This window comes from Sphingomonas panacisoli (assembly GCF_007859635.1).
GTDB classification, from domain to species: Bacteria; Pseudomonadota; Alphaproteobacteria; order Sphingomonadales; family Sphingomonadaceae; genus Sphingomonas; species Sphingomonas panacisoli.
The window spans coordinates 3242309-3297812 of record NZ_CP042306.1 but is presented as its reverse complement, the minus strand read 5'-3'; the positions used below and the strand labels follow the sequence as shown (position 1 = coordinate 3297812).

General features: G+C 66.4%; 55 protein-coding genes, 1 tRNA gene and 1 pseudogene (2 of these 57 cut by a window edge). 29 read left to right on the top strand and 28 right to left on the bottom strand.

The features are described from left to right. From dnaQ to FPZ24_RS16395, 5 genes and pseudogenes are all read right to left on the bottom strand, one after another. A protein-coding gene (gene dnaQ, locus FPZ24_RS16415; protein WP_146573817.1) for a DNA polymerase III subunit epsilon crosses the window boundary here: on the bottom strand, window positions 1–112 show its 5' end (the start). Its footprint begins 581 nt before the window's first position; the window shows 112 of its 693 coding nt (coding positions 1–112); it begins with the start codon at window positions 110–112; its stop codon lies off the left edge, out of view. 8 nt (window positions 113–120) lie between these two features. Continuing rightward, window positions 121–714: a dephospho-CoA kinase gene (coaE, locus tag FPZ24_RS16410; RefSeq protein WP_146573815.1), complete on the bottom strand. Its 594-nt coding sequence runs from the start codon at window positions 712–714 to the stop codon at window positions 121–123. After that, the gene (gene aroE, locus FPZ24_RS16405; protein WP_146573812.1) at window positions 711–1514 is read right to left on the bottom strand and encodes a shikimate dehydrogenase; all 804 of its coding nucleotides are present in this window, start codon (window positions 1512–1514) and stop codon (window positions 711–713) included. The genes coaE and aroE overlap by 4 nt, the downstream gene beginning before the upstream one ends. A 10-nt stretch (window positions 1515–1524) precedes the next feature. Next, window positions 1525–2058, bottom strand: a pseudogene (locus tag FPZ24_RS16400) (Maf family protein); the annotation flags it as partial. 38 nt (window positions 2059–2096) lie between these two features. Continuing rightward, window positions 2097–2909, bottom strand: a complete 813-nt coding sequence (locus FPZ24_RS16395) for a pyruvate, water dikinase regulatory protein (RefSeq protein WP_146573810.1) — start codon at window positions 2907–2909, stop codon at window positions 2097–2099. Between the two features lie 285 nt (window positions 2910–3194). Between FPZ24_RS16395 and hemE the strand changes: the two genes are divergently transcribed. The 5 genes from hemE to FPZ24_RS16370 all read left to right on the top strand — a co-directional run bounded on the left by hemE (window position 3195) and on the right by FPZ24_RS16370 (window position 7561). Further along, window positions 3195–4238, top strand: coding sequence for a uroporphyrinogen decarboxylase (gene hemE / locus FPZ24_RS16390; RefSeq protein ID WP_146573808.1), 1044 nt, complete (start codon window positions 3195–3197; stop codon window positions 4236–4238). Then, a complete protein-coding gene (locus tag FPZ24_RS16385; RefSeq protein WP_146573806.1) occupies window positions 4238–4675 on the top strand; it encodes a CopD family protein in 438 nt (145 codons plus the stop codon). The genes hemE and FPZ24_RS16385 overlap by 1 nt, the downstream gene beginning before the upstream one ends. A gap of 149 nt (window positions 4676–4824) precedes the next feature. Further along, on the top strand, window positions 4825–6081 hold the full coding sequence (gene rho, locus FPZ24_RS16380) for a transcription termination factor Rho (protein WP_146573804.1): 1257 nt from the start codon (window positions 4825–4827) through the stop codon (window positions 6079–6081). A gap of 135 nt (window positions 6082–6216) precedes the next feature. Then, window positions 6217–6870, top strand: coding sequence for a YjbE family putative metal transport protein (locus FPZ24_RS16375; RefSeq protein WP_146573803.1), 654 nt, complete (start codon window positions 6217–6219; stop codon window positions 6868–6870). 40 nt (window positions 6871–6910) lie between these two features. Then, window positions 6911–7561: a YjbE family putative metal transport protein gene (locus FPZ24_RS16370; protein WP_146573801.1), complete on the top strand. Its 651-nt coding sequence runs from the start codon at window positions 6911–6913 to the stop codon at window positions 7559–7561. A gap of 7 nt (window positions 7562–7568) precedes the next feature. Here the strand turns inward: FPZ24_RS16370 and FPZ24_RS16365 are convergent, their stop codons facing one another. Continuing rightward, entirely contained in the window at window positions 7569–8267 is a 699-nt protein-coding gene (locus tag FPZ24_RS16365) for a dienelactone hydrolase family protein (RefSeq protein WP_146573799.1), read from the bottom strand. Between the two features lie 69 nt (window positions 8268–8336). Between FPZ24_RS16365 and FPZ24_RS16360 the strand changes: the two genes are divergently transcribed. The 6 genes from FPZ24_RS16360 to FPZ24_RS16335 are packed head-to-tail and all read left to right on the top strand — an operon-like array spanning window position 8337 to window position 14005. Beyond that, window positions 8337–8579: a DUF6489 family protein gene (locus tag FPZ24_RS16360; RefSeq protein WP_146573797.1), complete on the top strand. Its 243-nt coding sequence runs from the start codon at window positions 8337–8339 to the stop codon at window positions 8577–8579. Between the two features lie 18 nt (window positions 8580–8597). Then, window positions 8598–9875 carry a tRNA uridine-5-carboxymethylaminomethyl(34) synthesis GTPase MnmE gene (mnmE, locus tag FPZ24_RS16355; RefSeq protein WP_146573795.1) on the top strand — a complete coding sequence of 426 codons (1278 nt, stop codon included), beginning with the start codon at window positions 8598–8600 and terminating at the stop codon, window positions 9873–9875. Window positions 9876–9910: 35 nt separating this feature from the next. Beyond that, entirely contained in the window at window positions 9911–11743 is a 1833-nt protein-coding gene (gene mnmG / locus FPZ24_RS16350) for a tRNA uridine-5-carboxymethylaminomethyl(34) synthesis enzyme MnmG (protein ID WP_146573793.1), read from the top strand. Further along, window positions 11740–12348, top strand: a complete 609-nt coding sequence (gene rsmG / locus FPZ24_RS16345; protein WP_146573791.1) for a 16S rRNA (guanine(527)-N(7))-methyltransferase RsmG — start codon at window positions 11740–11742, stop codon at window positions 12346–12348. Before mnmG ends, rsmG begins: the two co-directional genes overlap by 4 nt. Next, window positions 12345–13130 (top strand): ParA family protein, encoded by a 786-nt coding sequence (locus FPZ24_RS16340; RefSeq protein ID WP_146573789.1) that lies wholly within the window; start codon window positions 12345–12347, stop codon window positions 13128–13130. Before rsmG ends, FPZ24_RS16340 begins: the two co-directional genes overlap by 4 nt. After that, window positions 13127–14005: a ParB/RepB/Spo0J family partition protein gene (locus FPZ24_RS16335; protein ID WP_146573787.1), complete on the top strand. Its 879-nt coding sequence runs from the start codon at window positions 13127–13129 to the stop codon at window positions 14003–14005. Before FPZ24_RS16340 ends, FPZ24_RS16335 begins: the two co-directional genes overlap by 4 nt. A gap of 9 nt (window positions 14006–14014) precedes the next feature. Here the strand turns inward: FPZ24_RS16335 and holA are convergent, their stop codons facing one another. From holA to FPZ24_RS16315, 4 genes are read right to left on the bottom strand one after another with little or no spacing between them, the layout of a single operon-like run. Then, window positions 14015–15034 carry a DNA polymerase III subunit delta gene (gene holA / locus FPZ24_RS16330; RefSeq protein WP_146573785.1) on the bottom strand — a complete coding sequence of 340 codons (1020 nt, stop codon included), beginning with the start codon at window positions 15032–15034 and terminating at the stop codon, window positions 14015–14017. Then, window positions 15031–15522, bottom strand: a complete 492-nt coding sequence (gene lptE / locus FPZ24_RS16325; protein WP_146573783.1) for an LPS assembly lipoprotein LptE — start codon at window positions 15520–15522, stop codon at window positions 15031–15033. The genes holA and lptE overlap by 4 nt, the downstream gene beginning before the upstream one ends. Further along, a complete protein-coding gene (gene leuS / locus FPZ24_RS16320) occupies window positions 15519–18011 on the bottom strand; it encodes a leucine--tRNA ligase (RefSeq protein ID WP_420853371.1) in 2493 nt (830 codons plus the stop codon). The genes lptE and leuS overlap by 4 nt, the downstream gene beginning before the upstream one ends. 49 nt (window positions 18012–18060) lie before the next feature. Continuing rightward, window positions 18061–18498 (bottom strand): DUF3576 domain-containing protein, encoded by a 438-nt coding sequence (locus FPZ24_RS16315; protein ID WP_146573779.1) that lies wholly within the window; start codon window positions 18496–18498, stop codon window positions 18061–18063. 232 nt (window positions 18499–18730) lie between these two features. Between FPZ24_RS16315 and FPZ24_RS16310 the strand changes: the two genes are divergently transcribed. After that, window positions 18731–19399 (top strand): hypothetical protein, encoded by a 669-nt coding sequence (locus FPZ24_RS16310; RefSeq protein WP_476749628.1) that lies wholly within the window; start codon window positions 18731–18733, stop codon window positions 19397–19399. Window positions 19400–19576: 177 nt separating this feature from the next. Here FPZ24_RS16310 and FPZ24_RS16305 read toward each other — a convergent pair whose 3' ends face one another. Continuing rightward, entirely contained in the window at window positions 19577–20098 is a 522-nt protein-coding gene (locus tag FPZ24_RS16305; protein WP_240047529.1) for a thiamine phosphate synthase, read from the bottom strand. 22 nt (window positions 20099–20120) lie between these two features. Between FPZ24_RS16305 and FPZ24_RS16300 the strand changes: the two genes are divergently transcribed. Then, window positions 20121–20783: a YggS family pyridoxal phosphate-dependent enzyme gene (locus FPZ24_RS16300; RefSeq protein ID WP_146573773.1), complete on the top strand. Its 663-nt coding sequence runs from the start codon at window positions 20121–20123 to the stop codon at window positions 20781–20783. After that, complete coding sequence (locus FPZ24_RS16295; RefSeq protein ID WP_146573771.1) at window positions 20780–21496, top strand: HAD family hydrolase; 717 nt, start codon at window positions 20780–20782, stop codon at window positions 21494–21496. The genes FPZ24_RS16300 and FPZ24_RS16295 overlap by 4 nt, the downstream gene beginning before the upstream one ends. Before the next feature lie 120 nt (window positions 21497–21616). Here the strand turns inward: FPZ24_RS16295 and ribA are convergent, their stop codons facing one another. The 4 genes from ribA to FPZ24_RS16275 form a co-directional block, all read right to left on the bottom strand. Then, a complete protein-coding gene (gene ribA, locus FPZ24_RS16290) occupies window positions 21617–22669 on the bottom strand; it encodes a GTP cyclohydrolase II (protein WP_146573769.1) in 1053 nt (350 codons plus the stop codon). Beyond that, window positions 22666–23448 (bottom strand): exodeoxyribonuclease III, encoded by a 783-nt coding sequence (locus FPZ24_RS16285; protein WP_146573768.1) that lies wholly within the window; start codon window positions 23446–23448, stop codon window positions 22666–22668. The genes ribA and FPZ24_RS16285 overlap by 4 nt, the downstream gene beginning before the upstream one ends. Before the next feature lie 339 nt (window positions 23449–23787). Beyond that, window positions 23788–24336 (bottom strand): LolA family protein, encoded by a 549-nt coding sequence (locus FPZ24_RS16280; RefSeq protein WP_186729238.1) that lies wholly within the window; start codon window positions 24334–24336, stop codon window positions 23788–23790. A gap of 129 nt (window positions 24337–24465) precedes the next feature. Next, window positions 24466–26751, bottom strand: a complete 2286-nt coding sequence (locus FPZ24_RS16275; RefSeq protein ID WP_146573763.1) for a DNA translocase FtsK — start codon at window positions 26749–26751, stop codon at window positions 24466–24468. 108 nt (window positions 26752–26859) lie between these two features. Between FPZ24_RS16275 and FPZ24_RS16270 the strand changes: the two genes are divergently transcribed. Beyond that, complete coding sequence (locus FPZ24_RS16270) at window positions 26860–28077, top strand: FAD-dependent monooxygenase (protein WP_146573761.1); 1218 nt, start codon at window positions 26860–26862, stop codon at window positions 28075–28077. Window position 28078: 1 nt separating this feature from the next. Here FPZ24_RS16270 and FPZ24_RS16265 read toward each other — a convergent pair whose 3' ends face one another. After that, a complete protein-coding gene (locus FPZ24_RS16265) occupies window positions 28079–28480 on the bottom strand; it encodes a low affinity iron permease family protein (protein WP_146573759.1) in 402 nt (133 codons plus the stop codon). A 67-nt stretch (window positions 28481–28547) separates the two neighbouring features. On the opposite strand from FPZ24_RS16265, the gene aguB reads away from it, so the two are divergent. Next, window positions 28548–29399, top strand: a complete 852-nt coding sequence (aguB, locus tag FPZ24_RS16260; RefSeq protein ID WP_146573758.1) for an N-carbamoylputrescine amidase — start codon at window positions 28548–28550, stop codon at window positions 29397–29399. A 205-nt stretch (window positions 29400–29604) separates the two neighbouring features. Here the strand turns inward: aguB and FPZ24_RS16255 are convergent, their stop codons facing one another. Beyond that, window positions 29605–30273, bottom strand: coding sequence for a uracil-DNA glycosylase (locus FPZ24_RS16255; RefSeq protein ID WP_146573756.1), 669 nt, complete (start codon window positions 30271–30273; stop codon window positions 29605–29607). Between the two features lie 26 nt (window positions 30274–30299). Here FPZ24_RS16255 and folK point away from each other — a divergent pair, with 26 nt between their 5' ends. The 4 genes from folK to FPZ24_RS16235 all read left to right on the top strand — a co-directional run bounded on the left by folK (window position 30300) and on the right by FPZ24_RS16235 (window position 33580). Then, window positions 30300–30773: a 2-amino-4-hydroxy-6-hydroxymethyldihydropteridine diphosphokinase gene (gene folK / locus FPZ24_RS16250; protein WP_146573754.1), complete on the top strand. Its 474-nt coding sequence runs from the start codon at window positions 30300–30302 to the stop codon at window positions 30771–30773. Between the two features lie 18 nt (window positions 30774–30791). Further along, window positions 30792–30867, top strand: a tRNA-Lys gene (locus FPZ24_RS16245). A gap of 90 nt (window positions 30868–30957) precedes the next feature. Beyond that, a complete protein-coding gene (locus tag FPZ24_RS16240) occupies window positions 30958–31347 on the top strand; it encodes a hypothetical protein (protein ID WP_146573752.1) in 390 nt (129 codons plus the stop codon). Between the two features lie 82 nt (window positions 31348–31429). Next, window positions 31430–33580, top strand: coding sequence for a TonB-dependent receptor (locus FPZ24_RS16235; protein WP_146573750.1), 2151 nt, complete (start codon window positions 31430–31432; stop codon window positions 33578–33580). Between the two features lie 35 nt (window positions 33581–33615). Here FPZ24_RS16235 and galE read toward each other — a convergent pair whose 3' ends face one another. After that, on the bottom strand, window positions 33616–34611 hold the full coding sequence (gene galE, locus FPZ24_RS16230; RefSeq protein ID WP_146573748.1) for a UDP-glucose 4-epimerase GalE: 996 nt from the start codon (window positions 34609–34611) through the stop codon (window positions 33616–33618). 67 nt (window positions 34612–34678) lie between these two features. Here galE and msrA point away from each other — a divergent pair, with 67 nt between their 5' ends. Then, entirely contained in the window at window positions 34679–35227 is a 549-nt protein-coding gene (gene msrA / locus FPZ24_RS16225) for a peptide-methionine (S)-S-oxide reductase MsrA (RefSeq protein ID WP_146573746.1), read from the top strand. Here msrA and FPZ24_RS16220 read toward each other — a convergent pair. After that, complete coding sequence (locus tag FPZ24_RS16220) at window positions 35224–36198, bottom strand: L-threonylcarbamoyladenylate synthase (protein ID WP_146573744.1); 975 nt, start codon at window positions 36196–36198, stop codon at window positions 35224–35226. The two genes, msrA and FPZ24_RS16220, sit on opposite strands and share 4 nt — an antisense overlap. 40 nt (window positions 36199–36238) lie before the next feature. Here FPZ24_RS16220 and FPZ24_RS16215 point away from each other — a divergent pair, with 40 nt between their 5' ends. Continuing rightward, complete coding sequence (locus FPZ24_RS16215; RefSeq protein WP_146573742.1) at window positions 36239–37951, top strand: acyl-CoA dehydrogenase family protein; 1713 nt, start codon at window positions 36239–36241, stop codon at window positions 37949–37951. Then, window positions 37948–38766, top strand: coding sequence for an arylamine N-acetyltransferase family protein (locus FPZ24_RS16210; RefSeq protein ID WP_146573740.1), 819 nt, complete (start codon window positions 37948–37950; stop codon window positions 38764–38766). Before FPZ24_RS16215 ends, FPZ24_RS16210 begins: the two co-directional genes overlap by 4 nt. Here the strand turns inward: FPZ24_RS16210 and FPZ24_RS16205 are convergent. Together FPZ24_RS16205 and FPZ24_RS16200 are read right to left on the bottom strand one after the other, a co-directional pair. Continuing rightward, window positions 38763–39116 carry a GntR family transcriptional regulator gene (locus tag FPZ24_RS16205; RefSeq protein ID WP_146573737.1) on the bottom strand — a complete coding sequence of 118 codons (354 nt, stop codon included), beginning with the start codon at window positions 39114–39116 and terminating at the stop codon, window positions 38763–38765. The genes FPZ24_RS16210 and FPZ24_RS16205 overlap by 4 nt on opposite strands. A 39-nt stretch (window positions 39117–39155) precedes the next feature. Next, window positions 39156–39734, bottom strand: a complete 579-nt coding sequence (locus FPZ24_RS16200) for a nitroreductase family protein (protein WP_146573735.1) — start codon at window positions 39732–39734, stop codon at window positions 39156–39158. 115 nt (window positions 39735–39849) lie between these two features. On the opposite strand from FPZ24_RS16200, the gene FPZ24_RS16195 reads away from it, so the two are divergent. Continuing rightward, entirely contained in the window at window positions 39850–41661 is a 1812-nt protein-coding gene (locus FPZ24_RS16195; RefSeq protein WP_146573733.1) for a peptide MFS transporter, read from the top strand. A gap of 21 nt (window positions 41662–41682) precedes the next feature. Here the strand turns inward: FPZ24_RS16195 and FPZ24_RS16190 are convergent, their stop codons facing one another. Beyond that, window positions 41683–42684 carry an aldo/keto reductase gene (locus FPZ24_RS16190; protein ID WP_146573731.1) on the bottom strand — a complete coding sequence of 334 codons (1002 nt, stop codon included), beginning with the start codon at window positions 42682–42684 and terminating at the stop codon, window positions 41683–41685. Next, a complete protein-coding gene (locus tag FPZ24_RS16185) occupies window positions 42681–43952 on the bottom strand; it encodes a dicarboxylate/amino acid:cation symporter (protein WP_146573729.1) in 1272 nt (423 codons plus the stop codon). The genes FPZ24_RS16190 and FPZ24_RS16185 overlap by 4 nt, the downstream gene beginning before the upstream one ends. A gap of 71 nt (window positions 43953–44023) precedes the next feature. Here FPZ24_RS16185 and glmM point away from each other — a divergent pair, with 71 nt between their 5' ends. Further along, window positions 44024–45364, top strand: a complete 1341-nt coding sequence (gene glmM / locus FPZ24_RS16180; protein ID WP_146573727.1) for a phosphoglucosamine mutase — start codon at window positions 44024–44026, stop codon at window positions 45362–45364. Window positions 45365–45586: 222 nt separating this feature from the next. On the opposite strand, the gene FPZ24_RS16175 is transcribed toward glmM, so the two are convergent. The 4 genes from FPZ24_RS16175 to FPZ24_RS16160 are packed head-to-tail and all read right to left on the bottom strand — an operon-like array spanning window position 45587 to window position 49194. Then, the gene (locus FPZ24_RS16175) at window positions 45587–45949 is read right to left on the bottom strand and encodes a VOC family protein (protein ID WP_240047528.1); all 363 of its coding nucleotides are present in this window, start codon (window positions 45947–45949) and stop codon (window positions 45587–45589) included. Next, complete coding sequence (gene nudC, locus FPZ24_RS16170; RefSeq protein ID WP_146573723.1) at window positions 45949–46824, bottom strand: NAD(+) diphosphatase; 876 nt, start codon at window positions 46822–46824, stop codon at window positions 45949–45951. Before nudC ends, FPZ24_RS16175 begins: the two co-directional genes overlap by 1 nt. Before the next feature lie 10 nt (window positions 46825–46834). Next, window positions 46835–48169 (bottom strand): serine hydrolase domain-containing protein, encoded by a 1335-nt coding sequence (locus FPZ24_RS16165; RefSeq protein WP_146573721.1) that lies wholly within the window; start codon window positions 48167–48169, stop codon window positions 46835–46837. Then, on the bottom strand, window positions 48169–49194 hold the full coding sequence (locus FPZ24_RS16160) for an A/G-specific adenine glycosylase (RefSeq protein ID WP_240047527.1): 1026 nt from the start codon (window positions 49192–49194) through the stop codon (window positions 48169–48171). Before FPZ24_RS16160 ends, FPZ24_RS16165 begins: the two co-directional genes overlap by 1 nt. Before the next feature lie 14 nt (window positions 49195–49208). Between FPZ24_RS16160 and FPZ24_RS16155 the strand changes: the two genes are divergently transcribed. Genes FPZ24_RS16155 through FPZ24_RS16140 form a run of 4 tightly spaced genes read left to right on the top strand, consistent with a single transcriptional unit; the run spans window position 49209 to window position 55177 of the window. Continuing rightward, complete coding sequence (locus FPZ24_RS16155; RefSeq protein ID WP_146574649.1) at window positions 49209–49784, top strand: DUF721 domain-containing protein; 576 nt, start codon at window positions 49209–49211, stop codon at window positions 49782–49784. A gap of 23 nt (window positions 49785–49807) precedes the next feature. Next, complete coding sequence (locus tag FPZ24_RS16150) at window positions 49808–50551, top strand: thioredoxin domain-containing protein (RefSeq protein WP_240047525.1); 744 nt, start codon at window positions 49808–49810, stop codon at window positions 50549–50551. Between the two features lie 19 nt (window positions 50552–50570). Next, entirely contained in the window at window positions 50571–53969 is a 3399-nt protein-coding gene (gene smc / locus FPZ24_RS16145; protein WP_146573719.1) for a chromosome segregation protein SMC, read from the top strand. After that, window positions 53966–55177 carry a PQQ-dependent sugar dehydrogenase gene (locus tag FPZ24_RS16140; RefSeq protein ID WP_146573717.1) on the top strand — a complete coding sequence of 404 codons (1212 nt, stop codon included), beginning with the start codon at window positions 53966–53968 and terminating at the stop codon, window positions 55175–55177. The genes smc and FPZ24_RS16140 overlap by 4 nt, the downstream gene beginning before the upstream one ends. On the opposite strand, the gene FPZ24_RS16135 is transcribed toward FPZ24_RS16140, so the two are convergent. Next, window positions 55158–55504, bottom strand: partial view of a peptide MFS transporter gene (locus tag FPZ24_RS16135; protein ID WP_240047524.1) — the 3' portion only. It continues 1069 nt past the right edge of the window; the window shows 347 of its 1416 coding nt (coding positions 1070–1416); the start codon falls outside the window, past its right edge; the stop codon is at window positions 55158–55160. The two genes, FPZ24_RS16140 and FPZ24_RS16135, sit on opposite strands and share 20 nt — an antisense overlap.

The window sequence follows — 55504 nt, the reverse complement described above, 5'->3', positions numbered from 1 at the left end:
TCCGCCCGGTCTCGACTCGGTTGATCATCTCGACACAGCCGATTTCGACCAGGCGGTCGCCCGCAGTGAAGGACAGGCCGGTAGTCTCGGTGTCGAAAACGATCTCGCGCATTGATCCTGTTATCGGTCTTGGCTTGCCGACACGCAAGCTATGACATGACGCACGGCGGCACGGGTTTGATCCATTGTGCAATCGGTCGGGATAACGAAGTCGGCGCGCGCGCGCTTGTCGGCGTCGGGCATTTGCCGCGCGAGGATCTCGGCGAGGCGTTCCGCAGTCATGCCGGGCCGCGCGAGCACGCGTTCGGCTTGCGTGACGGCATCGGCGGAGACGACGACGGTCACGTCGACCCGGGCATCGCCGCCGGTTTCGAACAGCAAGGGGATGTCGAATACGACAATCGCCGCTTCGGCGTGCCGTGCCAGGAATGCGGCGCGTTCCTCGCCGACCGCTGGATGGACGATGGCCTCGAGTCGCTTGAGTGCGTCGGGCTTGCCGAACACGCGCGATCCGAGCTCGGCGCGCTCGACGCCGTCGGGGTTGGTGGTCCCGGGAAACGCCGCCTCGATTGCCGGCAACAACCGCCCGCCCGGCCCCTGCAGTCCGCGAACCGCCGCATCGGCGTCGAATACGGGCACGCCTTCGTCGGCGAACATCTGCGCGACGGTCGATTTTCCCATGCCGATCGAGCCGGTAAGGCCGATTGTCTTCATGACGTCAGCAGTGTGCGAAGCTCGTCGTCGCGATCGCGCGGCGGCGCGGCGCCGAAGAACAGTTCGAACGCCAGCGCCGCTTGGCCGATCAGCATCTCCAGCCCATCGACCGTGTCGAGATCGTGCGCCCGCGCAGCCTTCAGCAAGCCGGTTTCGAGGGGCGCGTAGACCACGTCATAGACCACCGCATCCTCGGGCAGTGCTGACAGGTCGAGGTCGAGCGGCGGTTGGCCCGTCATGCCCAGCGAGGTTGCGTTGACCAGCAACGCCGCCGGCGGGATCGGCGCGTCGAGCTTGAGCGCGTCGCCCTTGAGCCCGAAGCTGGCGAGCAACGCCGCGCCCTTGAGCGGATTGCGGTTGAGCAGCGTCACGCGCCCCACGCCGACCCGCGCCAAGGCGAACAGTACCGCGCGCGCAGCACCACCGGCACCGACCACCACCACCGACTGTCCGGCCAAATCCATTCCCGAAATCGGCGCGTAGAATCCCGCCGCGTCGGTATTGGTCCCGACGATCGCGGCATCGGCCCGGAACACGGTATTGATCGCGCCGATCGACGCACGGACGTCGCCGCGATCCTCGACGAAATCGAGCGCGGCCTGCTTGTGTGGAATCGTGATGTTGCAGCCGAGCCAGTCGGGATCGGCGCGGCGTGCGGCGAAATAGTCGGCCAGCCCATCGGCCGCGACCTGCGTCTTGCGATATTCGGCGTCGATCCCCAGCGCCTTCAGCCAGAAACCATGGATCATCGGCGACTTGGAATGCGCGATCGGATCGCCGAGCACCTCGGCATACGTCATGACGCCAACTCCCCCGCACCCGCAGATAATCGAGCACCGGGAGCAATGGCATGCCCAGCACAGTGAAGTGGCTGCCGTGGATCCGGCTAAACAATTGCACCCCCGGTCCCTCGATCCGGAAACACCCGACACATCCCGCGATTGCCGGCCATTCCGCGTCGAGATAGGCGGCGATGAAGTCCGCCGATAGCGAGCGCACATAAAGCCGCGCACGTTCGACGTGCCGCCACACCGGGCGTCCCTTTTCCGCGATCACCGCCGCGCTCCACAGGTCGTGCGTGCCGCCCGCCATCGCGCGCAAATGATCAGCGGCATCCTCGCGACTCACCGGTTTGTCGAGCAACGTTCCGTCGGCGAGCGCGACGATCGAATCGCTGCCCAACACCAGCGCGGTCGGGTGGCTCTGCGACACCTTGATCGCCTTCAATTCGGCGAGCGCGTCGGCGATGTCGCGTGCCGGTTGTCCGGCCATCGCCGCCTTGACGCCATCCTCATCGACGCGCGCCGGTTCCGCGGCATAGCCAACCCCCGCCGCATCGAGCATCGCCCGGCGCGAAGCGCTTTGCGAGGCTAGGATCAAGGTCACTCGCTCGTCCCCTGATCGTTGACCATCCCAATGATCGCCGCGGCGGTTTCCTCGATCGAGCGGCGCGTCACGTCGATCACCGGCCAGCCATTGTCGGCGAACATCCGCCGCGCATAGGCGACCTCGCGCGTCACCGCTTCCTGATCGACATAGGCGGTTTCGGCCGCCTGGTTGAGCGACAGCAAGCGATTGCGGCGCACCTGAATCAACCGGTCGGCGCTGGTGGTTAGCCCGACCACGAGAGGGTGCTTCAGGTGGAAAAGCTTGTCCGGCGGCGGCGATTCCGGAACGATCGGGATATTGGCGGTCTTGAATCCGCGGTTCGCCAGATAGATGCTGGTCGGCGTCTTCGACGTACGCGACACCCCGGCGAGCACGATGTCGGCCTCCTCCCAATTCTCCCAATTGACGCCGTCGTCATGCGCGATGGTGAATTGGATCGCATCGACGCGCTGGAAATAGGCGGCGTCGAGCACGTGCTGGCGCCCCGGGCGCGCCTTGGCCTGCTGGCCGAGCAGATTGCTGAGCGCATCGTTGACCGGGTCGAGCGGTGCCACCGCGGGCAGGCCGAGCGCGCGGCACCGCGTTTCCAGCGAGCGTCGCATCTCGCTCGACACCAGGGTGAACAGCACCAGCCCCGGATTGTGCGCGATCTCCTGCAGGATGCGCTCGAGATGCGGTTCGGACCGCACCATCGGCCAGAAATGGCGGATCGTCTCGACATCGTCGAACTGCGCCAGCGCGGCCTTGGCGATATTCTCCAGCGTCTCGCCGGTGGAGTCCGACAGGAGGTGCAAATGGAGCCTCACGAGCGGCGATCCGGAAAGCCTGTGGAGAACATCGGCAAAACCGCTAGCGCAACCCGCGTCCCCGGCCAAGCGATGCCGGCCCGTGGACAAAATCGCGCGTCATCCACATCCCCGCCAACATGGAATTGTTCGCCGCACAGCCTGTGGATTACGGGGACGGGGTCCGCGAATCCCAGCTTTCGTGCGGGCCCGCCGCCGTCAAGCTGTTGGCATTTGCGGGACAGACGCCTAACCCCCGGCATCCACGCGCCAACAAGAACAACAACCTTTCTATCTATATCTTATATGACTCTTGAATCAGGCCAGGTTGGGGAAAAACCCCTGCTCGCGACTCTGCGCGGCGAGCGTCGGGATGTGCCGCCGGTGTGGCTGATGCGCCAGGCGGGGCGCTATCTTCCCGAGTATCGCGAATTGCGCGCGCAGAAGGGCGGCTTCCTCGATCTCGCGACCGACAGCGAAACGGCGTGCGAAATCACGCTTCAGCCGATCCGTCGGTTCGGGATGGATGGCGCGATCCTGTTCTCCGACATTCTGATGGTCCCCTGGGCGATGGGCCAGGATCTGTGGTTCGAAACCGGCGAAGGTCCGCGACTGGCACCCAAGCTGGTCGATCACGCGCTGCATGGCCTCCAGGCCGCCCCTGAGCGGCTGGAGCCGGTCTATGAGACCGTCCGCCGGGTCGCGGCCCAATTGCCCCCGCAAACGACGCTGTTGGGCTTTGCCGGGAGCCCGTGGACCGTCGCGACCTACATGGTTGCCGGCCAGGGTAGCCGCGACCAAAGCGAGACCCGCCGGCTGGCGTATCGGGATCCGCAGGCGTTCGGCGCAATCATTGCGGCGATCGAGGCGGTGACGATCGAGTATCTGTCCAAGCAGATCGAAGCGGGTGCCGAGGCGGTGCAATTGTTCGACAGCTGGTCGGGCAGCCTCGCGCCGAGCGAATTCGAGCGCTGGGTGATCGCCCCAACCGCGCGGATCGTCGCGGCGATCGGCCGATTGCATCCCGACACCCCGGTCATCGGCTTTCCCAAGGGCGCCGGCGCGAAGCTCGCCGCTTATGCGCGTGAAACCGGTATCGCTGCGGTCGGCGTGGACGAGACGATCGATCCGGTCTGGGCGAACGCAGCGCTGCCCGCTGGCCTCCCGGTCCAGGGCAATATCGATCCGCTCGCGTTGATCACGGGGGGCGACGCCATGACGTCGGCAGCCGCGCGCATCCTTGCCGCGTTCGCCGATCGCCCGCATATCTTTAACCTGGGCCACGGCATCCTGCCCGACACGCCGATCGCGCATGTCGAGCAATTGCTCGCATTGGTAAGGAAGCGCTGATGGAATTCCTCGCCTCGATCTATCTGTGGCTGAAGGCGGCGCACGTCATCTTCGTGATCTTCTGGATGGCCGGTCTGTTCATGCTGCCACGCTATCTCGTCCATCATCAGGAAGCGCTCGGTACGCCCGAAGCCGACAAATGGATCGAGCGTGAGGGCAAGCTGCGCCGCATCATCCTGACGCCGTCGATGGTGTTGGTGTGGGTGTTCGGGCTGACGATCGCGACGGTGGGCCAGCATTGGCAGGAAGGTTGGCTCCACGCCAAGTTGCTGCTGGTGATCCTGATGAGCGGGTATCACGGCTGGATGGTCGCTTATGCCAAGAAGCTCGCGGCCGGCACCGCGACGCTGACATCGAAGCAGTTGCGCATCGTCAACGAGCTGCCAGCGCTGTTCGTCGCGCTAATTGTCATTCTGGTGGTGGTGAAACCCTTCTGATCGCCTTGACTTGACCGTTTCCCCTCCATAAATCCCATCGGCGAGCGCACCCTCCCGGGTCACGTTCAGCCCTCTCCTCCAGCATCGTCGCGGTTTCTTCGCAGACAGACGCTCGAAAAATCCCCCAAAGATTCGCGGATACGCCCGAAATGCATCTCAAAGAACTCAAGAAGAAACCCCCCGCAGAGCTGGTCGCGATGGCCGAGGAGCTTGGCGTCGAGGGTGCTTCGACCCTACGCAAGCAGGATCTGCTGTTCGCGATCCTGAAGGAGCAGGCCGAAAATGGCGACCAGATCATGGGTCTGGGCACGATCGAAGTACTGCCCGACGGGTTCGGCTTCCTGCGCAGTCCGGAGGCGAACTATCTCGCCGGGCCGGACGACATCTACATATCGCCCAACCAGGTCCGTAAGTTCGGCCTGCGCACCGGTGACACGGTCGAAGGCGAAATTCGCGGCCCCAAGGACGGCGAACGCTATTTCGCGCTGACCCGCCTGACCGCGGTCAATTTCGACGATCCCGACGTTGTTCGCCACCGCGTCAATTTCGACAATCTGACGCCGCTCTATCCCGAGCAGAAGCTGACGCTCGACGCGATCGACCCGACGATCAAGGACAAGTCGGCCCGCGTCATCGACATCGTCAGCCCGCAGGGCAAGGGCCAGCGCACGTTGATCGTCGCGCCGCCGCGCGTCGGCAAGACGGTGATGCTGCAGAACATCGCCAAGGCAATCACCGACAACCATCCCGAAGTCTTCCTGATCGTCTTGCTGATCGACGAGCGGCCGGAAGAAGTCACCGACATGCAGCGGTCGGTGAAGGGCGAAGTCGTGTCTTCGACCTTCGACGAGCCCGCGACGCGCCACGTGCAAGTTGCTGAAATGGTGATCGAAAAGGCCAAGCGCCTGGTCGAGCACAAGAAGGACGTCGTGATCCTGCTCGACTCGATCACCCGCCTCGGCCGCGCCTATAACACCGTCGTGCCGAGTTCGGGCAAGGTGCTGACCGGCGGTGTCGACGCCAACGCGCTGCAGCGGCCGAAGCGCTTCTTCGGCGCCGCGCGCAACATCGAGGAAGGCGGATCGCTGTCGATCATCGCCACCGCGCTGATCGACACCGGCAGCCGTATGGACGAAGTCATCTTCGAAGAATTCAAGGGTACGGGTAACTCCGAAATCGTCCTCGACCGCAAGGTGGCCGATAAGCGCATCTTCCCGGCGCTCGACGTCGGCAAATCGGGCACGCGCAAGGAAGAGCTGCTGGTCGATCAGAGCAAGCTCTCGAAGATGTGGGTGCTCCGCCGCATCCTGATGCAGATGGGCACGATCGACGCGATGGAGTTCCTGCTCGACAAGATGAAGAATTCGAAGACCAACGAGGATTTCTTCGACAGCATGAATCAGTGAGCGGGCCGGATTAGCGAGAGCTAATCCGAACCTCGCACCTAATCGGCCGGCGGGCCGAAAGCCCGGCCAACGGCGCGGATTAACTCCGCGCCGTTTTTGTTTGCCCTCAAACCTGCCCCTGCTACGCCCCTCCACGTGTTCGACTTCGCCGATATCTTCACCCCCGCAGGCCTTGCGGTGCTGGGCCAGATCATCCTGATCGACCTGACACTCGCGGGCGATAATGTGGTGGTGATGGGCACGCTCGCTGCGGGCTTCCCGCCGGCCCAACGCAAGAAGATCCTCGCGATCGGTGTCGGCATTGCGATGGTCTGCCTGATCGGCTTCGCGCTGGTCGCGACGCAGCTCCTGTCGATCGTCGGCCTGCTCTTCGCCGGCGGCCTGTTGCTGCTGTGGGTCGCCTGGAAACTGTTCCGCGAACTGCACCCGAAGGCACCTCCCACCCCGGTCGACGACCCCGACACGCCGCAGGTCGAAGGACCACCCTCCACCCGCAACTTCGGCCGCGCGATCGTGTCGGTTGCGCTCGCCGATCTGTCGATGAGCCTCGACAATGTCCTCGCCGTCGCCGGTACCGCGCGCGATCATCCCGCGGTCCTGTTCATCGGCTTGGCGCTGTCGGTTACCCTCATGGGTCTCGCCGCCAACATCGTCGCGCGGCTGATCGAGCGGTTCCGCTGGATCGTCTATATCGGCCTCGTCGTGATCCTCTACGTGGCCGGCAAGATGATCTACGAAGGTTTCATCGACCCGCAGGTCGGCGTCGGTCGGTTGTTCGGCTGGGTGTGACGGAACCAGACGCTCGCCCGGGTACTTGATGCGAGCATAGATGGACATCGCCGCGCTCTTTTCCGCCCAGTCGTTGGCCGTGTTGGGCGAGGTGATCGTCATCGACTTGGCACTGGCGGGCGATAACGCGGTCGTCGTCGGATCGCTCGCCGCCGGCCTCCCCAGCAAGCAGCAGAAACGCGTCATTCTGGTCGGTACGATCGCCGCGCTCGTGCTGCGGATCGGGTTCGCGCTCGCCGCGACATGGCTGCTTCGCTTCGTCGGTGTGCTCGCGGCCGGCGGCCTGCTGCTGTTATGGGTCGCGTGGAAGATGTGGCGCGAATTGCGCCGTCCCGGGGAACGCCAGCACAAGGACGCGTCGTCGGCGAAGAGCTTCGGCCGCGCCGTCCTCGCGGTGGCCGTGGCCGATGTCAGCATGAGCCTGGACAATGTGCTCGGCGTCGCGGGTGCGGCGCGCGATCATCCGGCGATCCTGGTGTTCGGCCTGCTGTTTTCGGTGGCGATGATGGGTCTCGCGGCGAACTTCATCGCCAAGATCATCGATCGCCATCGCTGGATCGCGTTCGTCGGGCTGGCGGTAATCTTGTGGGTCGCGGTGTCGATGATTTATGACGGCCTGACCGACCAGAAACTGGGTGTCCTGCCGGCGCTGGGCGTCGATATAGACGTCCCGCGACTCCCTAAGATATAAACAGAAATTACAAGTTCTCGCGGAAGAACGCCATCGTCCGCTCGTCGGCGAGCTTGGCTGCTTCATCAGCGCGGCGCTTGCCGAATTCGGTCGCGAAGCCGTGATCGACCCCCGGATAGTCGTGCAGCGTGACTCTGGCATGGTCGTCGAGTCCCTCGTGCATCTTGGCTTGGACGTCGGGTGTTACGAAATGGTCGGCGCCGGCGATGTGGAGCATCAGCGGCCGCGCGATTGCGTGCTTTTCGCCGAGCAGACCGTCGATACCGACCGCGTAATAGCCGACGCTCGCGTCCACGTCGGTGCGCGCCGCGGTCATATATGCCAGCCGGCCGCCCAGGCAGTAGCCCACCGCCCCCACCTTACCGCCGCCGACCCGATCGCGCGCCGCGCGGATCGTCGCTTCGATGTCGCGGATGCCGGCGTCCTGGTTGAATTTGCCCATCCAGCCGAGCGCGGCCTGAAACTGGTCGGGGATGTCGGGATCGAGCTCGATGCCCGGCTCGAGCCGCCAGAACAGGTCCGGCGCGATCGCGAGATAGCCTGCCTCGGCGAGCTGGTCGCACTTGCGCCTGATGCCGGCATTGACCCCGAAAATCTCTTGGATGACGACGATCGCGGCGCTTGCCTCACCCCCGGCGGGTTCGGCGATATAGGCGTCGAACGATGCGTCGCCGTCGAACGTCTCCATGCTGATCGTCGCGGTCATTCTGGCTCTCCTTGCTACGCCGTGCGTTACCGGGGCATATAGGTCGCGATAGCAGCGGGAAGGGTCGCGATGAAGATCAATGTCGAGGTGGATTGCACGCCCGAGGAAGCGCGCCGCGCGATCGGCCTGCCGGACCTGACACCAATCCACGACGTCTATATCAAGTCGATTCTGGGCGCGATGGACGGCACCGCGATCAAGCCGGAACTACTTGAAAACATGATGAAAAACTGGATGCCGATGGGCGATGCCAGCATGGCTTTCTGGCGCGGCCTGTTCGACAACGCGACCGACAAGAAGAGCAAGGACTGACGTCGGACGGGCGGCCGGATGGACACGATCTACGCTCCGTCGACCGGCGCTCCGCCGGCCGCGATCGCCATTATCCGGATCAGCGGATCGGCCGCATTGGCAGCGGCGCAAGAATTGGCCGGCGAGCTCCCCGCCCCGCGCGAAGCGCGAGTCCGCACCCTGCGCGACTCATCGGGCGAGCATCTCGATCGCGCGCTGGTTCTGGTCTTTCCCGGTCCGGCGACCGCGACGGGCGAGGATCTCGTCGAGTTGCATCTCCACGGTGGTCGAGCGGTGGTAGCGGCAGTAGAGATGGCGCTGGCGATCCAGCCCGACTTGCGCCGTGCCGATCCAGGCGAGTTCACGCGCCGCGCGTTGGCGAACGGCCGGATCGATCTGGCCGAGGCGGAGGGTCTCGGCGACCTACTGACGGCCGAGACCGAGTTGCAGCGCCGTGCCGCGCTGTCCATGGCTGATGGCGCGCTGTCGCGACGAATAGCGAGCTGGCGCGCCAGATTGTTGGGCTTGGCCGCAAGGATCGAAGGATCGCTCGACTTTTCTGACGAGGCCGATGTTCCTGCGGCCCTACTCGATGATATCCGCCAAAGCGCACGGTCGGTGGCGGACGACATGACAGCTACTCTGGCGGCGCCAACGGTCGAACGTTTGCGGGACGGCGTCCGCGTCGTGCTGGCGGGTCCGCCCAACAGCGGAAAGTCCACACTGCTCAATGCCTTGGTGCGTCGCGAAGCAGCGATCGTCTCCCCGATCGCGGGTACGACGCGCGACCGTATCGAGGTGTCGGTCGCTCGCGATGGTATTCCTTTCGTGTTGACCGACACAGCCGGGCTTCGCGACGCTACCGATGACGTGATCGAGCGGATCGGCATTGCGCGCGCCGACGAAGCGATCGAGGGCGCCGACATCGTCTTGTGGCTGAGTGACGACGCCCCGCGCGATCCAGCGATGGTCTGGTTACACGCGCGGGCGGATTTGCCTGGCCGCGGTCACTTTACGGCAGGACCCGTTATGTCGGTGTCGGCTCTTGACGATGCTTCGGTCGAAGTGTTGTGGACATTGGTGACGAGCCGGGCTTCGTCGCTGATACCGAAACCGGGCGATCTCGCGTTGAACGTCAGGCAAGCGAACCATTGCCGGGACGCGGTAGAGGCGCTGGCGGACATCGCGTCGCTTGATGAGCTAGTGGTTGCGGACGCGTTACGCCGAGCGAACGTCGCGCTAGCAAAGATTACCGGTCATTCCGGCGTCGAGACCATGCTCGACACCTTGTTCGGCAAGTTTTGCATCGGAAAGTGAGTGTTCCACGTGGAACAAGCTGCTAACCGCGCGCCATGAACGAGTTCGACGTTATCGTGATCGGCGGCGGCCATGCCGGCGTGGAGGCTGCTGCGGCTGCCTCTCGGCGCGGCTCGCGGGTCGCGCTCGTCACGTTCGATGCCGCGAATATCGGTGCGATGTCCTGCAATCCCAGCATCGGCGGACTCGGCAAGGGCCACCTGGTGCGGGAGGTCGATGCCTGCGACGGCATCATGGCGCGTGCGGCAGATGCGGCGGCAATCCACTACCGGCTGCTCAATCGCAGCAAGGGCGCAGCTGTTCGGGGACCGCGAATCCAGGCGGATCGTAAGCGTTTTGCGGCAGCAGTCCGAGCGATTCTAAAATCGCATGATGGTATTGAAATTGTTCCGGGCGAGGCCGTCTCACTCACCGTGCGAAGTGGTGCGGTATCGGGAATTGTCCTGTCAGACGGAACCGCGATCTTCGCCCCCACGGTCGTCCTGGCGACGGGCACGTTTCTAGGCGCCCGCATGTTTCGCGGCGAGGATCGCGAGTCTGGCGGGCGGCTCGGCGAGCGGGCCGCGACCGCGATGGCGGATCAGTTGCGGGCGATCGATTTGCCGATGACGCGACTCAAGACCGGGACGCCGCCGCGACTCGATGGGCGCACGATCGACTGGGCGCGGCTGGAGCGCCAGCCCTCCGACGACGAACCTTGGACAATGTCGCCGCTGTCGTCAGGCAGACCCCTCCCCCAACTGGCCTGCGCGATTACGCGAACGACCGAACGGACGCACGACATCATCCGCGCTGCGCTCGATCGGTCACCGCTGTTCGGCGGCGCAATTGAAGGCGCAGGCCCGCGCTATTGCCCATCCATCGAAGACAAGGTGCATCGGTTCGGTGACCGAGATGGTCACCAGATATTCCTCGAACCGGAGGGATTGGACGATGCCACTGTCTACCCCAATGGCATCTCGACGTCGCTTCCGGCCGACGCCCAAGCCGCGCTGATCGCCTCAATTCCGGGTCTGGAGCGAACACGGATCATGGCGTTCGGCTATGCTGTCGAATACGACCATATCGATCCGCGTGCACTTGATCATCGGCTCGCGCTGACAGAGTTGCCGGGATTGTTCTGCGCCGGGCAGATCAACGGGACGACCGGCTATGAAGAAGCGGCGGCGCAAGGGCTTGTGGCGGGGGCGAATGCAGCGGCGTTGGCGCTTGGTCTCGATTCCTTCCTGCCCGATCGGACGCAAAGCTATCTTGGCGTCATGATCGACGACCTGGTGCTACAGGGCGTTACGGAACCCTACCGCATGCTGACCGCGCGTGCCGAATTCAGGCTCAGGCTCCGGGCCGACAACGCTGAAACGCGGCTGTCGCGGGTTGCGGAAGCCACCGGATTGCTCGGCCCCGCTCGCTTGGAACACGTTCGTCGCCGCGAGCAGGAACGTACGGAGGTCGATCATGTGCTCGCTCGATCGATTACCGCCAGTACGCTGGCGCATACCGGAGTCGGCCAGGACGGCTCGCGTCGCTCCGCCCGGGAGTGGCTGCGCTTTCCGGACGTCTCATTGCGCGACGTCGCGCCGGAACTCGCCGACGTCATGACGCCAACCATCGTCGAGGCGTTGGATGACGCGCGATACGCTCCCTATGTCGATCGCCAGGAGGCCGAGGTCGCCGAGCTGCGGGCGAGCGAGCGCGTGGCCTTGCGCGCCGATCTCGACTTCGCGGCTGTTCCTGGGCTGTCGATTGAAATGGTGGAGCGCCTGACTGCCGCCCGACCTGCTACCCTCGCCGCAGCGGGGCGTATTCGTGGGATCACGCCGGCGGCGCTTACTGCGATCCTACTCCACACCAACCGGCGTGCGGCATGACGGAAGAGGATGCACGTGCTTGGGCCGTTTCGAGGTTCGACTCGGCGGCGATCGATCGGTTGGATAGCTTGGCGGCGATTGTCGCTGAGGAGGCCGAACGGCAGAATTTGATCGCTCGTTCGACGCTCGCATCGATCTGGACGCGCCATATCGTCGATTCGCTCCAACTCGTCGCGCTGGGGCCGGACGGTATTTGGCTCGATGTCGGCGCCGGTGCCGGATTTCCCGGTCTTGCCGTTGCCGCCGTCGAACCCGAACGGGCAATGATTCTGGTGGAGCCGCGTCGTTTACGCGCGGACTACCTGCGCGATGCAGCGAACCAATTGGGGCTAACAAATGTCACTGTGATAGCGGCAAAGGTGGAAGCGGTCAGCGATAAGGCCGATGTGATTTCGGCGCGTGCGGTGGCACGAATAGGCGCTCTTCTCGCGTCGGCGGCACAATGCGCCAAGAAAGAGACGGTTTGGCTGCTCCCCAAGGGTAGAAACGCCGACGACGAGGTAGCGGAAGCGCGGCGAACATGGCATGGTGTGTTTCACGTGGAACATAGCATCACCAGCCCCGATTCAGCCATCGTGATCGCGCGCGGCGTGAGGCGGCGATGACGGTCATCGCAGTCGCCAATCAGAAGGGTGGGGTCGGCAAGACGACCACCGCCATCAATCTCGGTACCGCGCTCGCGGCTACCGGCAAGCGCGTGCTGATCGTCGATCTCGATCCGCAGGGCAATGCATCGACCGGTCTCGGCATCCACCGCGCCAATCGCGCTAAATCGAGTTACGAGGTACTGATCGGTGAGGTTAGCGTTTCCGATGCTGCGATCGCCACTGCGGTGCCCAAGCTCGATATCGTTCCGGCGACCGTCGATTTGTCCGGCGCGGAGATAGAGCTCGTCGATTACGAGGAGCGGACTCACCGGCTCGATCATGCCCTGGAGGAAACGGCGGATCGCTGGGACGTCGTGCTGATCGATTGTCCGCCATCGCTCGGGTTGCTGACAATCAATGCGATGGTCGCCGCCGACTCGCTCCTGGTCCCGCTGCAATGCGAGTTCTTCGCGCTCGAGGGGTTGAGCCAGTTGCTCAGTACGGTCGAGCGGATTCGGTCGCGATTCAACCCAGGCCTGGCGATCCTCGGCGTCGCGCTGACGATGTATGATCGCCGTAACCGATTGACCGAACAGGTTTCTTCGGACGTTCGCGCGGTACTCGGCAATGTCGTGTTCGATACCGTCATCCCGCGCAACGTACGGTTGTCGGAGGCGCCCAGCCATGGCGTGCCGGCGCTCATCTACGATTATCGCTGTTCGGGATCGGAGGCGTATATGGCGCTCGCACGCGAATTGATCGGCCGGTTGCCCCCGGCCAAGCCGGCGATCGCGGCATGAGCGAGGCCCGCAAGCCCCGCCCGAGCCTAGGCCGCGGGCTCAACGCCTTGCTCGGCGACATCGCGGCCGAGCCGGTCGCGACCACCGGTGACGCACCATCGGGAATCCGAATGATGCCGGTCGGCGCGTTGACGCCGCAGCCCGGCCAGCCGCGGCGGGCGTTCGACGATACGGCGCTCGAAGAATTGTCGCAGTCGATCGCGACGCGTGGCGTGCTCCAGCCGATCCTGGTTCGGCCACACGGCCGCAACTACCAGATCGTCGCCGGCGAGCGTCGCTGGCGCGCCGCACAACGCGCGCGGCTGCACGAAGTCCCTGTTATCGTTCGCGAACTCGACGACGCCGATACGTTCGAGATCGCGTTGCTCGAAAACATCCAGCGCCGCGATCTCAACGCGGTCGAAGAAGCCGACGCGTACAAGCGGCTGATCACCGAGTTTGGTCACACCCAGGAAGCGCTCGCCAAGCTCGTCCACAAGTCGCGGAGCCACATCGCCAACCTGTTGAGATTACTCGATCTTCCGGAAAGCGTCCAGGCGCTGTTGGTCGACGGCCGAATCGACATGGGGCATGCCCGCGCGCTGATCGGCGCGCCCGACGTCGAACGGCTCGCGGCGGAAGTCGTCGCCAAAGGCTTGTCGGTGCGCGACACCGAACGGCTGGCGCGATCAGCAAAGAATGCGGATTCGACCGGCGGATCGGGCGGTGGCGGGCGCAATGCCGACATCGCTGCGCTCGAGCGCCAGTTGAGCGACGTGATCGGGCTCGGCGTGAAGATCAGTTACGGTCCCAAGGGCGGGACGCTGACGGTCGCCTATTCGACGCTCGACCAACTCGACATGGTCTGCCAGCGGCTGACCGGCGAACCGCTTTAAGCCTTTGACTTAGCGCGCTCTTGCGGCCGCGCGCGTCGTCTCGGTAATGGCGACGTCGGACAATATCTCCCCTGCCCCGCCCGCCGACATCAAGGCGCGTTCGGCGCGTCGCAAGCGGTCGATCGCGGCGGTGATTTCGGCCGCGCGCCAACGTTGAACCAGACGGATCGTCCCTGCTTCCTCGCGAAAGTGCAGCCGGCGCTTCTTGACCGTCGCAGTCGCGTCGGCGCCCGCATCGACCTCCCCGCGCATCGCGGCCAGGCTCATCAACTTGCGGACGATCTGGCGCAGCAGCGGGATTGCACTGCCGCCCGAATCGGCGAACCGGCCGAGCTCGCGCGAAATGTCGCGGACCCGCCCTTCCAGCGCGGCATCGACGACGTCGGACATCTGCGCATCGCCGAGTTCGGCACCGAGCAAGTCGATCACGTCGTCGTCGAGCTCGCGCGGCCGGTCGGCGGCGGCGTCGAGATAGAGCGCGAGCTTTTCGATCTCGCGGGCGATGACGGCGCGGTCGCCATTCGCCGCGCTCATCAAGCGGCGGGCGGCGGCGGGTGTCGGCCGCAAGCCATGTTCGCGCGCGATGCCGACGACCAGCCGTTCGGCATTGGCGCCGTCGGGGACGTAGCAGGCGAAGCTCATCGCGGCGGGCTGCGCGATCGCGAACTCGACCAATTTGCCCTTGCTGCGCAGACCCGGACCGATGAGCACGACCGGATGCTCGACGTGCGGCTCGGCGATCAGCATCTTTGCCGCTTCGATCGCGTCTTCGCCCGCATTGTTGATCAATATCCAGCGGCGCCCGCCGAACAGGGCAAGCGACCGTGCCTCATCGACGACGCGGCCGGGATCGCTCTTCAGCGACGACCCCTCGATCGCGATCTTCTCCGCATCCGCACCCAGCGCACGGCCCAATCGCGCCGCATAATCCGCCGCGCCCGATTCGTCGGGCCCGTGCAGCAGATAGAGCCGGATCGCCGGCGATGCTGCGTCGATCGCGTTAACTAGCTGATTTTCAGACGCTTTCACTTCGCCGCGGTGCGGCGCGTATAGACCGCGATGCGCGTCACGATCTGATCGGCGACGATGTCGGTCAGGTTTTCCAGCGCGGTATTTTCGGCCGCGATCGTCGCATATTCGGAGTTCACCACATCGACCCCGGCATCCGACCCGGCGGTCGCGTCGAGCACCGCTTCGCCCGACACGGTATCGACCAACTGATAACGTGCGCGCAGCGACCGCCGCTCGCGCGTCACGGTGTTGTCGCGCGTGATGCCCAGGCCGACGATCGAATCGTCGAGCTTGATCTCGAGCCGGTATTTCGCCGCGGCGCCGCCACGATCGGGCAAGCGATCACGCAACGCATTGGTCATCAGATAGCCCGACTTGCCCGCGATCGGCGCGATGTCGATGTCGGCCAGCCCGCGCGCCACCGTGCCGGAGGCGCCGCCTTCGTATAGCGGATGCAGCCCGCAACCGGCGAGGGCGATGGCGAGCAAGGGGACGAGTCGCTTCATGCGACCAGATTGACCAGACGATCGGGCACGACAATCACCTTCTTGGGTTCCTTGCCTTCGAGCACGCGGATGACATGGGCGTTGGCGCGCGCCGCGGCCTCGATCGCGTCCTTGGGCGAGCCTTTGGGCATGGTCAGCGTGTCGCGGAGCTTGCCGTTGACCTGGATCGCGATCGTCACTTCGTCCTCGACCAGCAAAGCGGGGTCGTAACTCGGCCAATCGGCGCCGGCGACCAGCTCGCTTTCGCCCATCGCCGCCCAGGCTTCCTCGGCGAGATGCGGTGTCATCGGTGCGACGAGGCGGACGAGCGTGCGGATCGCGGCGGTGCGCGAGGCCGACGGTGCGGCCTTTTCGATCGCGTTGACCAGTTCGTACAGCTTGGCGACCGCCTTGTTGAACTGCAGCGCCTCGATATCCACGGCGACCCCGGCGATGGTCTGGGCGAGCTTGCGGTCGATCGCGGCATCGGCGCCCTCGCCGTCCGCGATGCCGTCGACCAGCCGCCACAGCCGCTGGACGAAACGCCACGACCCCTCGATCCCACTTTCGGACCATTGCAGGTCGCGTTCGGGTGGCGAGTCAGACAGCATGAACCACCGCGTCGCGTCGGCGCCGTATTGATCAACGATCGGTTCGGGATCGATCGTGTTCTTCTTCGACTTCGACATCTTTTCGGTGCGGCCGACCGTGATCGGTTGCCCGGTGGCGATTTCCTTGCCGTCGCGCACGTCGTCGGGGGACAGCCATTTGCCCTCGACCGACTTGTAGGTCTCGTGCGTCACCATGCCTTGGGTGAACAGTCCCGCGAACGGCTCGGCGATGTCGAGCATATCCATGTGCTTCAGCGCCCGCGTCCAGAACCGCGCGTAGAGCAAGTGCAGGATCGCGTGCTCGACCCCGCCGATATATTGCCCGACCGGCAGCCATTGTTCGGCCGTCGCCCGGTCGAACGCCTTGTCCCTGGGCTGGCTGGCGAAGCGGATGAAATACCACGACGAATCGGCGAAGGTGTCGAGCGTGTCGGTCTCGCGCACCGCCGCGCCGCCGCACGACGGGCACGCGACATGCTTCCACGTGGGATGGCGATCGAGCGGGTTGCCGGGGATGTCGAACGACACGTCTTCGGGCAGCACCACCGGCAGTTGATCGCGCGGCACCGGCACCGCGCCGCACGCGGCGCAATGGATGATCGGGATCGGCGTACCCCAGTAACGCTGGCGGCTCACCCCCCAGTCGCGCAGGCGAAACACGGTGGTGCCGTGGCCCCAGCCGCCCGCTTCGGCGCGCGTGATCACCTCGCGCTTGGCATCCTCGACATCCATCCCGTCGAGGAAGTGCGAGTTCACTAGCGTTCCTGGCCCCGAATAGGCTTCGGCCTCGGTGAATGCGGGATCGGTCTTGTCGCCATCCGACACGACGCGGCGGATCGTCAGGCCGTATTTCGACGCGAACTCGAAATCGCGCTGGTCGTGCGCCGGCACGCCGAACACCGCGCCGGTGCCGTAGTCCATCAACACGAAGTTCGCGATGTAGAGCGGCAGTTGGATCGTCGGATCGAACGGGTGCGTCACCGTCAGCCCGGTGTCGAAGCCGAGCTTTTCCTGCGTTTCCAGTTCGGCCGCGGTGGTGCCGCCCTGCTTGCACTGTTCGATGAAGGCGGCGGCTTCCGGGCTCGCCGCGCCGATCGACTGGGCGATCGGATGATCCGCCGCGACCGCGACGAAGCTCGCGCCGAAGATCGTGTCGGGGCGTGTCGTGAACACCTCGACCTCGCTGCCGTCGGAAACCTTCCAGCGGAACTGCAGGCCCTGGCTCTTGCCGATCCAGTTTTCCTGCATCAGCCGGACCTTGTCGGGCCAGTTCTTCAGCTCGCCCAGCCCGGCCAGCAATTCGTCGGCGAATTGCGTGATCTTCAGGAACCACTGGCTCAGCTTGCGTTTCTCGACCAGCGCGCCCGATCGCCAGCCGCGCCCGTCGATCACTTGCTCGTTGGCCAGCACGGTCATGTCGACCGGATCCCAATTGACCGACGATTCCTTGCGATAGACGAGGCCCGCCGCCAGCATGTCGAGGAACAGCGCCTGTTCGTGGCCGTAATAATCGGGCTCGCACGTCGCCAGTTCGCGGCTCCAATCGAGCGCGAAGCCCAACCGTTTCAGCTGCGCCTTCATCGTCGCGATATTCTGGCGGGTCCAGCCGCCGGGATGGACGTGCTTTTCCATCGCGGCGTTTTCGGCCGGCATGCCGAACGCGTCCCACCCCATCGGGTGGAGCACTTCCATGCCCTTCATCCGCCGATAGCGCGCCAGCACGTCGCCCATCGTATAGTTGCGGACGTGGCCCATATGGATCCGCCCCGAAGGATACGGAAACATTTCAAGCACATAGCTTTTGGGCTTGGGGCTGTCGTCCTTCGCGGCGAACGTCTGGCGTTCGTCCCACACCTTTTGCCACTGGGCGTCGGCCTTCAGTGGATTGAAGCGTGACATGATCTGTTTCCTGTTGGGCGGGCATCACCCGCCCACCGGGGTTGGTTTCTTATTGCGGCGTGACGGCGGCGCGACGGAGATCGCGGGCGCGGGTCAGGATGATGTCCTCGAGCTTCTGGACGGTCGCCGCCTGCACCGGGGCCGCGACCCACTGGCCGCCCTGGTTCACCTGGCGCAGCGCCGCGACGCGAACGGCGTCGGCGCGCAGGTCCTGATCGAGGATCGTGACGGTGACCTTCATCCGCTCGGTCGGCGCCGAAGGGTTCACGTACCAGTCGGTGACGATGACGCCGCCGTTCGAATCGGTCTGGAGCAGCGGCATGAAGCTCAGCGTGTCGAGCGTCGCGCGCCACAGATAGGCGTTGACGCCGATCGTGGTGACCTTCGACGCGGCGATGTCTGCCTTCATCCGGTTCTTGTTCCCGCCCCCACAGGCAGCGAGCGGCAGCAGCAGGGCCAGATACGCGGCGTAGCGCAGACGGGTCATCAAACGTTTTCCTGACACAGATAGGGTGGACGGCATCTATAGATACTCGCGACGACGCCGCAAGCGCGCATAGAATGGCCGGCAATCGTGGCCGTCCTGTGGACATGGTGCAACACTCGGCGGAAAAACACGCTTTCGCGGTGGCGACGATGGAACGATCCGTGTTAGGGCGAGTCCCGTATAAGAGTCGCAGGGATTCGTCGTGATTGGAAAGCGGGTAATCGTGGGAACGATGGTCGGGGCGCTAGCCGTCGCCGGCGCGTTTGCCGTGCCTGCGTTCGGCACCCCCGATTCGGCCAACCGCGTGGGCAAGGCTTCGCCCTCCGCGCAGATTTTCTTCACGCCGGCATCCGCCGACCCCAAGCTGGCCGCGCTGATCGCGCGCAGCGGGATCGGGACCGCGTCGTTCCGCTTCGCCCCCGCCGAGTCGCGGGGCGTTCGCCGTCCGGTCGTGACCGCGCTGCAGATCGCGACGCCGAAGACCGGCGTGGTGACGCTGCGCAACCTGGGCAGCGATACGACGGCCCCCGGGCTTGGTCTCGCGCCGATCAAGTATAATCTGGTCGCATCGACCGCCGCCAAGCGGCTGAGCGTACCGGGCGACGCCCCGAAGATGGACCTCGGCACGTCGCCGAGCGGCCGCCGGATGGATCCGGGCTTCAACCTGTCCAAGCCGTCGAAGCTGAAGGCGGTGACCGACCGTCCGCCGACCGACACGCGTCTGATCGGTGACGCGCCGCAGATGATCGACGTCGGTGGCGCCTATTCGCTCCGCCGCAACATCGATGTCACCGCCGGCGTGCGCTACAAGTCGCCCGACCGCGACCGTCTGGCGCCGATGCCGGATGATCGCCGCGTGGACAGCCAGGCGGTGTATGTCGGGACGACGTTTAAGTTCTGACTTTATGCCGCGATTTAGCGGCAGCTAAATAGCGATAAGCAGAAAGTCCGGCCGGCCTCGTACAGCGAGGACCGACGACGCGGCTTTGCCGCGGCGGGCTATCAAGGGTCGGATATAACAAGCTTATCGCCCCGCGACCCTGGGCTCCTGCCTTCGCAGGAGCACGGCTAGGGCGGGTCACGTGGCGTCGTCGCTCCAGGCATCGATCGCCGCCCAGCCATAGAACCCATCGAGCCGCCAAAACCGCTCGGCATCCATCCCGCCCAGCGCGATCACCGGCACCCCGACCAGACGCGCGATCCGCTCCGCCCCGCGCACCCCCAGTACCCTACCCCCCGGATGCGACCGCGTCGCGAACACCGGCGACACGAACACCGCGTCAGCCCCGCGCGTCACGGCCGCCCTCGCCTCCAGCAACGAATGCGCCGACGCCGTCCGCACCCCGCGCCCGCGCCGGTTGTGCACGCCATCCGCCCCTGCCCCACACCAATTCCCGGCCCGCACCACGACGAGCCCATGGGCGCGCGCAATCCTGACCACGCGCGCAAACAGAAGCCGCCGCTCGACCGCCGGCGTCGCATAATGCCGGAACACCACGCCGCCGCCGCGCGGCAACCGCGCCAGTGCGTCCCACAACCCCTCGCCCAACCGCTCGTCGGTCATCAGCCAGAGGCGGGGAAGGGGGTGGCGGCGCGACACGTCCCTGCCTATAGCGCCGGCCATGACGACCGACGACCCCACCGCGCGGCTCGCCGGCGTCCTTGCCGATATCGAGCACGCGAAGAAACTGGCCGGCCGCACCGATGCGGTCGAGCTGATCGCCGTCTCCAAGACGCACCCCGCCGACGCGATCGAGCCGCTGATCGCCGCCGGCCAGCGCGTGTTCGGCGAGAACCGCGTCCAGGAAGCTCAAGGAAAATGGCCCGCGCTGCGCGAGCGCCATCCCGACATCCGCCTCGCGCTGATCGGCCAGCTACAGTCGAACAAGGCGGCGGATGCCGTCGCGTTGTTCGACGAGATACATTCGCTCGATCGCCCCTCGCTGGTCAGCGCGCTTGCCAAGGCAATGGAATCGGGCCGGCGACCCAACTGCTTCGTCCAGGTCAATATCGGCGACGAGGCGCAAAAGGGCGGCTGCGCGATCGCCGATCTGCCCGCGCTGTTGGCCGAAGTGCGCGCCGCCGATCTGCCGATCGCCGGGCTGATGGCGATCCCGCCCGCCGACGTCGAACCCGCGCCCTATTTCGCGTTGCTGGCAAAGCTCGCGCGCGATCATGGCCTCACCGGGCTCAGCATGGGCATGTCGAGCGACTATCCGACCGCGGTGACGCTGGGCGCGACGCACGTCCGGGTCGGCTCGGCGCTGTTCGGAGCGCGGGTATGAGATTCGCGGGATCGCCCCGAAGCGATCGATCCCCCGGATCGATCGCCTGCAAGTTCGGGGCGATCCTCTTCGACTTCGACGGCGTGCTGATCGAAAGCGAATATGTCGGCAACAAGCAGATCGCCGACTATCTGACCTCGATCGGCCATCCGACCACGCCCGAACAGTCGATGGCCAATTTCATGGGCTATTCCGGCGTCGATTTCATCGCGAAGGTCGAGGCGTGGATCGGACGCCCGTTGCCCGACGACTTCCACACCGCGCGCGCCGCCGAGGACGATCGGGTAATGGCCGAAGGAATCGGCGCAGTCGCCGGCGCGGTCGATTTCGTCCGGTCGCTGCCCGCCGATCTACCCAGGGCGGTCGTATCGTCGAGCTCGACGCGCTGGATCCGCCGTCACCTCGATCATATCGGCCTGACCGATGCGTTCGGCGACCACATCTATAGCGGCCGCGAGCATGTGACGCGCGGCAAACCCGCGCCCGACCTCTATCTCTACGCCGCCGATCGGCTCGGCGTCGCGATCGCCGACTGCGCGATCGTCGAGGATTCGATCGTCGGCGCGACCGGCGCGGTGGCGTCCGGCGGGTTCGTCATCGGGCTGTGCGCGGGCAATCATTGCGCGCCGGATCATGCCGACCGCCTCCGTGCGGTCAGCGTCGACGCCATCGCCGCCGACTTTGCCGAGGTGAAGAAACTACTGGAAATGTAGGATTTCTTCTGAAACTACGGCAGTCGCTCGTTGATATTGTCCGTCTTCGAACCGGCCGAGCGATCGATCGGAATTTCGACGCCGCTAGTGTCAACTTGGTGTCAACTTAGCCGGTCCGGCTCAGAGCTGATGCCCAGTCCGATCGCGCTTGGTAGCCAAGTACTTCTCGTTGAAGCGGTTGGGCGGCAACGCGATCGGCACGCGCTCGACCACGTCGATCCCGGTAGCCTGCAGCACGCGGACCTTCTCCGGATTGTTGGTCAGCAACCGGATACGGGTCTGCCCGAGCAGGTCGAGCATGCGCGCCGCCACCCGGAAATCGCGCGCATCGACCGCGAAGCCCAGCCGGGTATTGGCGTCGACCGTGTCGAACCCCTGATCCTGCAGCGCATAGGCGCGCAGCTTGTTGACCAGCCCGATCCCGCGCCCCTCCTGCCGCAGGTAGAGCAGGATGCCCCAGCCGGTCCCCTCCATCGCGTGGATCGCGGCATGGAGCTGCGGCCCGCAGTCGCATTTGAGGCTGCCGAGCACGTCGCCGGTCAGGCACTCGCTGTGGAGGCGCACCAGCGGCGGGTTGCCGTCGGGCTGGCCGACGATCAGCGCGACATGCTCGCCCGGCGAATCGGGCGAGCGGAACGCGACGATCTCGGATCGCTCGGATCCCTCGACCGGCAGCTTGGCGCGCGCCGCGATGGCGAGGTGGATCGGGTCTTCGAAATCGTCGATGTCGACGATGGTGATCGCGGGTTCGGTCGCCGCACCGACGAAGAAGGCAGGCAGCACGCCCGCAGTTCGCGCCAGCACAAGCGCCGCCGTCATGACGTCAGGGTCGGGGACCGGGATCGCGCGGAACGGCCCCTTCATCGGCGTCGCCATGTCGAGTTGCGGGTCGGCCAGCGCCACCGCACAGTCGAAATCGATCCAGAAGGTGCGTTCGACCAGCACCGGCGAGTCGGGGATCGCCGCCTCGATCTGGTTGGCGAGCTTCAGCGTTGCCGCGCGCCCTGCCGACAACAGGATGGGCGAGTCGCCACCCGGATCGAATGCCACCAGCCGCCCGGCATCCGCAGTCTCGATCGCCAGCAATCCGACCGGCGCACCGCTGCCTTGGATGGCGATCGGCCAACCACGCCGCAACGAATCGATCGCGCGGGCGACGTCACGCGCGCTCACAGGTCGAACTCGGTCATGATCGGCACATGGTCGGACGGCTTTAGCCAGTTGCGGCACGCCTCGAACACCGTATGCGACGTAGCGGCAGCGGCGACATCGGCGGTCGCCCACATGTGGTCGAGCCGGCGCCCGCGGTCGTTCACCGTCCAGTCGGGCGAGCGATAGCTCCACCACGTGTGCAGCCGCGCCGGGGCCGGATAGAAATGCCGGCCGAGATCGACCCAGCTATTGGAATCTTTTAGCCGGTTGAGCGCATCCACCTCGATCGGCGTATGGCTGACGACGTTGAGCAGTTGCTTGTGGTTCCACACGTCGCTTTCGAGCGGCGCGATGTTGAAGTCGCCGACCAGGATCGTCGGGCAGTCGAGGCTCGCCGACCACGCCGTCATCCGTTCGACGAAATCGAGCTTCTGGCCGAACTTCGCGTTCACCTCGCGATCGGGAACGTCGCCGCCTGCGGGGACGTAGACATTCTCCAGCCGCACGCCGTTCGCCAGCTTCACGCCGACGTGCCGCGCCTCGCGATTGGCTTGCCAATCGAACCGGTCGTCCTCGGCGAGCGGCACGCGGCTCAGGATCGCGACGCCGTGGTGCATTTTCTGGCCGTGCAGGATGATCGTCTTGTAGCCGAGCCGCCGAAACGCCTCCTGCGGGAAATCCTGGTCGATCACCTTGGTTTCCTGGAGGCACAATATGTCGGGCGCAGCCTCGCGCAAGAACCGCTCGACGATCTCGAGGCGAAAACGGACCGAGTTGATGTTCCAGGAGACGATCTTCACGAAGGGGGACTTAGGGGGTCCAATTGGTTTCGTCACCCCGCCCTAGTTTGCTGCGCTCACGCGCAGATGCGGCACCAGCCCGCTCCCCCACCCGACCGCCCAGTCAAGATATTCTATGGGCGGTCGGGTGGGGGAGCGGGCCGGTGCCGCTCATCGCCGAGAGGCGATCACAAAGAGAAAGGCCCCCGCTCCGGGGGCATGGAGCGAGGGCCGACCTAGCGTTCGTCACGCAGGCGGGAAGTGGAGCAACTCAGGCAACAGGGGGAAAATCCCGAACCGCCCCACATCCGCGAGAACTGTATTAGTCGGCCAAAGCTGTCGCCGAGATGAACAAAAATGTTATTTTCGCGGACCGCTCGGCGACGGGTCGTTGAACCGGAACGTTCCGTCTGAAATCGGGACGTTGAAGCGCTGTCCCGACAAACGGATCGTCGTGCGATTGTTCTGCGCATCGAGCGCGACCCAGCCGCGCAGCATCAGCCCGGCGGGCGCCGCCGCGCTCTTTTCGAAGATCAGGTTGATCCGCCCATATTCGGGATGCTTGCGGTCGAAGACCTCGACCGACAGGATCGATGGGTCGGCGGTCGGGATCATCTTGGCAAAACCGCTGATGTCCTTCGACGGATCGAGCAACACGCCGAGCGGCCCATTCTTGATCGGCAAGCGCTGCTTCTGTTTCACCGAATAATCGAGGAACCAGAGCGAATTGCCGTCCGCCACGACCAGGATCGGCACGCCCTTTTCATATTGAAAGCGAACCTTGCCCGGACGCTTCAAAGACAACGTGCCGTTGAGCGTCTTGCCGTTGCGATCGGTCTGGCTGAACGTCGCGGTCATCGACTGGACGGCGGACAGATGCGCCTGGACCTTGGCGAGGTCTGGCGACATCGCCGGCGCGGCGGCGATCAGCGCGGGTAGGGGGAGCAGCGCAAGGGCGCGATACGTCACGAAGAAATCTCCTGGATTGACCGGCCGGTCCTGTCGTTACGGGCTTGAACCCGCTCTGAACGCCCGACGTTACAGCGGGTTGCCGTCGCGGTCGCGCAGCACTTCGCGGCGGCCGACATGGTCGGGTCGCCCGACGATGCCGTCTTTTTCCATCCGTTCGATCAGGCGCGCGGCGGAGTTATAGCCGATCCGCATCTGGCGCTGCAGCCAGCTGGTCGATGCCTTCTGGCTCTCGACGACGAGCTGGATGGCGTTGCGATACTGCTGGTCCTCGGCCGAATCCTCTCCCAGCGGTGCGCCGTCGAGCGCGAAGCCGTCGTCGCTCTCCTCGGTGACCGACTGGATGTAATCGGGCTGGCCCTGCGCGCGCCAGTGATCGGCGACCGCGCGAACCTCGTCGTCCGACACGAACGGCCCATGCACGCGGCTGATCTGCTTGCCGTACGCCATGTACAGCATGTCGCCCTTGCCCAGCAGCTGTTCGGCGCCCTGTTCGCCCAGGATGGTGCGCGAATCGATCTTCGACGTGACGTTGAAGCTGATCCGCGTCGGCAGGTTCGCCTTGATCACACCGGTGATGACGTCGACCGACGGGCGCTGCGTCGCCATGATCAGGTGAATGCCCGCAGCGCGCGCCTTCTGTGCCAGGCGCTGGATCAGGAATTCGACTTCCTTGCCCGCGGTCATCATCAGGTCGGCGAGTTCGTCGACGACGATGACGATCTGCGGCAGCGGCTGGAAGTCGAGCTGCTCCTCCTCGTACACCGGCTTGCCGTTCTCGTAGCCGATTTGGACCTTGCGGCCGAGCGGCTGGCCCTTGGCCTTCGCCGCACGCACCTTGTCGTTGAAGCTGGCGAGGCTGCGCACCCCGACCGACGACATCTGGCGGTAGCGTTCCTCCATCTGCTCGACCGCCCATTTGAGCGCGCGGACCGCCTTGGCCGGGTCGGTGACGACCGGCGCGAGCAGATGCGGGATGTCTTCGTACATGCTCAGTTCGAGCATCTTGGGATCGATCATGATCAGGCGGCACTGGTCGGGCGTCAGCCGGTAGAGCAGCGACAGAATCATGCAGTTCAGGCCGACTGACTTGCCTGACCCGGTGGTGCCGGCGACGAGGAGGTGGGGCATCGGCGCGAGGTCGACGATCACCGGATCGCCGGCGATATTCTTGCCCAGGATCAGCGGCAGCGAGGCATTCTGATCCTCGAACGCGTCGTCGGCGACGAGTTCGTGCAGCGCCACCATCTCGCGCTTGGCGTTGGGCAATTCGATGCCGATCACGGTGCGGCCGGGGACCGTCGCAACGCGCGCCGAGATCGCCGACATGTTGCGCGCGATGTCGTCGGCCAGTTGGATCACGCGGCTTGCCTTGATGCCGGCGGCGGGCTCGAGCTCGTACATCGTCACGACCGGACCGGGGCGGACCTCGGTGATCGCGCCCTTGACGTGGAAGTCGTCGAGCACGGTCTCGAGCAGGCGCGCGTTGCGCTCCAGCGCGGCCTTGTCGACCGGGCCCCCGGCCGAGGGCGGCGGCGGCTTGAGCAAGTCGAGCGTCGGCAGCCGGTAATTGTCGCGGAGATCGAGGCTGGCCTGTTTGGGACCGCGCACCGGCTTGGGCTGTGCAGCGGGCGTGTTGCGGTCGGCGATGACCGGGCCGGGGCGGTTGTCGGGGACAGCGACCGCGCGCGGCTGGCGGATCGTCGGCTCGACCGCCGGTGCCGGCTCGCGGGCATCGACTAACCGTTCGGGCCGCTCGCGACGCTGGAACCGTGGCAGGCTGGGGAGGCCGATGCCCAGGCCGGTGAACCAGATCACGACGCCGGCAATGCCGAGCGCGAGCGCGATCAGCCGCTGCGTCCACAGGATGCCGGTCGGGTCGCCGATCAGCGTGATCACCCAGTTCAGGATGCCCGCGACGGTCATACCCACGACGCCGCCGAGCCCCGCGGGCCAGCGCAACGACGCGGCCGGCGACCAGAAAGCGAGTGCGGTCGCGACCAGCGCCGCACCGACCGCCGCGATCGCCAGCATCCGGCCCCAGCGTCCCGCCGGCTCGTCGCTCCACATCCGCCAGCCGCACACCCCGCCGACCGCCAGCAGTCCGGCGACCGGCAGGCCGAGGATAGAGAAGGCCAGATCGGCGATGAACGCGCCGGGATATCCCAGCAGATTCTCGGCCGGCCCGCCCGCAGCCGTGCTGAGCGAGGGGTCGCCCGAATGATAAGTCAGCAGCGCGGCGGCGAGCGCGAGCGTCAGCCCCAGCACCGCCATCGCGGCGACCAAAGCCCAGCCGCGTGCGGCCCCGGCCTTCACTGTCTCGCGCCAAAGCGGCGGCTGCGCGCGGCTCGCCATGATCGAATACCCCCGAAATGTCCGCTGTTCGTTCGCGTTGGATTCTCGCTCCTGGCGAGTCCGCCGTCAAGCTGGCGTGCGTAGCGGCTTGTCGCTAGGGCAGGGCGCATGGACCAGGCGGACATCCTCATCCTCGGCGGCGGATTGGTCGGCAGCGCGCTGGCGGTGGCGCTCGACGCGCATGGGCTGACCAGTATCGTCGTCGATCCCGCTGACCCGGCAGTGGTGACCGCGTCGGGATTCGACGGCCGCGCGTCGGCGATCGCCAGTGCGCCGATGCGGATGCTCGAGGCGATCGGCGTCGCGGATCGCCTGGTGAGCAAAGGCTGTCCGATCGAGGGCATCCGGGTCAGCGACGGGCTGAAGCCGGGCGCGCTCGATTTCGTGCCGCGGGACGGCGAGGATGCGCTCGGCACGATGTTCGAGAATCGCGATCTGCGCGCGGCGTTGCTCGACGCGGCGGGCGCGGCTTCGCGGGTCGATCTGCGGATGCAGACGCGCGCACTCGACGTGCAGCGCGATTCGGCGGGTGTCCGTGCGACGCTGAGCGACGGCAGCGAGGTGCGTGCGCAACTGCTGGTAGGGGCGGAGGGGCGTACATCGCCGACGCGGGAGGCGGCGGGTCTCAACACCGCGCGCTGGAGCTACGATCACGTCGCATTGGTCACCTCGATCGGCCACGAGCGCAGCCACGACAACGTCGCCTACGAGATCTTCTATCCCGAAGGCCCGTTCGCGATCCTGCCGTTGGTCGATGGCGACCGTGGGCATCGCTCGGCGATCGTCTGGTCGGTGCGTAGCGCGCAGGCGCCGGGGATGCAGAAACTGGGGGAGCGGGGCTATCTCGCCGAACTGACCCGCAAGATGGGCGGGTTCCTGGGCGACCTTACCTGGCTTGGCCCGCGCTTCGCGCACCCGCTCGGTTTCCACCACGCCGCGACGATCGTCGCCGATCGGCTCGCCTTGGTCGGCGACGCGGCGCACGGCATCCATCCGATCGCGGGGCAGGGGGTCAATGTCGGGTTCCGGGACGTGGCCGCGCTGGTCGAAGTGCTGGTCGATGGGAAACGAATCGGGCTCGACATGGGCGATCCCGCGCTGCTGACACGCTACCAGCGGTGGCGCAGCCTCGATACGTTCATGGTCAGCTTGGCTACCGACGGCCTGACGCGGCTGTTCGGCATTCCGGGCCAGACCGCCAACGCAGTGCGTCGCTTCGGTCTGTCGGCGGTGCAGCGCGCGCCCGCGCTCAAGGATCGCTTCATCGCCGAAGCGCGCGGCGAATCGGGCGCGTTGCCGAAGCTACTTGCGGGTCTGACGGTCTAGTTCAGAGCCTTTCGAGAAACGCTTCGAACGATTCGTGACTGCTGCCGTCCTGGCCGCCGCATTCGTGCTCGAGCTTCTTCTTGATTTTTTCCAGTTCCGGCTGCGTCAGATTCTCGATTCCGACGAATTCGTCGCGCGGTCCCTCAAGCGCGCGGATCAGTTCGTCGAGCTTCGCCTGGATCGCCGACCCGTCGCGATTCTGCGCATTCTGGATCAGGAACACCATCAGGAAGGTGACGATCGTGGTGCCGGTGTTGATCACCAATTGCCACGTGTCGGAATATTTGAAGATCGGCCCCGTCACGCCCCAGACGACGACGACGACCAGCGCCAGGATGAAGGCCGGCGGCTTGCCGGTCCAGCTCGCCACCTTGCCTGCGACCGTCTCGAAAATGCGCTCCATCGACCGTCTCCCTTGAACCCGCGACAGGGACTGCCACTTTCGACGTCACCCGGCTATGGGAACCGCCATGACCCAGATTACAGTCGCCGCGCTTCAGCTCGGCTTTTCCGACAATGTGGACCGGAACATCGCCAACGTGTCGCGGCTAGTCCGCGAGGCGCACGCCAGGGGCGCGCAGGTGATCCTGCCGCCCGAACTGTTCGAGGGCGAATATTTCTGCCGGGTCGAAGAGGAAGGGCTGTTCGCCAACGCCAGGCCGACCGCCGAGCATCCGTCGGTGCTGGCGATGCAGGCGCTCGCCGCCGAGCTGAAGGTGTGGATCCCGACCAGCTTCTTCGAAGCCGACGGTCCACATCATTACAACAGCCTCGCGATGATCGACCCCGACGGCAAGGTCGCCGGCGTCTACCGCAAGAGTCACATTCCGGACGGCCCCGGTTACGAGGAAAAGTTCTATTTCCGCCCCGGCAATACCGGGTTCAAGGTGTGGGACGGCCCGGATCGCACGACGCTGGGTGTCGGGGTGTGCTGGGACCAATGGTATCCCGAAACCGCGCGCGCGATGATGCTGATGGGCGCGGACGTCCTATTTTATCCTACCGCGATCGGCAGCGAGCCGCATGACGATAGCCTCGACACCGCGCGTTTATGGCGCCGCGCGATGGTCGGTCACGCGGTGTCGAACGTCGTGCCGGTGGTCGCCGCCAACCGCGTCGGCACCGAACACGGGCAGACCTTCTACGGCACCAGCTTCATCACCGACGAGCGCGGCGACATCCTGGCCGAACTCGACCGCGAGGAGGAAGGCGTGATCACCGCCACGCTCGACCTCGATCGGGTCAAGCGTCACCGCGCCGCGTTCGGCTTCTTCCGCGACCGCCGGCCGGAGCTTTACGGGCGGTTGGTCGAGGATCGCTAGGCTTTCGCCGCAGCAGCACCGCGGCGAGGCCGGCCAGCGCCGCCGTGCCGACGGCGGCGATCGCGCCGCCGATGAGCAATGCCTTGGACGGACCTTCCTTTTGCGTGACCGGCGGCAACGGCGCGGGGTGCTCGTGCGGCGGCTCGGCAATGGGGTAGGGCGACTGGTTGTCGGGCGGGACGGGCGGTTCGTGGCTCATGCCCCGTCAACCGCCGGTCACCTCGCGGAGTTCCAGCGCGCGGGCGAACACGGCCTCGAACATCTCCGCGGTCAGCCGACCGGTGTTCGTGTTGTACCGCGAGCAATGATAGCTATCGATCAGCATCCGGCCGTCGGGCAGGCGATGCTCCGCCAGATGCGCGAACCGTGCCTTGGGCAAGCGGCCGCCCAGCACCTTCACGGCCGACTGGTGGGCGATCTGGCCCAGCGCGAGGAAGATCCGGGCGTTGTTCAGCACGTCGATCTGCCCGTGCAGGAACGGGCGGCAGGTGTGGATTTCGGCGGGCGTCGGCTTGTTCTGCGGCGGCAAGCATTTGACCGAATTGCAGATGATCACGCCTTTCAGCTCCAACCCGTCGTCGGGCCGCGAGTCATAGGTGCCGGTGGTGAGCCCGAACTTCGCCAGCGTCGCGAACAGCAGGTCGCCGGCATAATCGCCGGTGAACGGTCGCCCGGTGCGATTGGCGCCGTGCTTGCCCGGCGCGAGACCGACGATGCACAGCCACGCGTCGGGATCGCCAAAGGCAGGAACCGGCGCGTTCCACCAATCGGGATGCTCGGCGCGCAATTCCTCGCGAAAGGCGACCAGCCGCGGGCAAAGCGGGCAATCGCGCGGCGGCTCGGTCGCTGGCAACGGGCTGGGTGCAAAGTTCACGCAGGCGGGGTAGGCGCTGACGCATCATGACGTCCAGCTATGTCATTGCTTTGGGCTCGAACCGACGCGGCTGCTACGGCGGCCCTGCCGACGAAGTGCGCGCGGCGCTTGGTGCGATCGGCGGGGTGGTCGCGGTGTCGCCGATGATGATAACCGCGCCGATCGGACCGTCGTCGCGGCGCTTCGTCAACGCGGCCGCGGTGATCGCCAGCGACGAACCGCCACGCGATCTGCTCCGGCGATTGAAGGCGATCGAAGCGGATTTCGGCCGCCGCCGCGGTCGGCGCTGGGGCGAGCGCGTGATCGATCTCGACATCGTCCTGTGGTCGGGCGGCATCTGGGCCGACGACTGCCTGACGATCCCCCACCCATCGTTCCGCGACCGTCGCTTCGTGCTCGGCCCGTTGGCGGCGCTAATACCCGATTGGCGCGATCCGATGACCGGGTTGACCGTCCGCCAGCTCGCCGCGCGGTTGACCCGGCGCGCGCCCCTCGCGTAAGCGCCGCGGCTCTGGTGCGGGCCCGTAGCTCAGTTGGTAGAGCAACGGACTTTTAATCTGTAGGTCTCGGGTTCGAGTCCCGACGGGCCCACCAGTTTTGCGCGAGTTACGGCAACGCCGTGCGGACCACCCTGCAAATTGAAGGGTTGTTGTCCGTGACAATGTATCATAACGACCCCGGGCAGTGACGCACTCGACCGTCTCGATACCCACGCCTTTCGCGCCGGCCGCACGCCGGTTCGCGCTGCTGTGGCTCGTCGTCGCTTTACTGTTCCAGGGCTTCGTCACGCAGACGCACGGTCACCCTGGGTTCGACCGAGCGTGGTCCGCGACCGAATCGGCGCGCGCCGCACCGACGGCGGTGGACAGCCGGAAGGACATTCCCGCCACCCCCGCCTGCCCGTTATGCGAGGAGCGGGCGCTGTTCGGTGCCTATCTGCTCGGCGGGTCGGTCACGATCGCCGCGCCGTTGGCGGCGGTCTACCACTACACGACCGCATCGCTGCCGCTGCTCGCACCCAGCGTGTCGTCGCACGCCTGGCAAAGCCGCGCCCCACCCATCTTCACGGCCTGAGAAACGAGGCGGCTGCGGCTGCCCAACACGATCGATGGCGCCTGCCGTCGATCACCCAGGTTTTGTGAAGATTGGAATTTCCATGCGAACGACATTGTTGATCGGGGCCGCGGTCGCGGCGCTCATGCCCGTTCTAGCGCACGCCAGCGACGACCCCGTACCCGCCACCGCGGCACCCGTCGCCGCCGATCCCGCCGATGGCCAGACCAATACCGGCAAGGACATCATCGTCACCGGCGTCATCGAACGCGGCGAAAAGGACGTGCTGTCGGGTACGTCGATCGTCAGCGGTCAGGAACTGACCCGCGACCTCAAGCCGACGATCGGCGAGACGCTGGCCAAGTTGCCCGGCGTGTCGGCGAGTTCGTTTGGTCCCAACGCGTCGAAGCCGATCCTGCGTGGGTTCCAGGGTGATCGCGTCCGCGTGTTGAGCGACGGGATCGGCGCGGTCGACGTGTCGAACACCTCCGCCGACCACGCGGTCGTGATCGATCCGTTGCTCGCCGACCGAGTCGAAGTGCTGCGCGGTCCGGCGGCCTTGCTTTACGGGTCGAGCGCGGTCGGCGGCGTGGTCAACGTCATCGACTCGCGCATCCCGCGCACCGTCCCCGACAAGGGCTATCGGCTGAATGGCATCGCGACGTACGGGTCGGCATCGAACGAGCGATCGGGCGGCATCGCTGGCGACCTGGCATTGACCAAGACCCTCGTCTTCCATGTCGATGGCTCGTATTTGAAGACCGACGACCTCAAGATCGGCGGCTACGTCCTGTCACCGATCGCGCGGGCGCAGGCCAATGCCGCCGCGATCGCCGCGCCCAACGATCCGATCGATTTCGCCGCGACCGCGCGGTTGAAGGGCACGCTGCCCAACAGTGCGGCAGAGACGTGGACGGCCGGCGCGGGTCTGGCGCTGATCACCGACGGCGGTTCGCTCGGCATCGCCTACAGCCATTATGACAGCCTGTACGGCATCCCGATCCGCTACGCGCTCAACCCGGGCGACGAGCAGGAGGCACCGCGGCTCGATCTCGTCCAGAACCGCCTCGATCTACGCGCCGAAGTCAACGCGACGGGCTTCCTCAAGTCGATCCGGTTGCGTGCGGCGGCGGCGCAATATCGCCACTTCGAGCTCGGCGAAGACGGCTCGATCGGCACCGCCTTCTACAACAAAGGCATCGAGGCCCGGCTCGAGCTGGTGCAATCGACCCGTGGGGGATGGAGCGGCGCGTCGGGCGCGCAGTTCTTCAACCGCGACTTCAACGTCGTTGGCGACGAAGCCTTCCTGCCGCGCAACAATACCGAGCAGGTCGGACTCTTCACGCTGCAACAGTTTGAATTCGGCAAGTTCAAGGCCGAGGCCGGCGCGCGCTACGAAAAGACCAACCTGACCGCGCGCACGCTGACCGACGATTTGCGGTTCTTCCGCGGGTCGCGCAGCTTCAGTTCGGTGTCGGCATCGGCGGGCGCGTCGTACGGGATTTCCGACGATTGGCGGATCGGCCTCAACGTCTCGCGCACCGAACGCGCGCCGTCGGACGAGGAGCTGTTCGCCAACGGCCCGCACGCCGGGACGCAGGCGTACGAACTCGGCAATCCGAACTTCAAGCTGGAGAAGAGCTGGGGCTTCGAAGCGACCTTGCACGGGCATGGTCAGGGCTACAGCATCGATGCGTCGGCTTACTACAACACCTTCTCCAACTACATCTTCGACGGCCAGGCCCCGCAAGCCACGTGCGAAGCGGCCGCCGCGCCGTCGGGCCGTACCGTCGATTTGCCGTGCTTCGTCTATAGCCAGGCCGATGCGCGCTATTACGGATTCGAGGTTGATGCCTCGCTCAAGCTGGCGACGATCGGATCGTTCGCGATCAATGCCGATGGCGTGGCGGACTATGTCCACGCGACGATCAAGAACGTCGGTCCCGTCCCACGCATCCCGCCGATGCGCCTGCTCGGCGGGATCGAGGCGCAGAGCGACAAGCTGTCGGGCCGGATCGAGGTAGAGCACGTGTTCGACCAGAACCGCATCGCCGCGTTCGAGACGCCGACCGCCGGCTACACGATGGTCAATGCGAGCCTCAACGTCGCGCCATGGACGGGCAACAAGACCAGCCTGACCCTGTCGGCGAACAACATTTTCGACGTCGATGCCCGGCGTGCGTCGAGCGTGCTCAAGGATTTCGCCCCGCTGGCCGGGCGCGACATCCGACTGACGCTGAAGGTCGCTATTTAGGTTCGGGATGACGGCGCGGATTCACTCCGCGCCGGTCAGCCGCGCTCGGCGAGCTTGCGTTCCCACGCGAGCGCGTCGCGGACGATCTGGTCGAGATCGTCGTGCTGCGGACGCCACGGCAGCGTCGCGAGAATGCGTCGATTGTCCGACACCAATTCGGCCGAATCGCCCAGGCGGCGTGGGCCGATTACGCGTTTGATCTCGTGATTGGTCACGCGATCGACCGCGTCGAGCACCTGCATCACCGAATACCCATGGCCGTAGCCGGCGTTCATCGTCAGGCTTTCGGTCGGCTCGGCGATCAACCGGTCTAGCGCGTGGACGTGCGCCGCCGCCAGATCGCTCACATGGATATAATCGCGCACCCCGGTGCCGTCGGGAGTCGGGAAGTCGGTGCCGAACACCGACACGTGATCGCGCTTGCCCGTGGCCGCCTCGACCGCGACCTTGATCAGGTGCGTCGCACCCGCGGTCGATTGCCCGGTGCGACCCTGCGGATCGGCGCCGGCCACGTTGAAATAGCGCAGTGCGCAATAGTTCATCGGATGCGCCGCCGCGACGTCGCGCAGCATCGCCTCGGTCATCAGCTTCGATGTGCCGTAGGGATTGATCGGGATCGTCGGGTCGTCCTCGGCGACCGGAATCTTCTCGGCATTGCCGTAGGTCGCGGCGGTCGAACTGAAGATGAAATGCTTTACTCCCGACACGACCGCGCTTTCGATCAGCGCGCGGCTCGCAACGGTGTTGTTGCGGTAATATTTGAGCGGATCGGTCACCGATTCCGGCACGACGATCGACCCGGCGAAGTGCATCACCGCGACGACATCGTGCTCGCGCATCGCTCCGCGCACGGCGTCGTCGTCCTCGATATTGGCGCGGACCAGCGTCGCTCGCTTGTCGACCGCCCAGTCGAACCCGGTGGTCAGGTTGTCGATCACCACCACGTCCCAGCCGGTGTCGAGCAGCGCCAGCACCGCGTGGCTGCCGATATAGCCCGCGCCGCCCGTGACCAGCACCGTTCCCTTGCTCATCGCCGCATCCTCTTACCGTTGGCGTCGCCCCTACCTATGTTGGGGACATATTGAAAAGGAGCGAATGATGGCGACCGAATATGCGACGCTGGCGGGTGGCTGCTTCTGGTGCACCGAGGCGGTGTACAAGGACGTGATCGGCGTCGAGAGCGTCGAGAGCGGCTATATCGGCGGACACGTCGCGAACCCGACCTACAAGCAGGTATGCGGCGGCGACACCGGCCATGCCGAGGCGATCCGCGTCGGGTTCGACGCGAGCCAGGTGACCTATGCCGACCTGCTCGATATCTTCTTCGCGACGCACGATCCGACGACGCTCAACCGCCAGGGCAACGATGTCGGTACGCAATACCGCTCGGCGATCTTCCCGGCGGACGATACGCAGCGTTCGGAGGCGGAGGCGGCGATCGCGCGCAACGCGGCGAACTGGCCGAACCCGATCGTCACCACGATCGAGCCGATGGCGGAATGGTACCCGGCTGAAGACTATCACCAGCAATATTGGGAAGGTGAAGGCCAGCGGAACCCCTATTGCCTCGCAGTGATCCCGCCCAAGCTGCAGAAACTGCGCAAGAGCTTCGCCGCGCGGTCGAAGGCGGTCAGCGAGACGGCTTAGTCGCCGATAAAAGCGGCGCGGCGCAGGCGGTCGTTGATCGCCTCGCCGATGCCGTCTTCGGGGATCCGTGCGACGGCGATCTCGGGTTTGTCCGAGGCATCGGCCCGGTGCAGCAAGTCGAACAATCGCGTCGCCGCCTCGGTCAGGTCGCCGCTCTCCGACAGCGTGTCGTCGCCCGGCACATCGCCGAAGCCGATCATCCATTCGCTGTCCGCCGGCGCGCGCGCATCGATCCGCAAAGGTTTGCGCGGGGCGTAATGAGATGACAACTGGCCGGGTGCCTCGATCTTGCCCTCGGCATCTTCGCCGGTGTCGAAGCGATCGACCTTATGCTTGCCGTCCGACAGGGCCGCCAGCACTTGCGCGCCGGTGATAGGACCGTGGCGCAGCACGCGGGTCATGCCGAACACTTCGCGCACGATCGTCGATTCGATCCCCTGCCGCGTCGGCCCGTCGTCGAGGATAAGCGGGATGCGCCCGTCGAGGCTGTGCGCGACATGCTCGACCCGCGTCGGGCTAATCGTGCCGCTGGCATTGGCCGAGGGTGCGGCGAGCGGCTTGCCGCACGCTTCCAGCAACGCGCGCATCGCTCGGTGAGCCGGCACGCGGATCGCGATCGTCTCCAGTCCCGCCGTGACCAGCGAGGCGATCCCCGACGAGGGCTTGAGCGGCAGCACCAAGGTCAGCGGCCCCGGCCAGAATGCTGCCGCCAGCGCCTCGGCCCGGGCATCGAACGCCGCCAGCCTTTTCGCCGCGTCGAGATCCAGCACGTGAACGATCAACGGGTTGAAGCTCGGCCGGCCCTTGGCGGCGTAAATCCCCGCAACCGCGGCGCCGTTGGTCGCGTCGGCGGCGAGGCCGTAGACGGTCTCGGTCGGCACCGCGACGCACTTGCCCGCCGCGATCAGCGCCGCCGCTTCCGCGATGTTGTACTTGTTGTACGGCAAGATTCGGGTGTTTGGCGCGTCCATCCAGTCTCGCTATAGCGCGCGCGAGTCAGAGAGGAAGCCGATGCCGTTCACCCCCGCCGTCCGCGAGCAGCGTTTCGTGCTCGATACCGTCGCCAGGATCGCCGATCTCGCCGCGACCGACCGTTTCGAAGCCGCGACGCCCGATCTGATCGATGCCGTGCTGGAGGGCGCCGGCCAGTTCGCGGCCGGCGAATGGGCACCGCTCAACCGCGAGGGCGACACCAACGGCCCGAAATGGACCTCCGAGGGCGTGAAGATGCCGGCCGGCTATCCCCAGGCTTACCGCGACTATGTCGAGGGCGGCTGGGGCACGATCGGCGCGCCGGCCGATTTCGGCGGGCAGGGCCTGCCGTTCGTGCTGGCGAGCGCGGTACTCGAGACGCTGGGCACGGCGAATATGGGCTTCGCGCTCGCGCCGACGCTGACCGTGGGTGCGATCGAAGCGTTGCTCCACCACGGCACGCCGGAGCAGCAGGCCGCCTACCTCCCGCATCTCGCGACCGGCGAGTGGACCGGCACGATGAACCTCACCGAGCCGCAGGCGGGCAGCGACGTCGGTGCGCTCAAGTCACGCGCCGAGCCGGTCGGCGACGGCACGTTCAAGATCAGCGGGACCAAGATCTTCATCTCGTTCGGCGATCACGACATGGCCGACAACATCGTCCACCTCGTCCTCGCCCGCACGCCCGGCGCGCCCGAGGGAACGCGGGGAATCTCGCTGTTCCTCGTCCCCAAATATCGCCTCGACGCCAACGGCAAGCCGAGTGCGTTCAACGACGTTCGTGTCGTGTCGATCGAGCACAAGATGGGCCTGCACGCTTCGCCGACCTGCGTGCTGTCGTTCGGCGATAACGGGGATTGCATCGGCGAGCTGATCGGCCCCGAAAATGGCGGGATGCGCGCCATGTTCACGATGATGAACAATGCGCGGCTCAACGTCGGTTTGCAGGGCGTGCAGGTCGGCGAGGCAGCAACGCAGAAGGCGGTCGAGTTCGCCCGCGAGCGCATCCAGTCCGCCCGCGCCGGTTCTCCCGACAAGAAGCCCGTCGCGATCATCGAACATCCCGACGTCCGGCGCATGCTGATGCGGATGAAGGCGCAGACCCAGGCGGCGCGGGCATTGGTGTATCTCGCATCCAGCATGGTCGATCGCGTCGATACCGATGATGCGGCGAAGGACCGGCTCGAAATCCTCACCCCGCTCGCCAAGGCGCATGCGACCGATCTCGGCAACGAAGTCGCCAGCCTCGGCATCCAGGTCCATGGCGGCATGGGCTTCATCGAGGAAACCGGCGCCGCGCAATTCTTCCGCGATGCGCGCATCACGCCGATCTACGAAGGCACCAACGGCATCCAAGCCGCCGATCTGGTCGGGCGCAAGCTCGGCCTGTCGAACGGCGCGGCGTTCAACACGCTGATCGCTGATATGCGTGCCGAAGCGAACGACGCCGCGTTGCGAACGCTGATCAATGCCTGCGAAGAGGTCGGCCGGCGGCTGGCGACCGCGGATGCCGACGATCGGCTCGCGGCGAGCTACCCGTTCCTGACGATGCTGTCGGTCGCGGTGTGCGGCTGGCTGATGGAGCGGCAGGCGCGCGACGCCGACGCCAATGACGATTTCTGCCGTATGAAGCGCGCGGTCGCGGCGTTCTATATCGAACAGATCGTGCCCGAGGCGCTCGGCCTCCATGCCGCGGCATCCGCGCCCGCCGCCAGCCTGTACGAACTGTCCGCCGACCTGTTCGCGGCATGAGCTTCGACCTCGACGCATATCTCGCGCGGATCAAGCTGCCGGCGCGACCGACGCTCGACGATCTCGGGCTGGCGGCGGTGCAACGCGCGCATCGCCTGCACATCCCGTTCGAGAATCTCGACATAAGGCTCGGGCGCGGCATCCGTATCGATAGCGAGTCGGTGTTCGCCAAGCTCGTGACCGCCAAGCGCGGCGGCTATTGCTTCGAACAGAACAGGCTGTTCCTCGACGCGCTGACCGAACTCGGATTCACCGCGCGTCCGTTGCTCGCGCGCGTCTGGCTCGGCGCGAGCGAGACGCCCGGCCTTACCCACATGACCTTGCTGGTGACGATCGACGGTCAGGACTGGATCGCCGACGCCGGGTTCGGCGGCAGCTATTGCCCGCCGATCATGCTTTCCGAAGGCGCCGAGGTGACCGGCCCCGATGGCGCGATGCATCGGCTGATCGCCGACGATCGCGGCTGGGTGCTACAGCGCAACGGGCATCCCGGCGCGACCGACGGGCGCGGCGCGGGCGAGGCGTGGGTCGATCAATACAGCTTCACGCTCGCGCCGGTGTCGCAAGCAGACATGACGATGTCGAATCATTGGACGGCGACGGCGCCAGGCACGCGGTTCACCGATCTCGTCGTGGTCAGCATCGTGCTGCCGACCGGCTTCGCCAGCCTGACCGACCGGGCCTATCGGCGCTTTGCCGGCGGCGAAGAAACGAGCGCCGACATCGACGATCCGCGTGTCTATCGCTTGCGGCTCAGCATGATGTTCGGGATCGATTTGAGCGCCGACGAAGTCGCGGCGCTCGGCCTGTTCTAGGCGCGCTCGCGCTCGATCAGGTCGGTCGCGTCGAGCCCGAGCAGTTCGATATGCTCGGCGATTCGCGGCCACTGATCGTTGACGAAGCGGTCGCGCTCGGCGACGCGCAGTTTCTCCGCGGCGCCCGGCAGCACGAACATGCCGACACCACGCCGCACCTCGACATAACCGTCGTCCTGAAAGCTCTGATACGCCTTCGCCACGGTCAGCGGGTTGGCGCCATGTTCGGCGGCGAGTGCGCGAACCGAGGGGAGCTGGTCGCCGGCACGATACTCGCCGCGCAGGATCGCCGCGGCGATCCCTCCACGAAGACGGATATAGACCGGGCTGTCGTCGTTGCTTAGTGCCATGCTGCTTTAGTACAGCAATTGACGCCCACGTCTAGTCGTTTAACCGCCCCATGTTGAAACAATCTTGTCGAAATCCGGCCGCGGTCTTTCCTCCAATTGCTTGGCCGGTGTGCCGATGAAGATAAAGCCGGCGACCCGTTCCGGTGCCGCGCCGAATGCATCGCGGACGGCGTCCGAAAAGGCGGACCAACCGGTCAGCCAGCCGCCGGCAAATCCCATCGCATGCGCGGCATGGAGCAGGTTCATGCACGCCGCCCCGACCGACAATTCCTGTTCCCACAGCGGAATATGGCTCTCGGTCTTGGGCGAGGACAGCACCACGACCAACGTCGGCGCCTGCGTCGCGAATTGCTCGAGCGCTTCGATCTCGAGCCGCGCGGCCTGCGGGCGATCGGCGCGATAGGCGTCGGTGATGACGCGGGCGAGGTTGCCGCGCTTGTCGTCGGGAACGATCACGAACCGCCAGGGTGCCAGCTTGCCGTGATCGGGCGTCCGCGCGGCGATCTCCAGGATCTGGTGCAATTGCGTGTCGTCGGGACCCGGCGCGATCAGGTCGCGCGGTTTGCCGGAACGGCGCGTGGCGAGGAGCGAAAGCGGCGTCGAAGTATCGTTGAACATGCCCGCCATCTAGGGAGCGCCGCCAGTATTTACACCTGTAGGTTTCCCGCTAGTCTCACCTGCAACCATCCGCCGCAATGTTCGACGGCGGCACAAGAGTTCAGGGAGCGCATGCATGGTAGACACCCCGACCGCGGATAACCCGCGCGAGCCGGATATCACTCACGTCAATCCGGGCGCGGAGAAGACCTGGTTCGGGCATCCGTCACCGTTGTTCTGGCTGTTCGGCACCGAAATGTGGGAGCGGTTCGGCTATTACGGGATGCGCGCGCTCCTGACGCTGTATCTCACCAAGCATTTCGTGCTGGGCGATCGCGCATCGACCGGTCTGTATGGCGGCTATACCGCGCTCGTCTATCTGACGCCGCTCGTGGGCGGCCTGTTGGCCGACCAATATCTCGGATCGAAGCGCGCCGTTCGGTTCGGCGCGATCCTGATGGCAATCGGTTATTTCACGCTCGCCTTCGGTGGTGCGCCGGCCAAGCCGTACCAGGTGATCGACGGCCAACGTTATGAAGTCGTCGTCGAGAAGTTCCGCGACGCGCCGACCAGCGATCCCGGCGAGTCGCGCTATCTGGTCGATAATGGCCAGAAGCTGACAATGCGGGGCAATGACGACGGCAGCCTGTCGTTGCTCGCCACCGACGGACACGAAGTGCGGAAAGTCGCCAAGGGCAGCTATTCGGAAGAGGCCGAACGTAGCGCGTTCCTGACGATGATCCTGCTCATCGCGCTGTCGTTGATTTCGGTCGGCAACGGATTCTTCAAGCCCAACATCTCGACGATGGTCGGGGAACTCTATCAGCAAGGCGACCGTCGCCGCGATGCCGGTTTTACGATCTTCTACATGGGGATCAACACCGGTTCGATCCTCGGACAGTTCCTGTGCGCGCTGTTCGCCGACAGTTTCGGTTGGCCGCTCGGCCTAGGGCTTGCTGGGGTCGCAATGGTAATCTCGTTCCTGATGATCAGCTTTCATGGCGGACGGCTCGATGCGGTCGGCAATGTGCCGGCGCAGAGCGGTCCGGACCGTGCGTTGCTGATCTATATCGGCGCGTTGATCGCGGTACCGGTGGTCTATTTCCTGTTCGTCAACCTGATGGCGGCGCCAAAGCCGGTCGAGGGATCGGGCTTCGTCGGCTATATCATGTCGCTGTCGCTGATGGGCAAATTGCTGTTCGGCACCTTCCTTGTCAGCGTCCCCGGCATCTTGGTCTGGTCCTATGCCAAGGGTACGAGAACCGAATTCCAAATGATGCTGGCGGCGATGGTCCTGATCGTCTTCAACGTGTTTTTCTGGACGCTGTTCGAGCAGGCAGGATCGAGCCTGACTCTCTTCGCGGACCGCAACACCGATCGTAGCGTCTTTGGATTGTTCAGCCTGTCGGCGCCGCAGACGCAGAACTTCAACCCAATTGCTATCGTCTTGCTCGCGCCGGTGATGAGCCTGATCTGGGGGATGCTTGCCCGGCGCAATGCGGAGCCGTCCATTCCCGTCAAGTTCGCCATTGCGCTGATGCTGGTCGGCGCGGGCTTCCTGTTCCTGGTGTTCGGATCGAACTTCGCCGACGGCAATTTCAAGGTCGGGCTGTGGTGGCTCGCCGGGCTCTACGTGATCCACTCGATTGCGGAGCTCTGCATTTCGCCGGTCGGGCTGTCGATGATCACCAAGTTGTCGATCAGCCGGATCGTCGGGCTGATGATGGGCGTATGGTTCCTGTCGATTTCGGTCGCGCAATACGTTGCCGGCGTGGTGGCGCAGTTCGCCAGCGTCGAAACGGTCGGCGGGCAGGTAACCAACCTCAAGGTCAGTCTCGATACCTACACCCATACCTTCACGCTGATCGCCTGGATCGCGATCGGCGCGGGAGTCGCGTTGTTCCTGCTGTCGTTCCCGCTCAAGAAGTGGATGCACGGGGTCAAGTGACCCCGTGCCGTCCGGCTTCGACTAGAGCTTGACCATCCGCATCCCGCGCTCGGCATAGCGCGGGCCGGCGGTGCCGCCATTGGGCGCGGCCGCCTCGATCGTCGCGAGGTCCTGGTCGGTCAGCGTCAGATCGGGCGCGCCGGCCGAATCGCGCATCGTCGCGCGGCGCTTGACGCCGGGGATCGGGACGATGTCTTCGCCCTGCGCGAGCAGCCACGCCAGCGCGACCTGGGCGTTCGACGCGTCATGCCGCCCGGCCACCTCGGCGATCGCATCGACGATCTTGAGGTTCTGCGGCAGCGTATCGGGCTGGTAGCGCGGATCGTTGCGACGCCAGTCGTCGGCGGGCAGATCGTCGAGGCTGCGGATCGTCCCCGCCAGGAACCCGCGCCCGAGCGGCGAATATGGCACGAAGCCGATCCCGTTTTCGCGACACGCGTCGAGGATGTCGCCCTCCACGTCGCGCTCCCAGATCGAATATTCGCTCTGCAAGGCGGTGATCGGGTGGACCTTCGCCGCGCGGCGGATCGTATCCGCGCCCGCTTCCGACAGCGCGATGTGACGGACCTTCCCTTCCTTCACCAGCTCGGCCATGCCGCCGATGGTCTCCTCGATCGGGACGTTGGGGTCGACGCGGTGCTGGTAGAACAGGTCGATCGTGTCGATACCAAGCCGCTTGAGCGACCCCTCGCACGCGCGCCGCGCATTTTCGGGGCTGCCGTCGAGCCCGGCCATGTCGTTGCCGTTCCAGCGCATTGCGAACTTGGTCGCAATGACGAGGCCGTCGCGCTTGCCCTTGATCGCCTGGCCGACCAGTTCCTCGTTCGAAAACGGGCCGTACATTTCGGCGGTGTCGAAAAAGGTCAGGCCGACGTCGATCGCCTCGTGGATGGTCTTGATCGACTCGTCGTCGTCGGCATGCCCGTAATTGATGTTGCCCTCGCGGATCATCGGCATGCAGCCGATGCCGATCGCCGAAACCTTCAGGCCGCCGTCGTGCGTACCGAGCGTGCGATATTTCATCCGGGAATCTCCTCGATCAGGCGATCGGTCTCGTTCTCCGACGAACCGCCGCTGCGCGCCGATATGGTGGCGGTGACGGCGACATCCATGGTGACATTGCCCAATGTGCGAAATAAATCCGGCACCGTCTCGACCGCGACCAGCAAGCCTAGCGCTTCGATCGGCACGCCCATCGCGACCGCGACCGGCGCGACCGACGCGAAGAAGCTGATCGTCCCGGGCAGCGACACCGACCCCATCGTCGTGATCGCCGCGGTCGCGACCCCCGCTGCGAGCTGGCCCGGGCCGATCGGCGTGCCGGTCAGGTGCGCGACGTAGAGCGCGACCGCCAGGTTCATCGCGGGGCTGGTCGCGCGGAACACCGCGACCGCGATCGGCAGGACGACGCCGGACACGCTAGCGGGCGCCCCCAGCGCCTCGCTAGATTTGAGCATCGTCGGCAGCGACGCGAGCGACGACGAGGTCGAGATGGCCACGATCTGGCTTGGCAGCACCGCGCGGGCGAACCGCCCGATGCCCACGCGCGCGCCGATCGCCGCGATCGGATAGGCCGACAATAGGACCAGGATGCCCATCGTCGAGACGATCGCGATGTAATGCGCGAGCGCGCCGAACGCCGCCGCGCCGGTTTCCATCCCCAACCCGAACGCCAGGCAGAACACCCCGAGCGGGGCGAGCACCAGCACCCAGCCGATCACCACCACCATCGCGTCGGCGATCGCTTGGAAGAAATCGATCAGCAGCTTGCGACGCTCGGCCTGCAGACGTGTGATGGCGAACGCGAAGACCATCGCGAACACGGTCAGCGGCAGGAACGCATCGGTCGCGGCGGCGTCGACGATGTTGGTCGGCACGATCTTGTCGAAGAAATCGCCCAGGCTGGGGATCTGTCCCGCCGCCTTTGCGCCCGACAGCGAGGCGCGCAAGGCATCGCCCCATTCGGCGGGGAGCGGGAACAGCTTCAACAAGAGCGGCGTCAGGAAGGCCGACAGCAAGGTGTTGATCCACAGGATGACGACGAACGCCAGCAATGCCCGCGCCGCGATCCGCCCGGCGCGGGCCGCTTCGGCGGAGGCGGCGATGCCGATCACCAGCAACGCGACCACCAGCGGGACGATCACCATTTGCAGCCCGTGGAGCCACGCCCCGCCGATCCGCTTGGTGAACAGCAGCATGAACGCCCCGGCGTCGGGCGACTGGTTGGCAAGCAGGATGCCGAGCAGCAGGCCGCCGACCAACGCCGCCAAAATCCGAAACGCCTGGCTCATACTCGCTCTTCCCTGTTCGCCGCGCTAATAGGCGCCGACAACGCGCAGGATAGCGGACGGAAAACGGCACGATGGCAAGAAAATATTTCGGCACCGACGGGATTCGCGGGCTGACCAACAAGGCGCCGATGACCGCGCAGATGGCGATGCAGGTCGGCATGGCGGCGGGCGCGCATTTCCTGCGTGGCGACCACAAGCATCGGGTCGTGATCGGCAAGGACACGCGGCTGTCGGGCTATATGCTCGAAAACGCGCTGGTCGCGGGCTTCACCAGCGTGGGCATGGACGTGACGCTGTTCGGGCCGCTGCCGACCCCGGCGATCGGGATGCTGACCAAGTCGATGCGCGCCGACCTGGGCGTGATGATATCGGCCAGCCACAACCCCTATGCCGATAACGGGATCAAATTGTTCGGTCCCGACGGCTACAAACTGAGCGACGCGGACGAGCTGGCGATCGAAGCGCTGATCGACGGCGACGTCGCACCCGCCGATGCGCCCGATATCGGCCGCGCACGCCGGGTCGAGGATGCGCGCGGGCGCTATATTCACTTCGCCAAGGCGACCTTCCCCGACGATCTGACGCTGGACGGCCTCAGGGTCGTGGTCGATTGCGCGAACGGCGCCGCCTATCAGGTCGCGCCGACGACCTTGTGGGAATTGGGCGCGGACGTCATCGCGATCGGGGTCAGCCCCAACGGCAAGAACATCAACGACCAGGTCGGATCGACCGCGCCGCAAGTGCTGTGCGAGACGGTCGTCTCGTCGGGCGCGCATATCGGCATCGCGCTCGACGGCGACGCCGACCGGCTGATCGTGGTCGACGAGAATGGCCGCGTCATCGACGGCGACCAGCTGATGGCGGTGATCGCGACCGGCTGGGCGCGCGCCGGGACGCTCAAGAATGGCGGCCTCGTCGCGACCGTGATGTCGAACCTGGGGCTCGAACGGCATCTGTCGGCGCAGGGAATCAAGCTGATCCGCACCGCAGTCGGCGACCGCTACGTGCTCGAGGCGATGCGCGGCCAGGGGTATAATGTCGGCGGCGAGCAATCGGGCCATATCATCCTGTCGGACTATGCGACGACCGGCGACGGGCTGGTCGCGGCGCTGCAGATTCTGGCGGAGTTGGTGCGGTCGGGTCTGCCGGCCAGCGAGTTGCTCCACCGCTTCGATCCGCTGCCGCAACTGCTCAAGAACGTGCGGTTCAAGGGCGGCAAGCCGCTCGACGATGCCACGGTGAAGGCGGTGATCGCCGACGCCGAGGGAGAACTGACGGGCAAGGGCCGGTTGGTGATCCGCCCATCCGGGACCGAACCCGTCATCCGCGTGATGGCCGAGGGCGAGGACGCGGCGCAGGTCGAAGCGGTGGTGGATCGCATCTGCAACGCGGTGACCGCGGCGGCCGCCTGAGACCTAAGTTGACACCAGGTTGACACTAACGACGATGTTCCGCCGGGAGCCAAAACTCCGTGCGAACTTCACAGAGTCTCCGTGCTCCTGCGAAAGCAGGAGCCTGGGGTAACGCAGGTCGAACGACCCTGGGCTCCTGCTTTCGCAGGAGCACGGCGCTGGGGAGGTCACGATATCAAAGAGCCCGGCAACGCTGTCAGGCGAAATCCTACATTGCAACCGTCAACCGGCGAACAGGATCAGATTGCCGTCGGGATCGGCGAGCATGAAGGTCTCGGCGCCCCAGCTTTCGGTGCGGAGTTCCTGGTGGAACGCGACGTCCGCGGCGGCGAATTCGGCATGGAGCGCGGCGACGTGCTCGCTCGCGATCGTCGCCGCCAGCGCATCGGCTTCCCGCGTCCGAAACGCGGCATCGAACACCGGCCCGTCGACGTGGCGCAGGTTGAGCCGGGCGCCGTCGCGCGCGACCTGCGCGTAGAAAGGCGGATCGCCATGGACGAAGGTGGCCGCGAATCCGATCGCCGCGAACCACGCGCACGACGCCGCGATGTCCGACACGAATAGCTGCGGCTCGGCGGTCAGCATCATCCCTCGTCCGCCCATCGCGTCAGGAGCGTGTGCGCAATCGCGAAGTGCGGCGGTGCGATCATCGGCGCGTCGGGATCGCCCGCCAGCGCGCGTTTGACGTCGGCGCGGCTGATCCAGATCGCGTCCTGCAATTCCTTGGGGTCGATCGTGATTGTGTCGTCCTCGGCCTCCGCCACGCAAGCCATCATCAGTTGCGAGGGGAACGGCCAGGGCTGGCTGGCGACGTAGCGGACGTTCGATACGCGGACGCCGGCTTCCTCGAAGATTTCGCGTGCGACCGCTTCCTCGATCGATTCCCCCGGCTCCATGAATCCGGCGAGCGCGGAATAGCGGCCCTCCGGCCAGTTCGGCCCGCGCCCGACCAGCGCCCGGCCGTCATGTTCGGCGATCATGATCACGACCGGATCGGTGCGCGGGAAATGCTCGGTCCCGCAATTGTTGCAGAGCCGCCCCCACCCGGCGCGGAACATCGCGGTGGCGGTGCCGCAATTGGCGCAGAAACGGTGCCGACTGTGCCAGTCGAGCACGCTGCGCGCGGCCGCATAGGTCGCCGCTTCCTCGGGCCGCAGCCGGTCGAGCATCGCGAACATCGCCGCGGGCCGCCCTGCGGGCGCGCGCATGCCATCGACGAACGCCGTGAAATGCGGCTTGCCGTCGATCAGGCCGAGGAACACGATCTCGCTGTCGGCCGGCGCGTCGGCCAGGCTGGTCCAGCCGAGCGTCCCGTCCTCGCCGACATCGGGGACGAACCCCATGTCCAGCCGCAGCAGTTTCGCGCGCCAATCGCCCAGTACAGCGGCCAGCGCGTTTGGATCGTGGCGCAGGTGATCGGCGCGGTCGAGCGGGCTGCCGGTGAAGCCGGGGGCGATCATCGGGCCGCGATCACTTGCGGTAGCGCGCCATGTCCGTCTGGAGCGCCTTCACCACATCGGCGCGCACCGGCCATTTGTCGGCGGGGAAGTAGTTGACCATCACCGCGCCGCGGATCTTGGCGACCGGATTGACCCAGGCGATCGTGCCGGCGGCGCCGCCCCAACCATAGGTGCCGGCCCCCATGCTGTCGGTCTTGTCCTCCAGGATCACCGATCCGCCGGCGCCGAACCCCATCTTCGGGCCCGACGTGCCGCCGGTCGCGCCGCCGACGCCGCCGAACTCCACGCCCGGGGGCAGCAGATCGGACATGGCGAGCTTGGCGGTCTCGACCTTCATCACGCGGACGCCGTCCAACTCGCCGTAATTCTGCAGCATGTGCAGGAAGCGGTCGTAGTCGTTCGCCGACATCACCAGCCCGGCGCCGCCATAGGGGAAGCTGGGCGGACTGGCATAGACCGAGGTCGCGGCGGGATCGAACGCGATCATCTGGGTGCCGCCGGGGACGAACGCGTAATTGGTCGCGAACCGCCCGATCTCGCTCGCCGGCACGGTCCAGTAGCTCGACTTCATCTTGAGCGGATCGAACAGCCGAGTCTGGACGAACTTGTCGAACGGCATCCCCGATGCCTTTTCGATCACCGCGCCCATCACGTCGAGGCCGATCGAATAGCTCCACTTGGTGCCGGGATCGGCGATCAGCGGAACGCTGGCGACGCGATTGGCGAACTCCTGCAAGGTCGGTGCGCGCACGGCGCGGGTCTTGACCTCGTCGGCGGCGTTGATCGCGCCCGGGGTCAGGCCCTTTTCCATGTACAGCTGGAGCAGCGGACCCTTGGTGATGATCGTGTAGCCGAGGCCGGCGGTGTGCGTCAGCAGGTTGCGGATCGTGATCGGGCGCGTCGCCGGGCGGCTCTCGATCGTGTTCTCGTTCAGCTGGACGCGCATGTTCTTGAACGCGGGCAGGATGTCGCTGACCGGCTCGTCGAGCTTGAGCTTGCCCTCCTCGATCAGGATCATCGCCGCCATCGCGGTGATCGGCTTGGTCATCGAATAGACCCGCCACAGGCTGTCGGGGCCGGTCGCGGCGGCGTTCGCGTCCTTGGCGATCTTGCCCGAGGCGACGAAGATGGTCGAGCTGTCGCCGACGCCGAATGCGCCAACGATGCCGGGCATCTTGCCGGCGGTGACGTAGGAATCGAACAGCGCGCGGGTGGCCGGCAGCGGATCGGCGACCGGCACGGGGGCGGGTTGCGGCGCGGGGGCGACCGACTGCGCGATCGCGCCGCCGGCGATCACCGCGACAAAGGCCGTTCCGGTCAGGATCGGTGTCAGAAAAGTACGCATCAGGCCCCTCCTATCGCTTTGGCCGCCTTGGCGAAGACCGTGGGCAACCCCGCCTCGCCAAGCGACTCGACCGGCCACCAGACCGCATCGCCGGGCAGTGCATGGCGCTCGACGCGCGCGGTCGCAAGCGCGAGTTGCAAATCGAAATGGGTAAAGCCGTGCGCGACGGTGGCATTGCGCATCGTCCAGTCGGCAGCGATCGGCGCGTCGGTGGTCCCCGGCGGCTCGCCGACCCAGGGCCCGGTGGGCAGCGCGCGCATGCCGCCGAGCAGACCCTTGGGCGGGCGGCGGACGAGCATCACCGCGTCGCCCGCCTGCGCCCAGAAGATAGTGCCGTAGCGTTGCGGCTTGCGCGCCTTGGCGGTCTTGACCGGGAACGCGACCTGATCGCCGGCCGCGAACGCCGCGCATACGTCGCGCAACGGGCAGAGCAGGCAGCGGGGTTTGCGCGGTATGCAGATCGCCGAGCCCAGGTCCATCATCGCCTGCGCGAAATCGCCGGCGCGGTCTCGCGGCGTGATTGCCTCCGCCGCCGCACGCACCGCGGGTTTGGTCGCTGCCCGGAACAGCCGCGCGACGACGCGCTCGACATTGGCGTCCACGACGGTCGCCGGTTCGCCGAACGCGATCGCGGCGATCGCGGCGGCGGTGTAATCGCCGATCCCGGGCAATTTGCGCAGCGCGGCTTCGGTTGTCGGGAAGTGGCCGCCATGCTCGGCGACCACCGCCTTCGCGCACGCGGCGAGATTGCGGGCGCGGGCATAATAGCCAAGCCCCGCCCATGCCGTCATGACGTCATCGTCGGACGCCTGCGCGAGGCTTCGGAAATCGGGCCAGCGCGCGGTCCATGCCTGGAAGCGCGGCGTGACGGTGGCGACCGTCGTCTGCTGGAGCATCACCTCCGACAGCCACACGCGATACGGGTCCGCCGCCTCGCCCGGCCGGGCCCGCCACGGCAGCTCGCGGCGGTGCGCGTCGTACCAGGCGAGCAAGGCGTCGGCGATCGATGAATGCTTGGCGGCCACGGGTCGGCTATGGCATGGATGAAGCGATGAGCAAGCGCGCGACCCCCAAACCGCCGATCCAGGAACGCCCCCGCGGCGGGCCGGCGCGCGCGGTCGCCGATTTGCTGCCCCAGGTCGGCGGGGCGGCGTTCAAGCGTTACGGCTTCGTCCAGTCGGGTATCGTCACGCGCTGGGCGGAGATCGTCGGGCCGAAATATGCCGGCGTTTCCAGCCCCGAATCGATCCGCTTTCCGCCCGGCAAGAAAGCCGACGGCGTACTGACCGTGACGGTAAAGGGTGCGCACGCGGCGATGATGCAGCACATCGCGCCCGAGATCGTCGAGCGCGTCAATCGCTTCTTCGGCTATACCGCGGTCGCGCGGCTCACCCTCAAGCAGGGTAATGTCGCGCCGCGCCCGTCGCGGGTCGCGCCGCCCAGCCTGCGCCCGATCGAGCCCCCCGCCGCACTCGGCGACGGCCTACGCGCGATCGCCGATCCCGAATTGCGCGCGGTGCTGTCCGCGCTGGCCGCCGGCGTCGCCGCGACGCGCGGCCCCCCGATCGTCGGCGACGAGCTTGCCAGCCTCGTCATTGCCGGCAAAATCAGCTGATCCTTCTCGTTGGAGACCGTTCGATGACGTTTCGTGCCCTGTTCGCCGCCCTTCCGCTGCTGCTCGTGACCGCGTGCGGCGGCGCCAATGACGGCAACGTCAGCAAGCCCGCCGGGAGCGTTTCCGCGGTGAAGCCGCCCGCGGGCAAGAGCTGGCTCGAAACCGTCGTTACGACGCCCGAGGGCGGGGTCCGGATGGGCAATCCCGACGCACCGATCAAGCTGGTCGAATACGGTTCGCGGACGTGCCCGGTATGCGGCGCGTTCGGCCGCGAGGGTACCCAGCCGCTCGAACAGAATTACGTCGCGACCGGCAAAGTCAGCTGGGAGTTTCGCGAATATCTGGTCCACGGCCAGCCCGACATTCCGGCCTCGTTGCTCGGCAAGTGCGTGCCGAACGAGGTGTTCTTCCCGATCCTCGAACAGATGTACATCAACCAGGGTCCGATCGAGGACAAGATGGGCTCGCCCGAGGGCCAGGCGCTGTTCCAGCGCATGCAGAGCGCGCAGCCGGCGCAAGTCGCCACCGCCTGGGCCGACTATCTGGGCTATGTCGATTTCTTCAAGCAGCGCGGGCTGCCCGAGGATAAGGCGCGCGCGTGCCTTGCGGACACCAAGGCGCTCGATAAGATGCTGCAGATCATGAAGGACGGCGACGCCAAAGGGCGTGACCGGGACGCCGTCCTTCTTCATCAACGGCGTGAAGGCCGACGCGATCAGCTGGCAACAGCTGGAGGCGGTGCTCAAGAACGCCGGCGCGTGATCTAGCGCGCCGGTGGGGCCGCCGATGCAGATAAAACGGCTCCGTCTGTCGGGCTTCAAGAGCTTCGTCGACGCGGCCGATCTGCGCATCGAGCCCGGGCTGACCGGCGTGGTCGGCCCGAACGGTTGCGGCAAGTCCAACCTGCTCGAGGCGCTGCGCTGGACGATGGGCGAGAACAGCCCGAAGTCGATGCGCGGCGCCGGCATGGACGACGTCATCTTCGCCGGCACCGACGCGCGGCCCGCGCGCGACTTCGCCGAAGTGTCGATCCTGGCCGAGATCGACGGCGGCGAGACCGAGGTGGTGCGGCGGATCGAGCGTGGGGCGGGGTCGGCCTATCGAATCGACGGGCGCGACGTCCGCGCGAAGGACGTCGCGTTGCTATTCGCCGATGCCGCGACCGGCGCGCACTCGCCGGCACTGGTCAGCCAGGGGCGGATCGGCGCGGTGATCGCCGCCAAGCCCGCCGAGCGCCGCGCGATGCTGGAGGAAGCGGCGGGCATTGCGGGCCTGCACGTCCGCCGCAAGGACGCCGAGCAGAAATTGCGCGCGACCGAGGCCAATCTGGCGCGGCTCGACGAGATCATGTCGGACCAGGAGGCGCGGGCCAACGCCCTACGGCGCCAGGCGCGGCAGGCCGAGCGCTATCGCGAACTGTCGGACAAGATCCGCGTGGCCGAGGGCCGCATGATCTTCGCGCGCTGGCGCGATGCGGCGGCGGCGGCGGATGCGGCCAAGGCCGAGGCGGGGCAATGCGAGGAAAAGGTCGCGACCGCCGCCGAGATGCAGCGCGCCGCCGCCGCGCACCAACATGCCGCGACTCAGGCGCTGGCCGAGGCGCGCGCCGGCAGCCAGGCCGCGCGCGAGGCGGCGACCGAGGCTGGACACGCGCTGGCCGGCTTGCGCGCCGAACATGCGGCGGCCGAGCGGCGGATCGTCGAACTGGCCGAACAACGCGGCCGGATCGCCGAGGATCGCGAGCGGGAGGGCGCGCTCGCGGTCGATGCGGCCGAGGCGATCGCGCGGCTCGATGCCGAAACCAAGGCACTGACGAAGCGCGCCGACGAGGCTGCGGCACGGCTGCCCGCGCTCGATGCGACGCTGGCTGAGGCCGAGCGGGCGGCACGCGACGCCGACGTCGCGCTGGCGCAGGCGATGAGTCGACAAGCCGCCGAGATCGCCGATGCGCGCGTGGCCGAAGCGGCGGCGTCAGCGGCGCGGGCGCGACACGACCGGGCGTTGCGCGATCAGGCGGCGTGGGAGGCGGAGCTCAAATCGCTGGGTGATGCAGCACCGTTGCGCGCGGAGAAAGCGGCGGCGGCAAAGGCGCGCGCCGATGCGCTCGATTCGGCCGAGACGGCGCGGACGGCGCGGGCGCGGGCCGATGCCGACGAACGCGCCGCGCAGGAAGCGCGCGATACGGCGGAGCAGGCGCGGGCAGCGGCGCGCGCCGAACTGGCGGCGATCGAAAGCGAACTCGTCGCGCTGGAAAAGGCGACGCGGCCGTCGGGACGCGATCGGCTGCTCGATCATGTCCGCGCCGCGCCGGGCTACGAACGCGCGCTGGCGGCGGCGTTGGGGGACGACCTCGAAACGGGACTGGATGCCAGCGCCGAACGCTATTGGTCGGGCGCGGAGCCGCAAGCGGGAGACCCCGGCGCGCACGGACTCACGCGGCTCGGCGATCATGTCGAGGCACCGGCAGCGTTGGCGCGGCGGCTGGCGCAGGTGCTGGTGGCGGACAGTGATGGCGGTCAGCCGCTCGCGGTCGGGCAGCGGCTCGTGACGCTCGGCGGCGTGCTGCGGCGGTGGGACGGTTATGTCGCCAGATCGGGCGGTGCGGCGGCGGCTGAGCGGCTTGAGCGGATCAACCGGCTGGCTGCGCTGGAGAAGGCGCGACCCAAGGCGCAAGGGTCGCTCGACAAGGCCAACGGCCAGCTCGACGCCGCCGAAGCGAAGATCGCCGCCGCGCGCGCCGATGCCTCCGCCGCGCGCGCGTCGCTCGAACGGGCGGAGAATGCCGCGCGCGAAGCGACCCGGATGGAGGACCGCGCCACTGGGCAGCTCGAACGGATCGAAGCGCAGCGCGCCGATCTCGACACGCGCGGTCGCCGCGTTGCCGCCGAAATCGGGGAGGCGGAGGCCGAAGCCAAGCGCGCCGATGCCGCGCGGGCGGTGCTGCCCGATGGCGCAGCGACGCGCGATGCTGTCGCGCGGCTCCAGGCCGAGGCCGAGGCGCGGCGCATGGCGTCGTCGACGGCTCAAGCCGAACGCGCGACGGTCGATCGCGCGATCGCTGCCGACCGCGAGCGGCTGGCGGCCGCCGATGCCGAGCAAAAGGGCTGGCGTGCTCGCGCCGGCGAGGCCGCGAAGCGGATCGCTGACATGGCCAAACGCGAAGCGACGCTTGCCGCCGAAGCCGACGCCGCCACCGCCAAGCCGGGCGACCTCGCGGCGCAGATCGCGACGCGCGACGCCGGCTATGCCGACCTCCGCACGGCCGCCAGTAGCGCTGCCGACGCCGAGCGCGACGCCGAGATCAAGCTGCGCCATACCGAGGAGACCGCGCAGGCAGCGGCCGAGGCGTTGTCACTGGCACGCGAAGCCCGCGCCGGCGCGGCGGCGCGCGCGGAGAACCAGGATCTGCGCCGGATCGAGATGACGCGGCTGTCGGGCGAACGCTTCGCCTGTCCGCCGCCTTTGCTGGGCGAACGGATCGGGTTCGACATCGACCGGGTCGGCGATCCGCAGGACGAATCGGTTCAGCACGACAAATTGCTGGTCGATCGCGAGCGGATCGGGCCGGTCAATCTGGTTGCCGAGACCGAACTTGCCGAACTCGACACCGCGCGGCTCGACGCCGCAGCGGAGCGCGACGAGCTGGGCCAGGCGGTCAACCAGCTGCGCGGGTCGATCGGGACGCTCAACCGCGAGGGGCGGCAACGGCTGCTCGCCGCGTTCGAGGCGGTCAACGGCCATTTCCAGCGGCTGTTCGCGACTCTGTTCAACGGTGGCGCCGCGCGGCTCGAACTCGTCGATTCGGACGATCCGCTCGAGGCTGGACTCGAGATCATGGCGCAGCCGCCGGGGAAGAAACTCCAGTCGCTGACCCTATTGTCGGGCGGCGAGCAGGCGCTGACCGCGGTCGCGTTGATCTTCGGGCTGTTCCTGACCAACCCCGCGCCGATCTGCGTGCTCGACGAGGTCGATGCACCGCTGGACGACGCCAATATCGAGCGATTCTGCGACTTGCTCGACCGCATGTGCCGCGAGACGAAGACGCGCTATCTGATCGTCACGCACAATGCGGTGACGATGAGCCGCATGCACCGGCTGTTCGGCGTGACGATGGTCGAGCGTGGGGTGAGCCGATTGGTGTCGGTCGATCTGGGCGGCGCCGAGACGTTGCTGGCGGCCGAATGAGATTGCTTCTCGGTCTGTTCGCGCTTTTCGCGTTTGCCCAGCCGGCAGTTGCGCGCAAGGCGCCACGCGAAGGGTATGCCACGTCCGGTCAGTGCGACGGTTTCCCGCGCGTGTCGCTGACCACGCCGGCGCGGCTGTGCGTCGGGCTGGTCGCGACCGGCATCGGCTTCCCGCGCGGGCTCGCGGTCGTCGGCACCGATCTGTACGTCGCCGACCTCGCCTCGCGGACACCGGGGCGAGGGCGCATCCTGCGCTTCGCCAATTTCGGGCGGGGGGCGCCGGTGGTCGTGCTGTCGGGGCTCAACCAGCCGAACGGTCTGGCGGCGGGAGCGAGCGGCAAGTTGTATGTCGGCGAGGTCGGACGGATCATCCGCTTCGACCCGCGCGCCGCCGATCCGCGCGCGACGATCACCGAAGTGATGACCGGCCTGCCTAAGGACGGCCGGCACGACGTGACCGCCTTCACGCTGTCGCCCGACGGTGGGATGGTGGTCAATGTCGGGTCCTTCAGCGACAATTGCGAGAGCGAGAATGGGGGCGCGCCCAACCCGAATACGCCGTGTCCCGAACAGAAAATGCGCCCGCCGCGCGGCAGCCTGATCCGCATTCCGCCCGGCGCCGCGCTACCGATGTCGGCGGCGAGCGCCGAAGTGCTGGCGACCGGGCTGCGCAACGCGATGGCGTTCGCGTACCTGCCCGACGGCAAGCTGATGGTGGCGTCGAACGGACGCGACAATATCGATTCCGCCGATCCCAAACTGTCCGACGACACGCTGCCGCACGACCTGTTGCTCGCGATGGACAAGGGTGCGAATTACGGCTGGCCCTATTGCTTCGACGCCAATCGGCCGAGTCCAGAATATCCGCGCTACGATTGCGGCAGGATGCGCCGACCCGCGATGCTGCTCGCGCCGCACGCCGCGCCGTTGGGGATGATCCGCTATACGGGGACGAAGCTTCCCGGGCTGACCGGCAAGTTGTTGCTCGCCTATCACGGCTATCGCGCGCGGGGGCATCGCATCGTCGCGATCGCCGCCGGGCTAGGCGGCGCCGTGGCGGGCAGCGAGACCGACATCGTGTCGGGCTGGACCCGTGCCGCCGGCGTCCGTCCGCAGGGTTTTCCGGCCGCGTTGATCGAGCTCCCCGACGGTAGCGTGCTGATCGCCGAGGATCAGAATCGCTGCCTGCTCAGGCTGTCGGCACTGTAGTGGGCTCCGGCTGGAGTATTTTCCCGAACACCAATTTCACGCCCAGGAAAATCGCCGCCGCGCCCAGGATCGATGCGACGTGTAGCCCCCAGAATTGCCCCGCCGGCATCAGATCGAGCCAGCCGCCGACCCAGCCGACCGCCAGGTTCGCGCCGAACAGAAACAAATAATAGATACCGATCACCGTCCCCGCGATCGCGCGCGGGGCCGATCGCGAATAAAGCGCCAGGCTGACCGGGAAGACGTTGGCGAACCCCAGATTGTTGAGCGTGTTGACGAGCAACGCGACCCACAGCGGCACCTTGCTCCCGCTCGCATCGGCGTGGC

What these genes read in the sequence shown, in the direction of transcription:
- coaE (WP_146573815.1), bottom strand. Translation starts at nt 714, where the DNA reads ATGAAGACAATCGGCCTTACCGGCTCGATCGGCATGGGAAAATCGACC.
- aroE (WP_146573812.1), bottom strand. Translation starts at nt 1,514, where the DNA reads ATGACGTATGCCGAGGTGCTCGGCGATCCGATCGCGCATTCCAAGTCG.
- hemE (WP_146573808.1), top strand. Translation starts at nt 3,195, where the DNA reads ATGACTCTTGAATCAGGCCAGGTTGGGGAAAAACCCCTGCTCGCGACT.
- FPZ24_RS16385 (WP_146573806.1), top strand. Translation starts at nt 4,238, where the DNA reads ATGGAATTCCTCGCCTCGATCTATCTGTGGCTGAAGGCGGCGCACGTC.
- rho (WP_146573804.1), top strand. Translation starts at nt 4,825, where the DNA reads ATGCATCTCAAAGAACTCAAGAAGAAACCCCCCGCAGAGCTGGTCGCG.
- FPZ24_RS16370 (WP_146573801.1), top strand. Translation starts at nt 6,911, where the DNA reads ATGGACATCGCCGCGCTCTTTTCCGCCCAGTCGTTGGCCGTGTTGGGC.
- FPZ24_RS16365 (WP_146573799.1), bottom strand. Translation starts at nt 8,267, where the DNA reads ATGACCGCGACGATCAGCATGGAGACGTTCGACGGCGACGCATCGTTC.
- FPZ24_RS16360 (WP_146573797.1), top strand. Translation starts at nt 8,337, where the DNA reads ATGAAGATCAATGTCGAGGTGGATTGCACGCCCGAGGAAGCGCGCCGC.
- mnmE (WP_146573795.1), top strand. Translation starts at nt 8,598, where the DNA reads ATGGACACGATCTACGCTCCGTCGACCGGCGCTCCGCCGGCCGCGATC.
- mnmG (WP_146573793.1), top strand. Translation starts at nt 9,911, where the DNA reads ATGAACGAGTTCGACGTTATCGTGATCGGCGGCGGCCATGCCGGCGTG.
- rsmG (WP_146573791.1), top strand. Translation starts at nt 11,740, where the DNA reads ATGACGGAAGAGGATGCACGTGCTTGGGCCGTTTCGAGGTTCGACTCG.
- FPZ24_RS16340 (WP_146573789.1), top strand. Translation starts at nt 12,345, where the DNA reads ATGACGGTCATCGCAGTCGCCAATCAGAAGGGTGGGGTCGGCAAGACG.
- FPZ24_RS16335 (WP_146573787.1), top strand. Translation starts at nt 13,127, where the DNA reads ATGAGCGAGGCCCGCAAGCCCCGCCCGAGCCTAGGCCGCGGGCTCAAC.
- lptE (WP_146573783.1), bottom strand. Translation starts at nt 15,522, where the DNA reads ATGAAGCGACTCGTCCCCTTGCTCGCCATCGCCCTCGCCGGTTGCGGG.
- leuS (WP_420853371.1), bottom strand. Translation starts at nt 18,011, where the DNA reads ATGTCACGCTTCAATCCACTGAAGGCCGACGCCCAGTGGCAAAAGGTG.
- FPZ24_RS16315 (WP_146573779.1), bottom strand. Translation starts at nt 18,498, where the DNA reads ATGACCCGTCTGCGCTACGCCGCGTATCTGGCCCTGCTGCTGCCGCTC.
- FPZ24_RS16310 (WP_476749628.1), top strand. Translation starts at nt 18,731, where the DNA reads ATGGTCGGGGCGCTAGCCGTCGCCGGCGCGTTTGCCGTGCCTGCGTTC.
- FPZ24_RS16300 (WP_146573773.1), top strand. Translation starts at nt 20,121, where the DNA reads ATGACGACCGACGACCCCACCGCGCGGCTCGCCGGCGTCCTTGCCGAT.
- FPZ24_RS16295 (WP_146573771.1), top strand. Translation starts at nt 20,780, where the DNA reads ATGAGATTCGCGGGATCGCCCCGAAGCGATCGATCCCCCGGATCGATC.
- FPZ24_RS16280 (WP_186729238.1), bottom strand. Translation starts at nt 24,336, where the DNA reads ATGTCGCCAGACCTCGCCAAGGTCCAGGCGCATCTGTCCGCCGTCCAG.
- FPZ24_RS16275 (WP_146573763.1), bottom strand. Translation starts at nt 26,751, where the DNA reads ATGGCGAGCCGCGCGCAGCCGCCGCTTTGGCGCGAGACAGTGAAGGCC.
- FPZ24_RS16270 (WP_146573761.1), top strand. Translation starts at nt 26,860, where the DNA reads ATGGACCAGGCGGACATCCTCATCCTCGGCGGCGGATTGGTCGGCAGC.
- FPZ24_RS16265 (WP_146573759.1), bottom strand. Translation starts at nt 28,480, where the DNA reads ATGGAGCGCATTTTCGAGACGGTCGCAGGCAAGGTGGCGAGCTGGACC.
- aguB (WP_146573758.1), top strand. Translation starts at nt 28,548, where the DNA reads ATGACCCAGATTACAGTCGCCGCGCTTCAGCTCGGCTTTTCCGACAAT.
- folK (WP_146573754.1), top strand. Translation starts at nt 30,300, where the DNA reads ATGACGTCCAGCTATGTCATTGCTTTGGGCTCGAACCGACGCGGCTGC.
- FPZ24_RS16235 (WP_146573750.1), top strand. Translation starts at nt 31,430, where the DNA reads ATGCGAACGACATTGTTGATCGGGGCCGCGGTCGCGGCGCTCATGCCC.
- galE (WP_146573748.1), bottom strand. Translation starts at nt 34,611, where the DNA reads ATGAGCAAGGGAACGGTGCTGGTCACGGGCGGCGCGGGCTATATCGGC.
- msrA (WP_146573746.1), top strand. Translation starts at nt 34,679, where the DNA reads ATGGCGACCGAATATGCGACGCTGGCGGGTGGCTGCTTCTGGTGCACC.
- FPZ24_RS16220 (WP_146573744.1), bottom strand. Translation starts at nt 36,198, where the DNA reads ATGGACGCGCCAAACACCCGAATCTTGCCGTACAACAAGTACAACATC.
- FPZ24_RS16215 (WP_146573742.1), top strand. Translation starts at nt 36,239, where the DNA reads ATGCCGTTCACCCCCGCCGTCCGCGAGCAGCGTTTCGTGCTCGATACC.
- FPZ24_RS16210 (WP_146573740.1), top strand. Translation starts at nt 37,948, where the DNA reads ATGAGCTTCGACCTCGACGCATATCTCGCGCGGATCAAGCTGCCGGCG.
- FPZ24_RS16205 (WP_146573737.1), bottom strand. Translation starts at nt 39,116, where the DNA reads ATGGCACTAAGCAACGACGACAGCCCGGTCTATATCCGTCTTCGTGGA.
- FPZ24_RS16200 (WP_146573735.1), bottom strand. Translation starts at nt 39,734, where the DNA reads ATGTTCAACGATACTTCGACGCCGCTTTCGCTCCTCGCCACGCGCCGT.
- FPZ24_RS16195 (WP_146573733.1), top strand. Translation starts at nt 39,850, where the DNA reads ATGGTAGACACCCCGACCGCGGATAACCCGCGCGAGCCGGATATCACT.
- FPZ24_RS16190 (WP_146573731.1), bottom strand. Translation starts at nt 42,684, where the DNA reads ATGAAATATCGCACGCTCGGTACGCACGACGGCGGCCTGAAGGTTTCG.
- FPZ24_RS16185 (WP_146573729.1), bottom strand. Translation starts at nt 43,952, where the DNA reads ATGAGCCAGGCGTTTCGGATTTTGGCGGCGTTGGTCGGCGGCCTGCTG.
- glmM (WP_146573727.1), top strand. Translation starts at nt 44,024, where the DNA reads ATGGCAAGAAAATATTTCGGCACCGACGGGATTCGCGGGCTGACCAAC.
- FPZ24_RS16175 (WP_240047528.1), bottom strand. Translation starts at nt 45,949, where the DNA reads ATGCTGACCGCCGAGCCGCAGCTATTCGTGTCGGACATCGCGGCGTCG.
- nudC (WP_146573723.1), bottom strand. Translation starts at nt 46,824, where the DNA reads ATGATCGCCCCCGGCTTCACCGGCAGCCCGCTCGACCGCGCCGATCAC.
- FPZ24_RS16165 (WP_146573721.1), bottom strand. Translation starts at nt 48,169, where the DNA reads ATGCGTACTTTTCTGACACCGATCCTGACCGGAACGGCCTTTGTCGCG.
- FPZ24_RS16155 (WP_146574649.1), top strand. Translation starts at nt 49,209, where the DNA reads ATGGATGAAGCGATGAGCAAGCGCGCGACCCCCAAACCGCCGATCCAG.
- FPZ24_RS16150 (WP_240047525.1), top strand. Translation starts at nt 49,808, where the DNA reads ATGACGTTTCGTGCCCTGTTCGCCGCCCTTCCGCTGCTGCTCGTGACC.
- smc (WP_146573719.1), top strand. Translation starts at nt 50,571, where the DNA reads ATGCAGATAAAACGGCTCCGTCTGTCGGGCTTCAAGAGCTTCGTCGAC.
- FPZ24_RS16140 (WP_146573717.1), top strand. Translation starts at nt 53,966, where the DNA reads ATGAGATTGCTTCTCGGTCTGTTCGCGCTTTTCGCGTTTGCCCAGCCG.